The 54,275-nt window shown below is 59.7% G+C and carries 53 protein-coding genes, 3 pseudogenes and 1 riboswitch; of the genes and pseudogenes, 40 read left to right on the plus strand and 16 right to left on the minus strand.

The window, feature by feature from the left end; genetic code table 11:
* Positions 1-699, plus strand: a 699-nt coding sequence (locus tag AB5Y94_RS04020; RefSeq protein ID WP_368204959.1) for an FIST signal transduction protein, incomplete at its 5' end; no start/stop codon positions are given.
* A gap of 18 nt (positions 700-717) precedes the next feature.
* On the plus strand, positions 718-2,814 hold the full coding sequence (locus AB5Y94_RS04025; protein ID WP_017783897.1) for an ATP-binding protein: 2,097 nt from the start codon (positions 718-720) through the stop codon (positions 2,812-2,814).
* A 230-nt stretch (positions 2,815-3,044) separates the two neighbouring features.
* Here AB5Y94_RS04025 and AB5Y94_RS04030 read toward each other — a convergent pair whose 3' ends face one another.
* The 3 genes from AB5Y94_RS04030 to AB5Y94_RS04040 all read right to left on the minus strand — a co-directional run bounded on the left by AB5Y94_RS04030 (position 3,045) and on the right by AB5Y94_RS04040 (position 5,161).
* Entirely contained in the window at positions 3,045-3,620 is a 576-nt protein-coding gene (locus AB5Y94_RS04030) for an LON peptidase substrate-binding domain-containing protein (protein WP_005299312.1), read from the minus strand.
* A gap of 188 nt (positions 3,621-3,808) precedes the next feature.
* Positions 3,809-4,795 carry a tyrosine-type recombinase/integrase gene (locus AB5Y94_RS04035; RefSeq protein ID WP_368204961.1) on the minus strand — a complete coding sequence of 329 codons (987 nt, stop codon included), beginning with the start codon at positions 4,793-4,795 and terminating at the stop codon, positions 3,809-3,811.
* 66 nt (positions 4,796-4,861) lie between these two features.
* Positions 4,862-5,161, minus strand: coding sequence for a helix-turn-helix transcriptional regulator (locus tag AB5Y94_RS04040; protein WP_279448877.1), 300 nt, complete (start codon positions 5,159-5,161; stop codon positions 4,862-4,864).
* A gap of 107 nt (positions 5,162-5,268) precedes the next feature.
* Here AB5Y94_RS04040 and AB5Y94_RS04045 point away from each other — a divergent pair, with 107 nt between their 5' ends.
* The 8 genes and pseudogenes from AB5Y94_RS04045 to AB5Y94_RS04080 all read left to right on the plus strand — a co-directional run bounded on the left by AB5Y94_RS04045 (position 5,269) and on the right by AB5Y94_RS04080 (position 11,540).
* Positions 5,269-5,598 carry a Cox family DNA-binding protein gene (locus tag AB5Y94_RS04045; protein ID WP_241325099.1) on the plus strand — a complete coding sequence of 110 codons (330 nt, stop codon included), beginning with the start codon at positions 5,269-5,271 and terminating at the stop codon, positions 5,596-5,598.
* Positions 5,595-5,834 (plus strand): hypothetical protein, encoded by a 240-nt coding sequence (locus AB5Y94_RS04050; protein ID WP_368204963.1) that lies wholly within the window; start codon positions 5,595-5,597, stop codon positions 5,832-5,834. Before AB5Y94_RS04045 ends, AB5Y94_RS04050 begins: the two co-directional genes overlap by 4 nt.
* A 190-nt stretch (positions 5,835-6,024) precedes the next feature.
* A pseudogene (locus AB5Y94_RS04055) lies at positions 6,025-6,189 on the plus strand (ogr/Delta-like zinc finger family protein); the annotation flags it as partial.
* A 75-nt stretch (positions 6,190-6,264) separates the two neighbouring features.
* Positions 6,265-6,477: pseudogene (locus AB5Y94_RS04060) on the plus strand (ogr/Delta-like zinc finger family protein); the annotation flags it as partial.
* Between the two features lie 104 nt (positions 6,478-6,581).
* Positions 6,582-7,211, plus strand: coding sequence for a GPO family capsid scaffolding protein (locus tag AB5Y94_RS04065; RefSeq protein ID WP_368204965.1), 630 nt, complete (start codon positions 6,582-6,584; stop codon positions 7,209-7,211).
* A gap of 13 nt (positions 7,212-7,224) precedes the next feature.
* Complete coding sequence (locus tag AB5Y94_RS04070; protein WP_368204966.1) at positions 7,225-8,190, plus strand: P2 family phage major capsid protein; 966 nt, start codon at positions 7,225-7,227, stop codon at positions 8,188-8,190.
* Between the two features lie 4 nt (positions 8,191-8,194).
* On the plus strand, positions 8,195-8,920 hold the full coding sequence (locus tag AB5Y94_RS04075) for a hypothetical protein (RefSeq protein WP_368204968.1): 726 nt from the start codon (positions 8,195-8,197) through the stop codon (positions 8,918-8,920).
* Between the two features lie 493 nt (positions 8,921-9,413).
* Positions 9,414-11,540 carry a replication endonuclease gene (locus AB5Y94_RS04080; protein ID WP_368204969.1) on the plus strand — a complete coding sequence of 709 codons (2,127 nt, stop codon included), beginning with the start codon at positions 9,414-9,416 and terminating at the stop codon, positions 11,538-11,540.
* Between the two features lie 634 nt (positions 11,541-12,174).
* On the opposite strand, the gene AB5Y94_RS04085 is transcribed toward AB5Y94_RS04080, so the two are convergent.
* From AB5Y94_RS04085 to AB5Y94_RS04095, 3 genes are all read right to left on the minus strand, one after another.
* The gene (locus tag AB5Y94_RS04085; protein ID WP_368204971.1) at positions 12,175-13,113 is read right to left on the minus strand and encodes a hypothetical protein; all 939 of its coding nucleotides are present in this window, start codon (positions 13,111-13,113) and stop codon (positions 12,175-12,177) included.
* An 82-nt stretch (positions 13,114-13,195) separates the two neighbouring features.
* Positions 13,196-13,831 carry a hypothetical protein gene (locus AB5Y94_RS04090; RefSeq protein WP_368204972.1) on the minus strand — a complete coding sequence of 212 codons (636 nt, stop codon included), beginning with the start codon at positions 13,829-13,831 and terminating at the stop codon, positions 13,196-13,198.
* Positions 13,832-15,245: 1,414 nt separating this feature from the next.
* Positions 15,246-15,656 (minus strand): H-NS family nucleoid-associated regulatory protein, encoded by a 411-nt coding sequence (locus tag AB5Y94_RS04095; RefSeq protein WP_241326329.1) that lies wholly within the window; start codon positions 15,654-15,656, stop codon positions 15,246-15,248.
* A gap of 307 nt (positions 15,657-15,963) precedes the next feature.
* Between AB5Y94_RS04095 and AB5Y94_RS04100 the strand changes: the two genes are divergently transcribed.
* A complete protein-coding gene (locus AB5Y94_RS04100) occupies positions 15,964-16,155 on the plus strand; it encodes a YegP family protein (RefSeq protein WP_241326328.1) in 192 nt (63 codons plus the stop codon).
* Positions 16,156-16,311: 156 nt separating this feature from the next.
* On the opposite strand, the gene narL is transcribed toward AB5Y94_RS04100, so the two are convergent.
* Entirely contained in the window at positions 16,312-16,950 is a 639-nt protein-coding gene (gene narL / locus AB5Y94_RS04105) for a two-component system response regulator NarL (RefSeq protein WP_005299317.1), read from the minus strand.
* The gene (narQ, locus tag AB5Y94_RS04110; protein WP_005299320.1) at positions 16,950-18,662 is read right to left on the minus strand and encodes a nitrate/nitrite two-component system sensor histidine kinase NarQ; all 1,713 of its coding nucleotides are present in this window, start codon (positions 18,660-18,662) and stop codon (positions 16,950-16,952) included. Before narQ ends, narL begins: the two co-directional genes overlap by 1 nt.
* A gap of 79 nt (positions 18,663-18,741) precedes the next feature.
* A riboswitch (molybdenum cofactor riboswitch) is annotated at positions 18,742-18,881 on the plus strand.
* Between narQ and moaA the strand changes: the two genes are divergently transcribed.
* From moaA to AB5Y94_RS04210, 20 genes are all read left to right on the plus strand, one after another.
* Positions 18,869-19,864, plus strand: coding sequence for a GTP 3',8-cyclase MoaA (gene moaA, locus AB5Y94_RS04115; RefSeq protein WP_041203111.1), 996 nt, complete (start codon positions 18,869-18,871; stop codon positions 19,862-19,864). It overlaps the preceding riboswitch by 13 nt.
* 248 nt (positions 19,865-20,112) lie before the next feature.
* Positions 20,113-20,622, plus strand: a complete 510-nt coding sequence (gene napF, locus AB5Y94_RS04120; RefSeq protein WP_005299325.1) for a ferredoxin-type protein NapF — start codon at positions 20,113-20,115, stop codon at positions 20,620-20,622.
* Between the two features lie 29 nt (positions 20,623-20,651).
* Positions 20,652-20,915: a chaperone NapD gene (locus tag AB5Y94_RS04125; protein ID WP_368204975.1), complete on the plus strand. Its 264-nt coding sequence runs from the start codon at positions 20,652-20,654 to the stop codon at positions 20,913-20,915.
* 147 nt (positions 20,916-21,062) lie between these two features.
* Positions 21,063-23,552: a nitrate reductase catalytic subunit NapA gene (napA, locus tag AB5Y94_RS04130; RefSeq protein ID WP_368204976.1), complete on the plus strand. Its 2,490-nt coding sequence runs from the start codon at positions 21,063-21,065 to the stop codon at positions 23,550-23,552.
* Between the two features lie 15 nt (positions 23,553-23,567).
* Positions 23,568-24,302, plus strand: coding sequence for a ferredoxin-type protein NapG (gene napG / locus AB5Y94_RS04135; RefSeq protein WP_017783901.1), 735 nt, complete (start codon positions 23,568-23,570; stop codon positions 24,300-24,302).
* The gene (gene napH / locus AB5Y94_RS04140; protein WP_368204979.1) at positions 24,299-25,174 is read left to right on the plus strand and encodes a quinol dehydrogenase ferredoxin subunit NapH; all 876 of its coding nucleotides are present in this window, start codon (positions 24,299-24,301) and stop codon (positions 25,172-25,174) included. Before napG ends, napH begins: the two co-directional genes overlap by 4 nt.
* Positions 25,174-25,629, plus strand: a complete 456-nt coding sequence (locus tag AB5Y94_RS04145) for a nitrate reductase cytochrome c-type subunit (RefSeq protein ID WP_005299342.1) — start codon at positions 25,174-25,176, stop codon at positions 25,627-25,629. The genes napH and AB5Y94_RS04145 overlap by 1 nt, the downstream gene beginning before the upstream one ends.
* Positions 25,630-25,640: 11 nt before the next feature.
* Positions 25,641-26,231: a cytochrome c3 family protein gene (locus AB5Y94_RS04150; RefSeq protein ID WP_005299345.1), complete on the plus strand. Its 591-nt coding sequence runs from the start codon at positions 25,641-25,643 to the stop codon at positions 26,229-26,231.
* Between the two features lie 268 nt (positions 26,232-26,499).
* Positions 26,500-27,006 carry a molybdenum cofactor biosynthesis protein B gene (moaB, locus tag AB5Y94_RS04155; protein ID WP_010634441.1) on the plus strand — a complete coding sequence of 169 codons (507 nt, stop codon included), beginning with the start codon at positions 26,500-26,502 and terminating at the stop codon, positions 27,004-27,006.
* A 9-nt stretch (positions 27,007-27,015) separates the two neighbouring features.
* The gene (gene moaC, locus AB5Y94_RS04160) at positions 27,016-27,540 is read left to right on the plus strand and encodes a cyclic pyranopterin monophosphate synthase MoaC (protein WP_005299350.1); all 525 of its coding nucleotides are present in this window, start codon (positions 27,016-27,018) and stop codon (positions 27,538-27,540) included.
* A complete protein-coding gene (gene moaD / locus AB5Y94_RS04165) occupies positions 27,537-27,782 on the plus strand; it encodes a molybdopterin synthase sulfur carrier subunit (protein WP_017781790.1) in 246 nt (81 codons plus the stop codon). Before moaC ends, moaD begins: the two co-directional genes overlap by 4 nt.
* Before the next feature lie 2 nt (positions 27,783-27,784).
* Positions 27,785-28,258, plus strand: a complete 474-nt coding sequence (gene moaE, locus AB5Y94_RS04170; protein ID WP_017781789.1) for a molybdopterin synthase catalytic subunit MoaE — start codon at positions 27,785-27,787, stop codon at positions 28,256-28,258.
* Positions 28,259-28,361: 103 nt separating this feature from the next.
* Positions 28,362-29,090, plus strand: coding sequence for a molybdate ABC transporter substrate-binding protein (gene modA, locus AB5Y94_RS04175; RefSeq protein WP_017781788.1), 729 nt, complete (start codon positions 28,362-28,364; stop codon positions 29,088-29,090).
* 153 nt (positions 29,091-29,243) lie between these two features.
* Positions 29,244-29,924, plus strand: coding sequence for a molybdate ABC transporter permease subunit (gene modB, locus AB5Y94_RS04180; protein ID WP_011705491.1), 681 nt, complete (start codon positions 29,244-29,246; stop codon positions 29,922-29,924).
* Positions 29,921-30,997 (plus strand): molybdenum ABC transporter ATP-binding protein, encoded by a 1,077-nt coding sequence (gene modC, locus AB5Y94_RS04185; RefSeq protein WP_368204981.1) that lies wholly within the window; start codon positions 29,921-29,923, stop codon positions 30,995-30,997. Before modB ends, modC begins: the two co-directional genes overlap by 4 nt.
* A 64-nt stretch (positions 30,998-31,061) precedes the next feature.
* Positions 31,062-31,838 (plus strand): alpha/beta fold hydrolase, encoded by a 777-nt coding sequence (locus tag AB5Y94_RS04190; protein WP_162516625.1) that lies wholly within the window; start codon positions 31,062-31,064, stop codon positions 31,836-31,838.
* A gap of 103 nt (positions 31,839-31,941) precedes the next feature.
* Positions 31,942-32,985, plus strand: coding sequence for a plasmid segregation protein ParM domain-containing protein (parM, locus tag AB5Y94_RS04195; RefSeq protein ID WP_368204983.1), 1,044 nt, complete (start codon positions 31,942-31,944; stop codon positions 32,983-32,985).
* On the plus strand, positions 32,975-33,796 hold the full coding sequence (locus AB5Y94_RS04200) for a hypothetical protein (RefSeq protein ID WP_368204985.1): 822 nt from the start codon (positions 32,975-32,977) through the stop codon (positions 33,794-33,796). The genes parM and AB5Y94_RS04200 overlap by 11 nt, the downstream gene beginning before the upstream one ends.
* Positions 33,797-33,847: 51 nt before the next feature.
* Positions 33,848-34,123: a Bor family protein gene (locus tag AB5Y94_RS04205; RefSeq protein WP_368205013.1), complete on the plus strand. Its 276-nt coding sequence runs from the start codon at positions 33,848-33,850 to the stop codon at positions 34,121-34,123.
* A 173-nt stretch (positions 34,124-34,296) separates the two neighbouring features.
* Entirely contained in the window at positions 34,297-34,587 is a 291-nt protein-coding gene (locus AB5Y94_RS04210; RefSeq protein ID WP_331414942.1) for a Bor family protein, read from the plus strand.
* A 77-nt stretch (positions 34,588-34,664) separates the two neighbouring features.
* Here AB5Y94_RS04210 and moeB read toward each other — a convergent pair whose 3' ends face one another.
* A complete protein-coding gene (moeB, locus tag AB5Y94_RS04215; RefSeq protein WP_017779240.1) occupies positions 34,665-35,420 on the minus strand; it encodes a molybdopterin-synthase adenylyltransferase MoeB in 756 nt (251 codons plus the stop codon).
* Positions 35,417-36,643: a molybdopterin molybdotransferase MoeA gene (moeA, locus tag AB5Y94_RS04220; RefSeq protein WP_368204987.1), complete on the minus strand. Its 1,227-nt coding sequence runs from the start codon at positions 36,641-36,643 to the stop codon at positions 35,417-35,419. The genes moeB and moeA overlap by 4 nt, the downstream gene beginning before the upstream one ends.
* A 304-nt stretch (positions 36,644-36,947) precedes the next feature.
* Here moeA and folE point away from each other — a divergent pair, with 304 nt between their 5' ends.
* Both folE and AB5Y94_RS04230 read left to right on the plus strand, forming a co-directional pair.
* Complete coding sequence (gene folE, locus AB5Y94_RS04225) at positions 36,948-37,604, plus strand: GTP cyclohydrolase I FolE (RefSeq protein WP_368204989.1); 657 nt, start codon at positions 36,948-36,950, stop codon at positions 37,602-37,604.
* 394 nt (positions 37,605-37,998) lie between these two features.
* Positions 37,999-39,654 (plus strand): methyl-accepting chemotaxis protein, encoded by a 1,656-nt coding sequence (locus AB5Y94_RS04230; RefSeq protein ID WP_024942804.1) that lies wholly within the window; start codon positions 37,999-38,001, stop codon positions 39,652-39,654.
* A gap of 229 nt (positions 39,655-39,883) precedes the next feature.
* On the opposite strand, the gene AB5Y94_RS04235 is transcribed toward AB5Y94_RS04230, so the two are convergent.
* The gene (locus AB5Y94_RS04235; RefSeq protein WP_368204990.1) at positions 39,884-41,614 is read right to left on the minus strand and encodes a formate--tetrahydrofolate ligase; all 1,731 of its coding nucleotides are present in this window, start codon (positions 41,612-41,614) and stop codon (positions 39,884-39,886) included.
* Positions 41,615-41,680: 66 nt separating this feature from the next.
* Between AB5Y94_RS04235 and AB5Y94_RS04240 the strand changes: the two genes are divergently transcribed.
* The gene (locus AB5Y94_RS04240; RefSeq protein ID WP_216972632.1) at positions 41,681-42,097 is read left to right on the plus strand and encodes a hypothetical protein; all 417 of its coding nucleotides are present in this window, start codon (positions 41,681-41,683) and stop codon (positions 42,095-42,097) included.
* A gap of 30 nt (positions 42,098-42,127) precedes the next feature.
* Here AB5Y94_RS04240 and AB5Y94_RS04245 read toward each other — a convergent pair whose 3' ends face one another.
* Positions 42,128-43,030 (minus strand): LysR family transcriptional regulator, encoded by a 903-nt coding sequence (locus tag AB5Y94_RS04245; RefSeq protein ID WP_010634428.1) that lies wholly within the window; start codon positions 43,028-43,030, stop codon positions 42,128-42,130.
* A 111-nt stretch (positions 43,031-43,141) separates the two neighbouring features.
* On the opposite strand from AB5Y94_RS04245, the gene AB5Y94_RS04250 reads away from it, so the two are divergent.
* The 4 genes from AB5Y94_RS04250 (at position 43,142) to AB5Y94_RS04265 (ending at position 46,096) form a co-directional block, all read left to right on the plus strand.
* Positions 43,142-43,702: a YceI family protein gene (locus AB5Y94_RS04250; RefSeq protein ID WP_010634427.1), complete on the plus strand. Its 561-nt coding sequence runs from the start codon at positions 43,142-43,144 to the stop codon at positions 43,700-43,702.
* Positions 43,702-44,439: a hypothetical protein gene (locus AB5Y94_RS04255; protein WP_368204992.1), complete on the plus strand. Its 738-nt coding sequence runs from the start codon at positions 43,702-43,704 to the stop codon at positions 44,437-44,439. Before AB5Y94_RS04250 ends, AB5Y94_RS04255 begins: the two co-directional genes overlap by 1 nt.
* A gap of 186 nt (positions 44,440-44,625) precedes the next feature.
* The gene (locus AB5Y94_RS04260; protein ID WP_368204994.1) at positions 44,626-45,747 is read left to right on the plus strand and encodes an adenosylhomocysteinase; all 1,122 of its coding nucleotides are present in this window, start codon (positions 44,626-44,628) and stop codon (positions 45,745-45,747) included.
* A 37-nt stretch (positions 45,748-45,784) separates the two neighbouring features.
* The gene (locus tag AB5Y94_RS04265) at positions 45,785-46,096 is read left to right on the plus strand and encodes a SelT/SelW/SelH family protein (RefSeq protein WP_124250254.1); all 312 of its coding nucleotides are present in this window, start codon (positions 45,785-45,787) and stop codon (positions 46,094-46,096) included.
* A 62-nt stretch (positions 46,097-46,158) separates the two neighbouring features.
* Here AB5Y94_RS04265 and AB5Y94_RS04270 read toward each other — a convergent pair whose 3' ends face one another.
* Both AB5Y94_RS04270 and pepT read right to left on the minus strand, forming a co-directional pair.
* Entirely contained in the window at positions 46,159-47,883 is a 1,725-nt protein-coding gene (locus AB5Y94_RS04270) for a lysophospholipid acyltransferase family protein (RefSeq protein ID WP_368204996.1), read from the minus strand.
* A 144-nt stretch (positions 47,884-48,027) separates the two neighbouring features.
* Positions 48,028-49,251: a peptidase T gene (gene pepT / locus AB5Y94_RS04275; RefSeq protein WP_268009237.1), complete on the minus strand. Its 1,224-nt coding sequence runs from the start codon at positions 49,249-49,251 to the stop codon at positions 48,028-48,030.
* On the opposite strand from pepT, the gene AB5Y94_RS04280 reads away from it, so the two are divergent.
* Positions 49,207-49,584: a hypothetical protein gene (locus AB5Y94_RS04280; RefSeq protein ID WP_368204998.1), complete on the plus strand. Its 378-nt coding sequence runs from the start codon at positions 49,207-49,209 to the stop codon at positions 49,582-49,584. The two genes, pepT and AB5Y94_RS04280, sit on opposite strands and share 45 nt — an antisense overlap.
* A 735-nt stretch (positions 49,585-50,319) precedes the next feature.
* On the plus strand, positions 50,320-52,221 hold the full coding sequence (speA, locus tag AB5Y94_RS04285) for a biosynthetic arginine decarboxylase (RefSeq protein WP_025201901.1): 1,902 nt from the start codon (positions 50,320-50,322) through the stop codon (positions 52,219-52,221).
* 149 nt (positions 52,222-52,370) lie between these two features.
* Here speA and AB5Y94_RS04290 read toward each other — a convergent pair whose 3' ends face one another.
* Together AB5Y94_RS04290 and AB5Y94_RS04295 are read right to left on the minus strand one after the other, a co-directional pair.
* Positions 52,371-53,480: an LPS O-antigen chain length determinant protein WzzB gene (locus tag AB5Y94_RS04290; RefSeq protein WP_368205000.1), complete on the minus strand. Its 1,110-nt coding sequence runs from the start codon at positions 53,478-53,480 to the stop codon at positions 52,371-52,373.
* Positions 53,481-53,770: 290 nt separating this feature from the next.
* Positions 53,771-54,275 (minus strand): annotated as a pseudogene (locus AB5Y94_RS04295) (IS481-like element ISAs19 family transposase); the annotation flags it as partial.

Here is a 54,275-nt window from a genome sequence, read left to right on the forward strand (position 1 = left end):
GCCGACAACAGCGTGAGCGGGGAGTGGCAGTTGTGCTGGGACGAGGGCAGTACTCGCGAGGGGGTGGTGCTGGCGGTGCTCTATCCCGATTGCCAGCTGGCGTTCCAGTTCCACTCTGGCTATGTCCCCACCGAACAGCGCGGCATCATCACGGCGTTGGCAGGACGTGAGATCCTCACCATTGACGATGAACCGGCCGCCGCCGTCTATGCCCGCTGGACCGGGCGCACGACGCCCTGGCCGGTGGGGCCCATCCTGCGAGAAACCACCTTGTCTCCGCTGGCCAGGCAGGTTGGCACCCTGGATGACATGCCCTATTACAAGCTCTCCCACCCCGAAGCCGTGACAGAAGGTGGCGGATTGCGCCTCTTTACCGATACTGAGGTCGGGGAGCGGTTGCTGCTGATGTACAGCAGCCAGGAGGGCCTGTTGCAGCGCTGTCTGAATGCGACCCGCATCGAGCCAGAGTACGGCATGGCCACCGAGATGCAGCCGTTTGGTGCCCTCGTGATCTTTTGTGCTGGTTGCCGCTTGGCTCTTGGTGATAGCTTATGCCAATTTGTCGATCAATTTCATACCCGGCTGGGGGACATCCCCTTCATCACCCCGTTCACCTTCGGCGAGCAGGGACGTCTGCCACACGGTGAGCTGGCACACGGCAACCTGATGATATCGAGCGTGATCTTTCTCGACAGCTGACACTGCGCTGGAAACAAGATGATTGGTAATACGGAACTGGAAGCCCTTGGCGACAAGCTGCAGACCACCCTGGTGGAGCTGGTACGCTGTCGGGAGCGCGAGGCCAAATACCGGCAGGAGTCGCAAACCCTGCTGTGCGGGGTGGCCACCCTAGCCGATGCCCAGACGCTGGAGCAGGTGCTGGACAGCCTCATCCAGGTGCTGAAACCCTTCATCGGCTTCGAACACGCGGATGTGGTGGCCTGGGAGGGCGAGGGGGGGCTGACCCACCTCAGCACCCAGGAGGGGGAGGTGGGCCGCCCCTGGCTACTGACACCTATCTTCTCCCGGGCTATCGAGGGGGAGACCCTGGTCATCTATGACCCGACCCAGTTGCCCGAGCTGGCGCCGCTGGCTGATGTGACGGGTTGGGCCAGCGTCATGATGACGGGGCTGCGGGCCCCCGGTTTCTCCGGCGTGCTCATCTGCCGCCACTCCCTGATGGGTACCTTCGATCTCAAGAGCAAGGCGGCCATGCAGCGCTGCCGGCCACTCATTTCCCAGGCATTGGTCAACATCGCCTATCGGGCCCGCTTGCAGGAGCAGGTTGAACTCAAGACCCTGGCGTTGCAGGCGGGTGAGCAGCGTTTTCGCAGTTTTGCCGGCATGGCCTCCGACTGGTTTTGGGAGACGGATACCGAGCATAGGCTGAGCTACGTCTCTGCCCCTGGCCAGCAGGAAGAGATGCTGGTGCATCAGACTGGCCAGAGTCTCTACGACTACGCCTATGACAGGCGGGATCCCGAATGGGGCAAGTACCGCCGGCTCATCGGCCTGCACCTGCCGGTACGGGCGGTGCGGGTGCAGGTCAGCCTGGCGCGGGGGCCGCGCTGGATGGAGATCAACGCCGAACCCTGTTTCGACGGGGCCGGTGTTTTCATCGGCTATCGCGGCACGGCGCGGGATGTGGGCAACCAGATCCGCCGTGAGCAGGAGCTGGCCAGGGCGCGGGACGAAGCGGAGGCCGCCAACCGCGCCAAGTCGCAGTTTCTGGCCATGATGACCCATGAGATCCGCTCCCCCATGAACGCGGTGCTGGGCATGCTTGATCTGCTGCAACACGCCCAGCTCGAACCCCAGCAGCAGACGCTGCTTGGCCATGCCACCCATGCGGCGCGCCTGCTGCAGACCATCATCGACGACGTACTCGATTTTTCGAAGATTGAGTCTCACACCCTGGAGTTTCACTGCGAGACGCTGCAGCCGGCCCAGCTCTGCCAGTCCCTCATCGAGCCACTGCTGGCGCGGGCTGTCGCCAAGGGCATCGATCTGCGCTGGCAGGTCGATGAGGCCGTGCCGGCCCAGTTGCAAGGGGATCCGGTGCGCCTCTCCCAGGTGATCAGCAACCTGCTTGGCAACGCGGTTAAATTCACCAGCACGGGTCGGGTGTTGTTGCAGCTGGAGTGGCATGATCAGCAGTTGCGGGTGACGGTGACCGACACCGGGATCGGCATCTCGGCCGAGGATCAGGCCCTGCTGTTTGAGCCCTTCTCCCAGGTGGACAGCTCGGCGACCCGCCGTTTCTCCGGCACCGGACTGGGGCTGGCCATCAGCAAGCGGCTGGTGGAATTGATGGGGGGCAGCATCCATCTGCGCAGTGCCCCCGGCGAGGGCAGCTGTTTCTGGTTCGATTTGCCGGGCATGGCGCTGCCATGCGAGTGCAGCAGCCGACCCGAGCCGGATCAGCAGCCCATTCAGGCTCTGGATGTGCTGGTGGTGGAGGACAGCCCGGTCAATCAGCTGGTGGTCTCGCTCATGCTGCAGAAGCTGGTGAGCCGGGTCAGAGTGGCCGCCAACGGACTGGAGGCGCTGGCGCAGGTCGCGCAGCAACAGCCGGATCTCATTCTGATGGACATGCGGATGCCGCAGATGGATGGATTGGAGGCGACCCGCCGCTTGCGGGAGCTGGGTTACCGCATGCCCATAGTGGCGCTGACGGCCAATGCCATGGCGGAAGACAGGGCCCGTTGCCTGGCGCAGGGCATGGATGACTTTTTGGCCAAGCCCATCAGTCTGATACGGCTGCGGGAGTGTCTGCAACGCCATTTTCATCCCGCATCAGCGAATCGCAGCTAAAAAAAATGGTCAACCTGGGTGGTTGACCAATTCTTCAGCAAATACTGAAGAGAGCACGGGATAAATCGGGTTGTACGATTCTATATGAAAAAGTCGTGCCAACTTTTCAGAACCGGTTTTACAGGGCTTGCAGCGCGATTATCGGTTTTTATTGCGTCCTGCAATTTGCAAAATGCGAAATTGACATTTTCATTATCGGAATATTTGCATTTTGCAAAGCCCGGTTTGACTCACTGTGCGATCAGTCGGCGCAAAAATTGACGAGCCGCTTCGCTATTTTGTTTGGCAATCAACATCTGTTTCTCATAGATCGGCATCGGCAGGATCTCGAGCCAGCGTTGGCAGAGCCAGGCTGCATCGTCAAACCGCTTGTCCGGATAGAGCTCGTCGAGCTCCGGATATTGCTCGAACACTTCCTGCAATCGGGTGACCAGCGGCTTGTCGCTGAAATTGGAGTGGGTGCTCGGCCAGTTGGGCAGGGCCTCGACCTTGGCCCGGCGCAGACCCAGCTCGTCAGTCTCCATCTCGTGGATGCAGAATCGTTCCATGCCGAGCACGGTGACACCGAGCAGGCCGTCATTCAGGGTGTAAAAGTCGGTGACTTTGACCCGGGTGCCGACCGGCAGGATCCGACCCGACTTGCCCGAGGTGGTTGCCTCTTCCATCACGATGCCAAACCCCTGGTCATTGATGAATGACTCTTTGAGCATCTGCAGGTGGCGCGGCTCAAACAAACGCAGAGGAAGCTTGCCACCAGGCAGGATGTGGGAAGGCAAGGGGAACAGTGCCAAAGGTTGAAGTTTCATGTTCCATCCTCCATTCAGTTGTTACTGAACAGGACAATGCAGCGACTGTGCCAGAGGATAAAAAAAGCCACCGGACGGTGATTTCTTTATCCCCGTGCAACCGTAGATGCACAGGGAATCAATCACTTAGGTGTTACTGATGTCGGCTGTGATTATTCAAAACCAGCCTGAGCGTGGACACTCTGTGGTCACTCAATTCCAGTTCCTCCGCATAATGGATTGAAGGTAATCGCATCTTGCAAATAGTCCGGTGCAAAATGCGCATAGGCCATTGTTTGCTGGATGGTGCCGTGTCCCAAGATACGCTGTAGTGTGATGATGTTCCCCCCATTGGCCATAAAGTGCGTAGCGAAGGTGTGGCGCAACACATGGGACGCTTGTCCGTGTGGCAAGTCTGGTTTCACTTCTCGCAGTACCTGCCGCACAGCCAGGTAATCTACGTTCGGAAATAGCCGCCCTGACTTGCCATCAACCAGTTGCGCCGAGACATCAGTGGAAACTGGTACTACTCGCGTTTTGCCATTCTTGGTGGCCACAAACATGACCCGCTGATTGATGACATGTTCAGCCCTGAGTTCTGCGGCTTCGCTCCACCTTGCGCCAGTGCTCAAACACAATATGGCTAAACCCCGATTATCGCCGTCTAACCTCTTCAGAAGTTCTCTGATCTCTATCTGGGACAGATAACTCATGGCCGTTGGTTTTGCTTTGAGTTTCCTGGCGCCTTTTAGTGGGTGTGGCGCGTGATATATCCCAGCCTCAATCAAAAAACTGAACATGCCACTGAGTGACATAAGGCGCCTGTTTACTGTTGATGCCTTGGCCCCCTGGCTAAGTGATTGCGACCGATACACGGCAAGCATGTGGTTATCAATCTGAAAAGCGCATGGGTGTCCCATATTGCGATCTACTAGCTCTAGCGCTTTGCGTGTAGGTGCACCCCATTTCAAGTTCTGCCCGTGATAAATCCACCAGAGCTGAATGAGTTCGGACAATGGCCGAGCATCCTTCGGTTTCTCTATCCAAGCTTTGTCATGCTGGTTTGCCAGCACATACCGCTCAAAAGCGGTTGCTTCATGCTTCTTGGCAAACTTCCGCCGGATGCGCTTTCCGTTGCGCCCCTGCGGCCTCATGTCCACTTCATAACGACCATCATCGAGCTTCTTAATCGACATAGCGAAGCCCTCCGATGTAACCCAAACATGATGTTTCTATTTCGCTGAGAAATGCCTCATGCAGGGTTAGCCAGTTTTCTGGTCGGAGCGGGATGAATCCCCGCTTTCCTGCCCAAAGTGTGCGAGAACCGGTGCTATCTGACCGGCTTCTGGCGCGATTTTGTCAGTTAAAAACCACATCATGTATTTGCTGAACTGTGGTATCGAAAAGAGCTTTTTAACCGCCTTCATACTGATTTCTTTGGTTCCTCCCTCGTAACTCGATAATGAACTGTATGGAATCTCTGTTAATTCAGATAGTTGCCTCCTATTTAGTCGCTCTGACTCCCTCATTAGCTTCAATTTTTCAGCTGTTTCTATTGACATAATCTCCCCTTAGATAAAGAATTTATCCAATCGGAGTAATTGTTACTCCAATTTAAGCCATTATGCGCCATTACGGCCCATTGGTAGCTAACAAGGGAGAATATCAGATGACAGCAGCAAGCCAAACCCAACCGCCGACCGAGACAGACCCGCGCGTATCGCTGGTGCTCGAACCCATGATAAATGCCTCCGATGCCGTGCCCGTTGAGGTGTTCGCCAAGATGATTGGCAAAACCAAGGGCGCAGTACGGGGGATGATTGAGAAGGGCAAGGTGCCGGTGGTGCCGATGCGCAACCCGCTTAACCCGAGCGCCCCCGCCGAATACTGGATTTACCTTCCGGCGTGGAACGAGGGGATGAAACTGGCCTTCGAGAGCCGCCCCCGTGAAATCCGCGACGGCTGGTTGTCCTGGCTGGGGCTGGGGTGTCCGGTATGAGCCAGACATGGGATGAACAAGCGGCCCTGAACATGGCGGGGGCGCAGTTGCTGCGCGAAACCGTGGAGCAGGTCAACAGCCGCCAGCAACGGGCCAACCATGAAAAGGGGGCGCAGTGCCTGTCGCGCAAGCTGGCAGTGCTGCAAACCCTGAATGGCGGGCAAAGAAAAACCCCGCTTAACGGTGCGCTAACACCAAACGGGGTTTCCAAATCAGCTTTAGAGGGCATGATTTGATGAGCATCTTATCTATCCCCTGCGCCTTGCGCAACCTGCGGCTCCAACGCCGCAAGCTGGCGGGGTCTGCCTGCCAGCGCTTTATACACCTGCCTGACTACCTTGTGGCCATTGAGCAGCCTGACGCGTTGGCGTGGGCGGCCCTGTGGCAGCGCCTGCCCCAACCCGTCAACCCACTGCGGGGGAACCTATGCGCGTGATGTGCACCGAGTGCGGCGAACTGGGCCGCATTACCAAGACCTATCGACACACCCGAGGCGTGGCCACGCTCTATTGCCAATGCATTGACCCCGAGTGCGGTCATTCGTGGGTGTCGTCCCTGTCATACAGCCACACCCTGCACCCGTCAGCCAGGAAAATCCCCGAGACGTCACCCGTTACCAAGCCGTAACCCGATGATGCCTCACGCCATTTGTGCCGGAGGGAAACTATGCGTGTGCTTTGCACCGAGTGCGGCAAGCCAGGCCGCATTACCAAGACCAACCGCATGACAGCGGGGGTCGCCAACCTCTATTGCCGTTGTTCGGATATTGCGTGCCGTCACTCCTGGGTGTCCACCGTGTCCTACAGCCACACCCTGAGCCCGTCCGCCAAGCGGGCCAATGAACTTACCCTGGCGCTGGTGCGGGTCATGTCACCCGAGGCCCACGCCACCTTGTGTAAAAGCGTGAACGAGCACCAGCAGCAGCTGGATATACAAGCCGCGCAAGAGCGCGAGAAACCCACGGTAACACTGCGGAGGGCAGGATGAGCAGTCAAGTAAAAACAGGCTGGATTTGTATCGCCAGCACGGGGCCAACACTGGATGGCCGCACCATCGCGCCCGAGTGTCTGCGCCAGCTGGCCGAGACATACGACCCGAATTTTTACGTGGCCAACCTCTGGCCAGATGGGGTACGGGGTCGCCCGCTGGGGAGCGTCCACGCCGTGAAGCTGCAAGAGCAAGGCGATCAGTTCAAGCTGCTGGCCGAGCTGTGCCCCACCCTGGAACTGATAGACCTCAACACCAGTGGCGCCCATGCCTTTTGCGCCATTGAGGCCAGCGAGAATTTCGCGGGTACTGGCAAGTGGTATCTGTCCGGTGTGACCGTCACTGACCAGCCCACCCTGACGGGGCTCACCCAGTTGCAATTTAGCGCCAAGCCACCCAGCAGGCGCCCCCTGCTGGTCCCTGTTTCTGCGCCCGTTGTGCCTGCAAAAGCGGCTTTCCGGACATCAAAACCTGAGCAGATGTTTAGCCAGATAGAGGCCCTGTCGGCGGGGGGGGCGGCCCTTTGCCAAAAGCTGGACAGCTTCACCCCGTATCGACCCAACCAGCCGAGCGCTGCTGACCGTAGTGACGACCCCACCCACGCCAACCATCACCGCATTTACTAAGGAACCCCACCCGATGAGCTTAACTGACCTGCTGCGCGATGTGCGCCTGAGCTTTGCCCCTGCGCCTCAACCCAGCTTTGGCAACCTCGACAACGCTGCCAGCATGGCCCTGGCTGCGGCCATTGTGCAGGCCACCCCGTTTTTGTGGATGGTCTCTATCCAGGGCGTGGATGACCCCCACGCACAGCGCTTTGACCCGCTCAAGCCAGCCCTGCGCAGTGGCCGCAAGGCACAAGGGCTCTTTCTGGTACGGGCCGAGCCGAGCAAGCGTGAACACGAATACGAAGAGCTGGACAGCAGCGCCATCTGGACGTGGCAACAGCTGGCCCAGATGCTGGCGGGGCTCGACCAGCGCCAAGCCAGCAACCTGCTCGAAGAGCTGGCGCTGGCCGCCTTTGCGGATGACCTGATACGGGTCGGCTTTCATGGCCAGACTGCTGCCGTCAACACCGACCCCGAGACCAACCCGAATGGGGAAGACGTCATGACAGGCTGGCCTGCGCTGGCCAAGGCCGCCGACCCCGAGGGGCTGCGGGTGCTGCGCAATGCCGTGACGTTCGACCCCAGCGGCAAAGGCGATTTCACCGACCTGGACGCGATGGTCTATGCCCTGATTGAGAAGCTGCCGCCAGCCTATCGCCAAGACCCGCGCTTGGTGGTGATGGTCGGCGGCGACCTGCTGCGCGCCCACCAGAAAGCCCACCTCAAGCCAGGGCAGGTACGGGACAAAACCCAGCGCTTGAAGATTGCCGACTTGGGTTTTGTCTCGCACCAGTACATGCCGAGCACCTATCTGGCCATTACCCTGGTCGAGAACCTGCAAGTGCTCACCGTCAACCACACCCACCGCCTCAACGCGGGGGACATTGACGACCTCGCCAGCTGGGGCATTCGCTACAACCGCGCCCAGTCCTACGCCCTGGGCGAGCCCACCGCTTACGCCGCCTTTGATGCCATCACCCTTGCCACTCAGGAGTAACCCCATGCAACAACCGACTTTGCAGGCCGTGCCGACCATTCAACTTCCTAACGCCCCTGCGGGCACCCGCGCCAGCCGACTGGATGAACACGTGGCCCTCTTCCAAAGCGAGCACCAAAAGCTGATGGAGCTGGACAGCGAAATTCAGGTACTGCGCGAACAACGCAAAGCCTTACTGGCCCAAATCCCGCCTGCCAAGGAGCGCCGCGAAGAGCTGCGCCAGGGGCGCATTAACCAACTGATGGGCGGGGTAGTGTCACTGGAAGCCGCGCGGGAATACCGCGAGCTGGGGGAACTGCTGGAGGATGCCAAGGCGGCGACCACTTTGTCGGAGTGTCAGGAAAAGCGCTTGGCCATGCCGCTCTATCAGACCCAGCTGGCGGTCAACAGCGCCCAGAGCATGGTGGCCGGAGGCTATGAAAGCTACCTCGACCACAAGGTGATGCCATCCATCCTCAACGGGCTCAAGGGGCGACTGGCCGAGCTGGCCGCCCTGACCCACGCCAAGGCCACCATCATGGGGCAGGAAGGGGCGCGCAAGTGGGCACAGAACGAGCTGGCCCACGCCCTCAAAGAGGCAATGAGCGGCGAGCAGGTGGCACTGGATGGCGACAAGCCCGCCGCCCGTGAAGTGTTGGCCACCTCGACCCGCCCGCAAGCGGCTGACTTGCTGGAGCTGTGCAACAGCCCTGGCAAGCGCCAGTGCTTGCAGCGGGAGCTGGAAGAGTAAGCCGACCATGTGAAGAGGGGAGCCGATAACGGATCCCCCCAGTGCTCACACGCTTATCACAACAGAGCGAGCGGGCGCAGATTAACAAAGCCGACCGCGCCGGACAAATGGCCGGACGAGAGAGGCAAACAAGGGAGATTAGAGCGAGAGAGGCAGAACGCCAGAAAAGACAAAGGGAGCCGTTGGAGGGCTCCCCTTAGCTAACCCATATCAAGCACGACAAGAGATAGCCAATGAACATTATCAAATTCAATGCCGCCCAGCAAGCGGAGGGACTCGTTTTGTCCGCATTCTGGGGTGAGTCCCTACGCCAAGACCATCACCGCCTCTACATCCTGCAATCACGCCTTGCCGTGTTGCGTATCCGGCGACGGGTCAGAGGGATACGTGACAGGGCCCAAACGCGGGTGCTGTTGCAGATGTGCCGATTAACCCGCGCTACCTTGTGCCAAGCCCACGCCAAGGCGCTGCGGGCAAGCGTAGGGGAGCTGGTATGAACAACCCCCTGAGCACCTTCACCGACAAAGGCCACCCCCGCCGCAACCAGTCCACCGCCGTCTTGCGGGCACGGGTCAAGAAGATGACCCACATCCTGCAGTTGCAACTGCGGCCACTGTGCCCGCTCGAAGATGCCCGCAAACCCGCCAGCCAGCGCGACCGCAACGCCCCCGCCAGTGAGGAGGTCATTCGCTCCTACTTCATCGGCATCCCAGGCGCCTATGACCTTGATTGGGCGCTCGACCTGCTGATGTTCTCGGTTAAGCGGGGCCAAGGCGGGTCGGTGCAACTGGCCGATGAGCTGGTCGGTGAATTGTTCGTTGGCTACTGCGTGCGGCGAGTGCCGGCCATCCTCAAGGGCGTGACCTGCAAGGAGGCCAATCTCTGGCTATGCGACAGGGTCAAGGTGCTGCGACAAGTGCAGGCAGACCTGCCAGAGCCGCTGGAACAATTGCAGCACAAAGACCGCCGCGAAAAGCTGGCGGCGGATTATGTAGAGCGCGTCCAGCGCTTGCTGGATGCGGCCACCAATGGCCAAGCCGACACCATGCCCGCCATCTACCTCTGGCGGGTCTGTGGCCAGCCGCTCAAACCTTGGGGCTTCCTGCCAACCCTGCCGCGCTTCAAGAGCACCGAGGCCCGCGATACCTTCATTGCGGCCCACCTTATCCGCTGGCTTGACCCACAATGGTGGGCGCGCAAACTGCGCAAGCTCTGGGAACAATATCGGGAGCACTGCGCCATCCTGCTTGGCAAGGTGCGGCGCGGTGTCTCACCCTATGTCTCTAGCTACGCTCTGCGGGCCTTCAATGAGCGCCAGCTGGCCGCCGAGCAGTGGCTAAAGAGCATGGAGGCGCACAACGAAGAACACGACATTACTATTTCCCTGGCCGATGCCGTGGCCAGCTCGATGGCCAACCCGTCAAATCGCCGTGATGAACTGGTGGTGAGGGCGCGGGGCTTCTCCGATGCAGCGGACGAAATGGGTTATGTGGGCCTGTTCTTCACCTGGACAGCGCCGAGTCAATATCACCCGTGGAAGACAACCCCCCAGGGACATGGCCAACCCGCCCGCACCACGGAAAACCCCAAGTATCAGGGCCTCACTCCCCGCGACACCAACACCTATTTAGGCACCCTCTGGAAGCGCTGCCGCGCGGCTCTTGCCCGCCGTGGTATCGAGTATTTCGGCTTTCGGGTCGTCGAGCCCCACCACGATGGCACCCCCCATTGGCACTTGCTGCTGTTCGTCAATCCGGCCCAGCAGCATGAACTGATAAGCACGATGCAACGCTATGCCCTCAGCCATGACCAGGGCGACCTTGAGCGCAAGCGCCATCCGGTGAGCAAGCGCCCCTATAGCGACATCACCCCCCGCTTTGACTGGAAGGTTATGGATCCGGCCAAAGGCGGGGCCGTGGGCTACATCGTCAAATACATCGCCAAGAACATAGACGGCCACCAGATAGGGGACGAAGGCGACTTAGAGGCTGAAACCACCGCCAGTGAAGGAGCAAGACGGGTCAGGGCGTGGGCGTCCCTGTGGGGCCTGCGCCAGTTTCAACAGCTGGGCGGGCCATCTGTGAGCGTATGGCGGGAGCTGCGGCGACTACCTGGGCGAGTGCAAGAGAAAGAAGGTCGCACGGTGGCCCCGCTTGAGAGCGAAATCATGGAAGAGTGCCGCCGCAATGCGGACGCGGCGAACTGGAAGGAGTTTACCTATTCGATGGGTGGCCCCGTGTGCCCACGGGATGCCCGACCGGTGCGGCTGCATCACCTGATAGACCCCGCCAAGAACAAGTACGGGGAAGACGTGATCCGGCTCGTGGGTGTGGCCGCTGGCAGCGCCGTTAAGGCAACCCGCCTTGATGGCTGGGTGCTGCGCCGCAAGGTGAGCGACAAGCCAGCAGAGAGCGCCGAGGAAGTGCTGAGCGAGCAAAGCGAAGCAGCAGGGTTTGGCGAGCGTAGCGAGGTGCCCTTAAGCGGCGATAGCTGCGCTCCTTGGAGCACTGGCAATAACTGTACGCAGCCGGATACGGAGGCGCTTGCGGATCAGGTAATGGCAGAGTATTGGGGTTTTATCACCCTCTCTATTAGCCGTTTGTGGGTAGGCTCAGTGTAAGAACTGATGGCTTTACCTTCTGGGTTGAGAGCCGTCAGCAGTAGTCGCACCGAGCGATATCCAATGAACCTGAGTTGCAGCCAGGTGACGAGCAATCTGCAGCTCAAAGCCAATTCGATGAGTACGCGATCCAGGGTAGTGATTAGGACTGGCCGATGCTGGTCCAATACTGCAGTAATGTATACTAGGTGAAGGAACATGCTGGAACATACAGCTGGATAGATTTGTTGCCTGCGCCGTACCAGTCACCGATGTGGTGGGAACTGGAGAAGCTAGATATGCCGGAGTGGCAGCAAGAGCAGCACCATGGTCTGGATAACCGAGTATACGGTATCCTCCAGCAGCGCTAACCAGCCAGAGATTTGAGTGATGCTGCAGGACAAGCAACAAACCCTGCAGGCCATTGCCTCAACTTCCTCGTGGCCATCGGCCAGAGAGATAACTAGATCTGTACATACAAACCCAGTCGTCGCTAAACAACTTAACTCCGTGTATAAATTAGTACTTCACCATGTGGTAGTTGAGTATAGATAAACATGCACATACGGTATCAGTACAAAAATGCTTCCTAAAAAACACAGCGCATATAATAAAAGATGCATCGAAGCGAAAGCACATACGATAACATTCGTTATTATGTCTTTATTTTACCCTTGATTTCCGATATGCATTTTTCTGTTTTTTCAATCGCTTGCACAGCTTTATCTAAGGTGGTTTCATCACCGCCTGCCGGCTCTTTTCTCGTAAATGCATTTGTGCCGGATATATTCCAATGCTCGAATGCTTCTTTTACTTCCGCCCAATCTGCTGCAGCACCATAAGACTGTAGGTAGAATTTCCCAAAGTTAATCGCATGCCTTCTATCAGCATTTTTAAGTGATTCATGCATATACGAACTGCTGAATACATATGCATATTTAGATATACCCACTAAAAGTCCTACTGTGACACCACCTTTAAATAGGGTAAACAACAAAAATTGCCAAGTTATATCATTTGAATTCATCGAGCCATACTTGAATGTCACCACGATAAAAAATATAACACCTATAACCAAGCATAAAGCGCCAATGCTACTCCATATTTTTGACATAGTGTGGAATTGAGATTCCTTACTGCTAAGTAATTCAAGAGCATCTTCTACATAATTTTTGGATGTTTGCTCAATTTTTTCCCTGCTCTCTTTTGTTAGGCGATCTTTTTCTAATGCCAATTCGTCAAATGCTCTTTTAAGATCAGCCTCCCTGATTGATATTTCTTTTTGTAGATGATCTCTTAAGGATTCAGTTTCCATCTCTCTCTTATGAAAATGCATCTCAAACTCTTTCTGTCTCTCAATTAGCTTTTTCTCACGTTCTATGAAGTAGCGCTCTCTTTCTTCTAGCTCTTTCCTCATCTCTTTTTCCCGAAGGTACTGCTCTTCCTTTAAGCGAACCCTATAAGTGTTTAATTCACGCTCCTGTTTCTCTATGATTCCTTTATAGCGAGATAGCTCTTTCTCCCGTTCATCAAAATATCTAACTTCATCTTCAGATAGCTTAAAATTGCGTGTGTTATCCATTTTTTCTAGCATGACACAATGTCCTTTTAGCTTGTATTTTTAATTAATGCCAACGGATAATGGCGAATTATTACCAGTAAAGTAACCTATCAGATTAAAAAGTCCAGAGTCCATACGAAGGATTCTCTGGCAAAACAACCTTATTAGATTCAGCTATCTCATGCATCTTGCTATAAAGTAGTTTATAGTCATTCTCGTTTTTCATAGATGCAAATTCACTTTCTATAATAATCCGTTCTTTGAAGTCTATATAAGGACCGAGTATTCTCATGTGCTGGTCAAATGAAGTGACTATGTTATATTGAAAAAGCATAGCCCAAAATTGGAAGAAAAGCACAAAAGGAAAAACTACCAAAGAAATAATTGAGATTAACTTGCGTAATTTCGTTCTAGAGAGTTCCTCTGTATTGCCACTTGGACTTGGACTTGGACTTGGACTTGGACTTGGACTTGGACTTGGACTTGCTTTTTTTCTAATTAAAACAGAAAGCATTGCTACTGGAAAGCCAACTACAACACCGAGCAATAAACTATATGTTAATAATGCTGGGTCTTTTGCAACCCCTAACGCACTTTTTTTATATAGTGAATCTACAAGACCTGTCACCAAGTATTCAGAAATATAAACAACACCTTGTCCAAATATCCTGATAATCGGGTCTAGAAAATATACAAACACCATTGATGCAATTATTCCGGTAATAATCCCGACTCTAGTTGACTTATCCATACAACCCTCTTTAAGTTATAAAGCTAACAATAAGGAAACGTAAAACATTATTTATATTTCAATTTTTATATCAGCTGTTTTGCCAATCCTATGGATATAGGAAATAATTTTTTATTCCCCCATGAACAATCTTACTAGAATCCAATTTTTATCTACCCTCTCAACATACAACGATAACTAACGCACGGCAGTCTCGACACTCCGCATACTGTTCTTAACCAAACTGAAGAGAAAATCCCTATCAAGTTCATCTTGGTTTCAGTTGAAGTAGCATGGGGTGGATGAGTAGGGTATCAAATGCTAACCATTTTAGTGAGTGAAAGTTATGAGTCACGCGGATTTTTTTGATGAGGGTCAGTGTCATGGGAATAGTTAATGAGAGGAGATGCAGCGACTACCAAAACTGGGTTGTGCGCAGAGATCACCTAGGAAATACAACTGGGAACCCTATTGCATCCCCAGTTCTGTCAATACCAGTAGTCTTCCCTGTTGCATTAGCAAGCCTGTTCAACTCAACATCAACTGGTTCAAGGTCTTTGCCGACGGCTAAGAGTGTGAGCGAACGACAAGGTGTCTACCTGTCAACGCCTTGGCATGACCAGGAAAGGGTGTCGCATACACGAAGTACTGCATCGTAAGTGAAGCTCTGTTGCCTGAGTGTTCATCAACAAACAACATGTATCCTGATGTATCCTGATGTATCCTGATGTATCCTGATGTATCCTGATGTATCCGATGGTCCTCTAAAGTACCCACGGAAACTGCATTCATCAGTTCCCACTACACGTTATATGTGTCATCCATTTTGCAAAATACAGATACCAAGAAATTAAGAAATTTAAACATGAAAAATAGTGGGGTTACTATCATCAAGACTTCACTATGGAGCCATCCACTAGATGGTTTAGTACATTTTAATCTCTATAGTTGAGAGCGAGCCATTAGGCTCGGATACGGGACAACGGACAAAGTTGCACCACGGAATCCGCGCTCTTCCGCTCCCGCCTGCGCGCCCTGTATAGAAAACTTTTTGCAAAAATGGATTACTGCAAAACCATATGCCCAGCGCCCGCCAGCGCTGGGCTTTGCGGCTAGACCCCGAACTGAAAACAGTGAACATTTTTTCACTGTTTTACAGTTTTTGATGTGGCCTCATGGGGTAGAGTGAAAGCATAAGTGCATGATTTATAGGTGAAAAGCCTACTTTCTGTGAGCATTTCAGCAGGGCGCCACTTTTCTCATCGGCCAAGGAAGAGTAGGTTTTCTCCTTTAAAATCAGATGATTAATCAGTTTTTTGTCAATGTGCTGTTTTGCAATTTTGCAAAAATTTTAGGCAGGAAAGATAGGGGGTTGCAGGGAGTGAGAAGGCAATGAAAATGCCGCCCGTAGGCGGCATCTGGTAAAGCGCTGATATTAAATCAGGAAGTCATCAAGGCTCTTGCCTTGCTCAACTTGTTCAGCGATTGCCTTTGGCATACGGCCCTGACCAGTCCAAGTTTTCTCTTGGCCATCTTCTTGGTATTTATATTTGGCTGGACGTGGTGCTCGTTTCGCCTTATTGCTAGCTTTGGTTGAAGCTGCAGGGGTCGAGCTACTGATTAAGTCACGGGGGTCTACACCAGCTTGTTTCAGCATCTCAGAGAACTCAGCCAGCTTACGCTGATGCTCTGCTTGCTCGGCCCGTTCTTTTTCGGTGGATTCAAAATACTCAGTATAAACCTGCTCGAATTTTTCTTTAACTTCTTGCAGTTGTTCAAATGACAGCTCGCGCAGGGCTGCCCGAAGACTACGGATATTCAGCAGTGTTTTAAGAAAGTCGTTCATGGAGTCCCCATTAAGTGGCGGATAAAGGCGGTAGTCAATTTCATGAGGAACATATCATAGAAAATTGGAAAGGATATATAGATATCATTCGGATAATTCTGGATGTCAGTGGCCATAAGTTACAAGACCCAGCAAGACAAGTAAGGCAATGCCTCTCTGCCTTGCTTGTCTTACTGGGAGGCAAGCGCAGCGCGGCAGCTCTGGGGGAGTGTGATTTATGGATCTATTCGAGTATTGAAAAAACCTATTGAGCAGGTATGTTATTTAGCAGCTATGCGCTGTTGCATGGCGTTCAAAGGAGTTGAGCATGGGTTATTACGTAATTCACAAATCTAAGAAAACAACCGACCAGCCATTTTACTTTGTGCTGCACGCTTCGAATGGCGAGCCTATCGCTACAAGTGAAATGTATGCATCCAAGGATGGTGCTAAAAATGGCATCAAGTCCGTGCAAAGCAATGGTCCAACCACGGATGTTCGCGATAAAACGGATGAGTAAAGCCGCGAGATGTGAAGTGAAAGCCCCAGCAAGCTGGGGCTTTTTGTCGATGTGGTCAACGTGTGGACATTGACTGAAACAAATCCTTTTGTTTCATGTGGTTAGCTGCCTTTCAAAAAACACCGGACGGTGGCTTTGGCTGGGTAAAAAGGGGGCTTAGTTGCGCTGCTCCAGGTACATGACAGCCGCTTCCACGCGGCTTTGCGCCTCGAGTTTCTTGAGCAGGCTCTTGACGTGTACCTTGACCGTGCCTTCGGAAATATGGAGCACGGAGGCGACCTGTTTGTTGGAGAGGCCCTTTGCAATTTCACGCAGGATTTGCATTTCGCGACGCGTTAAGCTCTCCAGCTTCTGCTGCAGGTGATCCAGCTCGTAGATGTTCTCGAGGTAGGGGCGCAGCGGTTCGCTCAGGATCTGCTTGCCGGTCATCACGTCTGCCAGCTGGGCCAGCAGCATATCGGGCTCGGTGTCCTTGAGCAGGTAGCCATCGGCACCGGCCTTGAGCAGGGCCACCACATCCTGACGGGCATCGGAGACGGTCAGGATCACCACCCGGGAGGTCACCTCCTCGGCGCGCAGCGCCTTGAGGGTGTCCAGGCCCGAGAGACCTTTCATGTTGAGGTCGAGCAGGATCAGGTCCGGTTCGGACTCCTTGGCCATGGCGACGGCGTCGGTACCATTGGAAGCTTCACCGACGACCTCGATGTTCTCTTCCAGTGCCAGCAGTTGCACAATCCCTTTGCGCATGAGGGGATGGTCATCCACGACCAGAACACTATATTTCATCTCGTCCATCAGGCGTCTCTTGTTAGGCTGGTGGGAAAGGTCAGATGTACGCAGGTGCCTCTGGGCGGCCTTTCGCTGATGGTCAGCAGGCCATGCAGCTTGTTGGCACGCTCGTTCATGATGCTCAGGCCGTAGTGGTTGACCGCCGAGCTTGCGATCCCTATTCCGACACCATCATCTGAAATCTGAACCTGGATGTTACCATCGGCGAGGGTCTCACAGCTAACATCAATCACTTGTGCGCTGGCATGTTTGATGGCATTGAGGACTGCCTCACGGATCAGCTGCAAAATGTGAATGTGCTGACCCGCCTCGAGGTCGGTATCGGCCAGACCGTAATGGAGCCTGATCTCGGCCTGGGTCTGCGGCTTGAGCTGCTCCAGCATCACCTTGATGGCTTCGCCGAGATTGGCGTCACCAATGCTGAGGCGGAAGGTGCCGAGCAGCTCGCGCAGTTGGGTGTAGGCGCTGCCAAGTCCCTCGTCGATCTGCTGCATGGCGGCTTCGGCCTTGGCGGTATCCCCCTTGGCGAACGAGCGCTTGAGCAGGGTGGCCTGGATCTTGAGATAGGAGAGGGCCTGGGCTAGAGAGTCGTGCAGCTCGCGGGCGATGACGGCCCGCTCTTCCATCAGCAGCAGGCGCTGGTGTTGCAGCAGGGTCTGATCCTTGTGCAGCACCTGAGCCAGCAGCATGGAGAAGTTCTTCATCAGCCGCTCGTCGATGGGGTGGCTGCTGATGACGTCGAGCCGGCCATACTCCTGCTCGTCCATCTGCAGATAGAAGCTGACCACCGCCTCCAGATCGCCGGGCCAACCCTTGCGGCCGGTGATGTAGTCCGGCATGGCGTTGTGCTCGAAACGGGTCAGCCGGATGTAGTCGATGTGCTGGTGGGCCGCCGCCCGCTCCAGCAGTTTGAGCAGGGTGCGCCGGCTCAGCGGCGCTGCGTGCAGCTTCTGGGCTGTGCTGTAGAGAAAGGAGAGGGTGTCGTTGGCCTGTTGCAGCTTGGCAGTCTTCTCTTCCACCTTGCTCTCCAGCTCCCGGTAGAGCTTGCCGAGCTCATCGGCCATGGTGACGAAGGCCCCTGACAGCTCCCCCAGTTCGTTTTCGCAGCGGGGGGGCAGGGTCAGATCGAACTCCTGGCGCTGGATCTGGCGGGCGCAATAGACCAGCTGGTTGAGCGGGGCCACCACCTGCTGGCGGGTAAAGCGCACCGTGAACCAGGCGATGGTGATGATGGAAAGCAGCCCGAGCCCCTCGGCCAGCGCCAGCATGCGCACCTTGAACTCCACGTGATACTGCATCTGGTTGACGAAGTCATCGATGGCGGCGACAAACTGCTCTGTGTTATCCGTATAGCGCCGCGGGGTGGCATTCTCGATGTGCTCGCGCATCACCTGCCACTGCTGCAGCACCTCGCCGTAGGTGCGACGCAGGGAGGCTGGCGTGATCCAGCGCTGGGTCTCCTGCAGCTCGGCGGCGTGCAGGGTCTGCTCGAACTGATCGAGCCGGCTCAGCACCTGCTGGCCCTGCTCAATCTCGTAGGCCATCCGGTAGGCCTGCATCCGCAGGGAGCCGGAGAGGTTGATCGCCTTGGCATCGGGCACCGAATAGAACAGGGTCACCATGGCCACCACGGCGATCAGGCTCGCCATGAACAGGATGAGCACCATGGAGCGTCCGATGGCGCTGCTGACCGAATGTACTTTGAACCACTTTCCCATGCCGGCTCTCTTCCTTCACTGCAGACAATAACCCCACAAAGTAGCATGGGAGTGTACTCCAACTTGTGCTAGCATCGAAAAACTAGATGAACTCCGAGCGGTTTTGCCTAAGTCCTCATGATAGGGGGAAACCGCCGTCAGCCGATGTTCGAGCTGTAAGGGTCAGGAAAGAAATGCCCTGGCCTCCCGTATTTGGAAAGGTGTTTATGTCGCCACTGCAAGATGGTTTTTCCCGTCGTTTTTACTATTTGCGCCTGTCGGTCACCGACGTGTGCAATTTTCGCTGTACCTACTGTTTGCCGGATGGCTATCGGCCACCGGCCGGTGGCAAGGCGGGGCGCCAGCCCTTTCTCTCTCTCGAAGAGATCCGCCGCGTCGTCGGTGGCTTTGCCGCCATGGGCACCCGCAAGGTGCGTCTGACCGGCGGGGAACCCTCCCTGCGCCGGGACTTCACCGCCATCATAGAGACGGTGGCCAATACCCCCGGCATCGAGAAGGTGGCCATGACCACCAATGGGTATCGTTTGAAAGAGCGGGCCAAAGAGTGGTTCGATGCGGGCCTGACCGCCCTCAACGTCAGCGTCGACAGCCTGGATCCGCGTCAGTTTCACCAGATCACCGGCGAGAACAAGCTGGCGGAGGTGATGGAGGGGATCGAAGCGGCGCTGGCCGCCGGTTTCAAGTCGGTCAAGATCAACGCCGTGTTGCTCAAGGGTCTCAATGACCACCAGCTGGATGCCTTCCTGGCCTGGATCCGGCACCAACCCATCGAGCTGCGTTTCATCGAGCTGATGCAGACCGGCGAGATGGATACCCTGTTTCGCGATCACCACGCCAGCGGGGCGCTCATCAAACAGCGTCTGCTCGATGCCGGTTGGTTGCAGCAGCTGCGTGGCGACGACGATGGCCCCGCCCAGGTATTCATGCATCCGGAGTCGATGGGTGGGGTCGGGCTCATCATGCCCTACAGCAAGGATTTCTGTGCCGGTTGCAACCGGCTGCGAGTCTCTTCCCTCGGCAAGCTGCACCTCTGCCTGTTCGGCGATCACGGGGTGGAGCTTCGCGATCTGTTGACGGATGACGGCCAGCAGGATGAATTGCAGCAGCGGATCCGCAGCGCCCTTGCCGGCAAGGCGGCGACCCACAGGCTGCACGAAGGCAATGCCGGCATGACCCCGCATCTGGCCTCCATCGGTGGCTGAGCGGCCTCGCTCGAAAAAATAGCCATCGATTAATAAGCAATCCTCAAATGGGGGTATTTTGTCTTGCCCCCGTTGTTCTTTCCTGCGCCAAGGGTTTGATCCAGCGCAAGAATCCCCCCTGTTTATCTCCCTGGTGGTATATCCCTGAACTTGTCAGGGCCGCAATATACACCCACTCTTATAATAGGTATTGAAAATACCTGTCATGGGACTCACTCGTGCGCCATCACCTGCAACAAGGAGCCGTTATGCCGGATGGGGTCAACCTGTCGCGTCGCAGTCTGTTTCGGGGTCGTCTGACATCGAATGAACCTCGGGTACAACTGCCCTGGTCCGTCGCCTGGTCCGACTTTGCCGCCGACTGCACCCGCTGCGGTGACTGTCTCACGGCCTGCCCGGAGCAGATCCTGGTAAAGGGCGATGGCGGTTTCCCGACCGTGGATTTTCTGCGCGGCGAGTGCACCTTCTGCGGGGAATGTGTCGCCGCTTGCAAAGTGCCGATATTTCGTCCGACCACGGAGGCGCCCTGGCAATACATCGCCCATATTGAAGCCAGCTGTCTGGCTCAGGGTCAGGTGTTCTGCCAGCGCTGCCAGGACAGCTGCGAGCCCCGGGCGATCCATTTCTCCCCCGTGCTGGGCCGGGTGCCGACCCCCAGTATCGAGGCTGCAGCCTGCACCGGTTGCGGTGCCTGTGTGAAGGATTGTCCGGTCGGCAGCATCCGGGTGGGTGCCCCCGCCAGCGAGGAGTCCAGATGAAGCAGGATGTGTGTGAAGCAGGAGCCACAATGAAACAAGAGTTCCATGTATCGAGCCTGGTGGTGTTGACCCAGCCCTCCTTGCGTCACCGGCTCGCAGAGCAGATCGCCACCCTCGAGGGGGCCGAGATCCATGCCGTCAGTGATGAGGGCAAGCTGGTGGTGACCCTGGAAGGCCCGAGCCAGCGGCCCATCATGACGGCCATCGATGCCATCAATGCGCTGCCGGGCGTGCTGTCCGCCGCCCTGATTTACCACCAGTTCGATGAGCTCGATGCCCAGTGCAAGGAGTAGCGCCATAAGGTCGAGCCTGCGTGACTCATCATGATGGCCGCCATGGATACACAGAAAAACGAAGCCAGGGTTCTAGTTCGCCGCCCTGAGCCAAAACCAGTTCGATACACTCGACAACTTACGCGATAAGCAATGTGAGGATATGCCATGAAGCTGAGTCGACGCGACTTTATGAAGGCCAACGCGGTGGCGGCAGCCGCTGCCGTGGCTGGTGTCAGTGCCCCCACGCTGGCGGCCAATCTGATCACCAGTACCGACAAGACTGCCATCAAGTGGGACAAGGCGCCGTGCCGTTTCTGCGGTACCGGCTGTTCTGTGCTGGTGGGTTCCCAGGATGGGCGCGTCGTGGCGACCCAGGGCGATCCCGATGCACCGGTCAACCGCGGTCTTAACTGCATCAAGGGTTACTTCCTGTCCAAGATCATGTATGGCCAGGACAGGCTGACCCAGCCCATGCTGCGCATGACCAACGGCAAGTTCGACAAGAACGGCAACTTCGCCCCCATCAGCTGGGATCAGGCCTTTGACATCATGGCCGAGAAGTTCAAGGCCACCCTGAAAGAGAAGGGCCCGACCGCCGTCGGCATGTTCGGCTCCGGCCAGTGGACCGTGTGGGAAGGCTATGCCGCCGCCAAGCTGATGAAGGCCGGTCTGCGTACCAACAACCTGGATCCCAATGCCCGTCACTGCATGGCGTCCGCGGTAGTGGGCTTCATGCGTACCTTCGGCATGGATGAACCCATGGGCTGCTACGACGACATCGAGCAGGCCGACGCCTTCGTGCTGTGGGGTTCCAACATGGCCGAGATGCACCCCATCCTCTGGTCGCGCATCTCCGATCGCCGCCTGTCCCACCAGGACGTGCAGGTGCATGTGCTCTCCACCTTCGAGCATCGCAGCTTCGAGCTGGCGGACAACGGTATGGTGTTCACCCCGCAGACCGATTTGGCGATCCTCAACTACATCGCCAACTACATCATCCAGAATGACAAGGTGAACTGGGAGTTCGTCAACAAGCATACCCAGTTCCGCAAGGGCACCACGGACATCGGCTACGGCCTGCGTCCCACCAACCCGCTGCAGCAGAAGGCCAAGAACCCGGACAACGGCGACTCCACCCCGATGAGCTTCGACGACTTCGCCAAGTTCGTGGCGGATTACGATCTGGAGTCCGTCTCCAAGCTCTCCGGCGTCTCCAAGGACAAGCTCGAGAAGCTGGCCCAGCTCTATGCCGATCCGAGCAAGAAGGTGGTCTCTTACTGGACCATGGGGTTCAACCAGCACACCCGCGGTGTCTGGGCCAACAACCTCTGCTACAACATTCACCTGCTGACCGGCAAGATCTCCCAGCCGGGCTCCGGTCCCTTCTCCTTGACCGGTCAGCCCTCCGCCTGCGGTACCGCCCGTGAAGTGGGTACCTTCGCCCACCGTCTGCCGGCCGATATGGTGGTGACCGAGCCCAAGCACCGTGCCATCGCCGAGAAGATCTGGAAGCTGCCGGAAGGCACCATTCCGGAGCAGGTGGGCTACCACGCCGTGCTGCAAAACCGCATGCTCAAGGACGGCAAGCTCAATGCCTACTGGGTGATGTGCAACAACAACATGCAGGCCGGCCCGAACATGAACGAAGAGGGGCTGCCCGGTTATCGCAACCCGGCCAACTTCATCGTGGTCTCCGACCCTTACCCGACTGTAACTGCCCAGGCGGCCGACCTTATCCTGCCGACCGCCATGTGGGTGGAGAAAGAGGGGGCCTACGGCAACGCCGAGCGTCGCACCCAGTTCTGGCACCAGCAGGTGAAGGCACCGGAAGGGGCCAAGTCCGATCTGTGGCAGCTGATGGAGTTCTCCAAGCGCTTCAAGGTGGAAGAGGTGTGGCCGGCGGAGCTCATCGCCAAGATGCCGGAAGTGAAGGACAAGACCCTGTTCGACGTGCTCTATGCCAACGGTCAGGTCAACCAGTTCCCGAAAGAGCAGAGCAAGGGGGCCCTGAACGACGAGGCAGAGCACTTTGGTTTCTACGTCCAGAAGGGGCTGTTCGAAGAGTACGCTACCTTCGGGCGCGGCCATGGCCACGATCTGGCGCCGTTCGATCAGTATCACGAAGCCCGTGGCCTGCGCTGGCCTGTGGTGGATGGCAAAGAGACCCTGTGGCGCTATCGCGAAGGGTTCGACCCCTATGTGAAAGCGGGCGAGGGGGTGCGTTTCTACGGCAAGCCCGATGGCAAGGCGGTGATCTTCGCGCTGCCCTATGAACCGGCCGCCGAGGCACCGGACAAAGAGTACGACATGTGGCTCTCTACCGGCCGCGTGCTGGAACACTGGCACACCGGCACCATGACCCGCCGGGTCCCCGAGCTCTATCGAGCTTTCCCGGATGCGGTGCTGTTCATGCACCCGGAAGATGCCAAGGCTCGCGGCGTGCGCCGTGGCGAAGAGGTGATCGTCTCATCCCGCCGTGGCGAGGTGAAGACCCGGGTCGAGACCCGCGGTCGCAACCGTCCGCCCAAGGGACTGGTGTTTATGCCCTTCTTCGATGCGAGCCAGCTGGTCAACAAGCTGACCCTGGACGCCACCGATCCGCTCTCCAAAGAGACGGATTACAAGAAGTGCGCCGTCAAGGTCGTCAAGGCATAAGGCGGGGAGCGCGAGATGAGTCGTAGTCGGCGCCAGTTTCTGGCCGACATGGCCAAGGGGGCCTGCGGTGTGGGCCTGCTTGGCGTGGGGCTTGGCGGCATGGCGCGCCAGCAGGTGCAGGCCATGCCTGCCCAGGCGCTGCGCCCGCCGGCTGCCCTCGACGAGGCCGAGTTCCTCGGCGCCTGCGTGCGCTGCGGACTCTGCGTCGAGGCCTGCCCCTACGACACCCTCAAGCTCGCCCGGCTGTTTGAACCCGTGACCACCGGCACTCCCTACTTCAAGGCGCGCGCCGTGCCGTGCGAGATGTGTGATGACATCCCCTGTGTGGCGGCCTGCCCGAGCGGGGCGCTGGATCAGGCCATGACCGACATCGATCAGGCGCGGATGGGGGTGGCGGTGCTCATCGATCACGAGACCTGCCTCAACTACCTGGGGCTGCGTTGCGATGTCTGCTATCGGGTCTGCCCGCTCATCGACAAGGCGATCACCCTGGAGCTGCAGCACAACCAGCGCACCGGCAAGCACGCCATGTTCCTGCCCACGGTGCACAGCGATGTCTGCACCGGCTGCGGCAAGTGCGAGCACGCCTGCGTGCTGGAAGAGGCTGCCATCAAGGTGGTGCCTCGTCAGCTCGCCAAGGGGGAGCTGGGCCACCACTACCGGCTCGGCTGGGAAGAGAAGGCGAAGGCGGGCAAGTCGCTCATCGGTGACAGGCTCACCCTGCCAACCCGCAAACCGGAGGGGCTATGAGTCGTTATCCGGGAGCCGAAGCCACGGCCAGGCTGGGCTGGTGGCGGTCACACCGCTTCCTGCTGCTGCGCCGGCTCTGCCAGTTCGGCGTGCTGGGGCTGTTCCTGCTGGGGCCGCTGGCGGGCAGCTGGATCCTCAAGGGCAACCTCTCCAGCTCGCTGCTGCTGGAGACCGTACCCCTCACGGATCCGCTGACCCTGCTGCAGTCGTTGGCGGCGGGCCATTGGCCCATCACCACCCTCTGGCTGGGAGCGGCCATCGTGCTCGCCGGTTACTGGCTGGTCGGGGGGCGGGTGTTCTGCTCCTGGGTCTGTCCGGTCAACCTCATCACGGATGCCGCCGCCTGGCTGCGAGCCCGGCTCGGTCTCAAGGGCAACGGTCAGTTCAGCCGCAATACCCGTTACTGGCTGCTGGCCATGGTGCTGGTGGCGCCGGCCATCGCCGGTGTACTGGTGTGGGAGCTGGTCAACCCGGTATCCCTTGCCCTGCGTGGCCTGCTGTTTGGCATGGGGGCGGGGTGGATGCTGCTGGCGGTGTTGTTTCTGTTCGATCTGTTCGTGGTGGAGCGCGGCTGGTGTGGTCATCTTTGCCCGGTCGGGGCCTTCTACGCCCTGGTTAACCGGGTCGGTTTTATCAAGATTGCAGCCTCGGGGCGCGAGCGTTGCAGCAACTGCATGGATTGTTATGCGGTCTGTCCCGAGCGTCCCATCCTGCGCGGGCCGGTTCATGGCGCCAAGCGCGGTCACGGGCCCTTGATTGCGGCTCAGGAGTGTACCAACTGCGGCCGTTGCATCGATGTCTGCGCGGAGCAAGTTTTTGAAATCACTGTAGGTTTTGCCGTCAAGGCAGAGAAAACGTCGGAGAACAAATAATGAAGAAGCTGATTGGAGCAATGCTGGCCTGTCTGATGGCAGGTTCCTTGATGGCGGCAGTCCCCGAGATCACCAACAGCACGGGGGGCATCAAGTCGGAACGGGGGAGCACGGATCTGGTGACGGATGCCGATGCGGCCCCCATGAAGAACTTTCGCAAGGATGGTGATCTCTACGATCGCCAGTACATGCATCAGCCCCCGCTGATCCCCCACGACACCCGCAACTATGAAGTGGACAACAAGGTCAACAAGTGCCTGGCCTGTCACAGCTTCAAGAACGCCAGCGCCATGAAGGCCCCCAAGATCAGCCCGACTCACTTCGAGACCCGTGACGGCATGACATTGGGAGAAGTGTCCCCCCGCCGCTACTTCTGCCTGCAGTGCCACGTGCCGCAAGCGGATGCCAAGCCGCTGGTGGAAAATACGTTTAAACCAGTTGAAGCCTTGAACTGAGGAACCCATAGATGAAATTACCCGGCTTTATCCAGCGTCTGTGGACCACCTTCAAGTCCCCCTCGAAGGCAGCCCTCTGGGTACTGCTGCTGATGGGCTTCTTCGGCGGGGTCATCTTCTGGGGCGGTTTCAATACCGCCATGGAAGCCTCCAACACCGAAAAGTTCTGCACCAGCTGCCACGAAATGAAGGACAACGTGTTCGTGGAGTACCGCGACACCATCCACTATGCCAACCGTTCCGGCGTGCGGGCCAGCTGCCCGGATTGCCACGTGCCGCACGAGTGGACCTACAAGATCATCCGCAAGGTGCAGGCCTCCAAGGAGCTGTGGGGCATGATCACCGGCAAGGTGGACACCCGCGAGAAGTTCGAGTCGCACCGGCGCGAGATGGCCGAGCGGGAGTGGAAGCGGATGAAGGACACGGATTCGAGGGAGTGTCGCAACTGCCACAACTTCGAATACATGGACTTCTCGCTGCAAGGCAAGCGGGGTGCCCAGATGCACTCCACCAGCCTCGCCAGCGGCGAGAGCACCTGTATCGACTGCCACAAGGGCATTGCTCACCAGCTGCCCGACATGACAGGGGTGAAGGGCTTCTAAGCCTGCACCAGCAACGAGGCCGGGTTCACCCGGCCTCGTTCATATTTCGCCCGGCCAGGGCAAAAGCACCACTGTGCCTCCTTTAAATCCCCCCTCTGGTGCGAGTTTTGATAGAATCGGCCCGCCGTGAGTCGCAGCGCATGACAGCAAGGTCAAAAGTTCAGCCCGGGCGGGCATGGACCGTGGCACCAGCGAACGCTGTCAGCCGGGATCCTGGCCGCTTTTCTTCTTCTCTTTGCTCACGGTCCTTTGCTATCAGGAGCTGCCCATGGGACAGAAACACAACGCATTCATTCCCCTCAAGATCGCCGTGCTGACGGTCTCCGACAGCCGCACCGCTGCCGATGACAGCTCGGGCGACTATCTGGTTTCCGCCCTCGCTGAATCGGGCCATCAGCTGGCCGACCGGGCGCTCTGCCCCGACAATCTGTTTCGTATTCGCGCCCAGGTGAGCGACTGGATCGCCGATGAGGGAGTGCAGGTGGTGCTCATCAACGGCGGCACCGGCTTCAACGAACAGAACCGGGTGCCCGAGGCGGTCGGGGTATTGTTCGAGCGCACCGTGCAGGGTTTTGGCGAACTGTTTCGCCAGCTATCCTTCGCCGACATCAAGGGCGCCGCCATGCAGAGCCGCGCGCTGGCGGGTCTCGCCAATCGCACCCTGATCTGCTGCCTGCCGGGCTCTACCGGTGCCTGCCAGTTGGGGTGGGAGAAACTTGTCCGCGATCAGCTCGATGCCCGCACCAAGCCGTGCAACTTCGTCTCCCATCTTTGAGGGCCTCTGATGAACCCGACCGAATCCAAGCAGCCTCAGCCCGGCCTGACCCATCTCAACCAGAGCGGCGAAGCCCACATGGTGGATGTGACCGACAAGCTGGTGACCGAGCGTGAAGCCCGCGCCGAGGCGTTTGTCGCCATGGCTCCCGACACCCTGGCCCTGATCCTGAGCGGTCAGCACCACAAGGGGGACGTGTTCGCCACCGCCCGCATCGCCGGCATCATGGCGGCCAAGAAGACCTCGGATCTCATTCCCCTCTGCCATCCGCTGGCATTGACCCGGGTGGAGGTAGAGATAGAACCCCAGGCGGCGCAAAATAGGGTCCATATTCGCACCCTCTGCAAGCTCTCGGGCAAGACAGGGGTGGAAATGGAAGCGCTGACCGCCGCGTCGGTGGCGGCACTGACCATCTACGACATGTGCAAGGCGGTGCAAAAGGACATGGTGATCGAACAGGTTCGTCTGGTGGAGAAAAAGGGCGGCAAGTCCGGTCACTTCCAGTTGAATGCCGGTGCAGGAGAAAATGCATGATCAAGGTACTCTTTTTTGCGCAAGTAAGAGAGCTGGTGGCCTGCGACGAGCTGAGCCTGCCGTGCGACTACGCGAGTGCCGAACAGCTGCGGAGCACCTTGAGCGAGCGTGGCGACAAGTGGGCGCTGGCGCTGGAGGCTGGCAAGCTGCTGGTGGCGGTCAACCAGACCCTGGTGCCGCTCGATACGCCCCTTCATGATGGCGATGAGGTCGCCTTCTTCCCGCCGGTGACCGGAGGTTAAGGATGAGCGAGGCAACCATGACCGATCGCATTCTGGTGCAGCGGGATGACTTCTCGCTGGCCGACGAATATGCCCGCCTCGCTGCCCGGCAGGACACCGGCGCCGTGGTCAGCTTTGTCGGCAAGGTACGCGACTTCAATCAGGGGGAGCAGGTGAAGGGGCTGGCCCTCGAGCACTACCCCGGCATGACCGAGAAGGCGCTGACGGACATAGTGGCCGAGGCTCGCAGCCGCTGGCCCCTGCAGGAGTGCACCCTGATCCACCGCATCGGCGAGCTGCTGCTCGGCGATCAGATCGTGCTGGTGGTGGTGAGCAGTGCCCACCGTGAGGCGGCTTTCGAGGCCTGTCACTTCATCATGGATTTCTTGAAAACCCGGGCGCCGTTCTGGAAAAAAGAGCTGACCGCCGAAGGGGTACAACGCTGGGTCGAGGCCAAGGAGAGCGACAGCACTGCCGCCGCCCGCTGGCAAGCTTGACCTGTTCAAGGGGGCTGGCTCATCGGGAGCCGCGGCCCCTGTTTTCGGGGCCGCCCCCTTGGCTGGGGACCGATAAAAGCGGCCCCAGTCAGGAGGTAAAGGAATGAAACCGCTGTTATCCGTTGTCATCGCCGGGGTCTGCGCCAGTGCGCTGCAGTCAGGTGCCGTGCAGGCCGATGAGGTCAAGGTGGCCGTGGCCGCCAACTTCAAGGGCACCATAGAGCGCATCGGCAAGGAGTTCACCGCCAAGACCGGCCACACCCTGGCCATCTCCTCCGCCGCGACCGGGGTGCTCTACACCCAGATCAGCCACGGCGCCCCGTTCGACCTCTTCCTCTCCGCCGACGTGAAAACCCCGCAGAAGCTGGAGCAGGAGGGCAAGGGCAGCGAGCGTTTCACCTACGCCATCGGCCAGCTGGGTCTGTGGCAGAAGGGGGGGCCGGCTCCTGACGAGGCAACCCTGCGCAACTGGAAGGGCAACCTCGCCATCGCCAATCCGAAGACCGCTCCCTACGGCACCGCCGCCATGGCGACTCTCGATCATCTCAAGATCGATCCCAAGCAGTACCGCCTGCTGACCGGCACCAACATCGGCCAGACCTGGCAGTTCGTCGACACCGGCAACGCCGAGCTGGGCTTCGTCGCCTGGGCCAACCTGGTGGAGGCGGGCAAGACCGGTGAAGCCTGGGCCGTGCCGGCCGACTTCTATCCGCCCATCGAACAGCAAGGGCTGGTATTGAAGAAAGGGGCTGCGGTCGAGGCGCTGGTGGCCTGGCTCAAGGGGCCGGGTCAGGCAGAGATCAAGGCGGCGGGTTATGCGCTGCCCCACTGATGGCGCAACCATACACCTGACTGATGAGTGGCCGGCCCTCGGGTCGGCCCACTCTTGCGATAAGGATGCACACCATGCCGTTGCCTGAATTCATCTGGAAATGCGGCTCAATCGATGTATCTGGTGCTGGATCTGGCATTGGGAGTGAGTCCGATGAGTGAAGGGGATCTGCTGGCGGTCTGGCTCACCCTGAGGCTGGCAGCCAGCACCACCGCCATCCTGCTGCTGCTCTCGCCGCCGTTGGCCTGGTGGCTGTCGCGCAGCCAGCACAGGCTCAGACCCGTGGTGGAGGCCTTGGTGGCGCTGCCGCTGGTACTGCCGCCCACGGTGCTCGGCTTCTATCTGCTGCTGGCCTTCTCCCCCTCCTATGGCCTGGGCGCCTGGTGGCGCGACACCTTCGGGGCGCCGCTCGCCTTCAGCTTTACCGGTCTGCTGCTCGCCTCCATCCTCTACTCGCTTCCCTTCGTGGTGCAGCCGCTCACCTCCGCCTTTGTCAACATGGGCAACAAGGAGCTGGAGGCCGCCGCGACCCTGGGGCTCGGGCCGCTGGAGCGCTTCTTTCACATCATCTTGCCGATGACGCTGCCCAGCTTCGTGATGGCGGCGGCGCTCGGTTTTGCCCACACCCTGGGGGAGTTCGGGGTGGTGCTGATGATTGGCGGCAACATCCCGGGCGAAACCCAGGTGCTCTCCATCGCCCTGTTTGATCACGTGGAGACGATGGACTATCAAAACGCCCACCTGCTGGCGGGGGGCCTGATGGGCTTCTCGCTGGTGATGCTGGTGCTGGTGTACGGCGTGCTGCAGCGCCGGCAACGGAGGCTGTTCGGATGAGCGACACCCGCAAGGCGAAACTGTTGCAACTCAAGGCGAGGCGGGCGTTCGGCGCCTTTACCCTCGATTGTGAACTGGCGTTGGAGCTCGGGGGCATCCTCGGTCTGTTCGGCCCCTCCGGCTGCGGCAAGAGCAGCCTGCTGCGCATCATCGCCGGGCTGGACAGGGCACCGGGCGACACGTTGAACTGGCAGGGCAGGGGGCTGAGCGATCTGCTGCCCGAGGCGCGCCGCATCGGCCTGGTGTTTCAGGATTCGCGCCTCTTCCCCCATCTGAGCGTGCTCGGCAACCTGCAACTGGCGGCCCGCAAGGGGCGGGGGCGCTGGCAACCCGAGGCGCTGGCGACCCGGCTCGGTTTTGCCGAACTGCTGCCCCAGCCGGCCCACGGCCTCTCCGGCGGCCAGCGCCAGCGGGTGGCACTGGCCCGGGCCTTGTTGGCCGAGCCCGATCTGCTGCTGCTCGATGAACCTTTCTCTGCGCTGGACAGACGCAGCCGCATCCATCAGGCCCACGTGCTCAAGGGCTTGCAGCAGGAGAGCGGTATTCCGATGATTTTCGTCAGCCACGCCATGGAGGAGGTTAGCCTGCTGTGCGATCAGCTGGTGCTGCTGGCGGATGGCCGGGTGGAGGCGCAAGGCCGGCCGAGCGAGATCTTCGCCCGCACCGATCTGTCGCTCGCCAGTCGCGACGACGCCGGGGTGATGCTGGCGGCGAGCCTCTCTCACTACGATGAAGAGGAGCAGATGGCGACCCTGCAGCTCGGCGAGCAGCAGTTGCGGGTCACCATGACCCAGGTACCGGACGACGGCGGCCCACTGCAGATCAAGGTGGCCGGGCGGGACGTGGTGATTGCCACCGCCCCCATCGAACACTCCAGCCTCTCCAACTGCCTCACCACCCGATTGCTGGCCGAACGCGAGGTGCGCCCCGGCCAGACCCTGTTGCAGTTGGCGCTGGGTCAGCAGATACTGCTGGCCCGTATCACCAGCCGCTCCGCCAGACGGCTGGCGCTTGCCCCGAACCAGCAGATCTACGCCTACATCAAGGCGGTGAGCCTGGTCAGCGAGGGTTGAGCGGATTGCAGAAGAGGCAGAAAATCAGGATGGTTCAGCGGATGAGTCGAGAGGCAATGAACTGATGCGCCGCAATCAGGTGATGAAATCCAACGGTCTTGCCCTGCGCTGCGCGGGGGAGGGCCCCTTGCTGTTGCTGCTGCACGGGCTGGGCTCCTCCAGCCTCGACTGGCAGGCGCAGATCGAACGCTTTTCCGAACACTACCGGGTGGTGGCGCTGGATCTGCGCGGCCACGGCCAGAGCATGCAGGAGGGGCCGTTCGACGTGGCGACCCTGGCGGCTGACGTGGTGAACTGGCTCGACGAACAGCCTGAGCCCGCCTGGGTGGTGGGGCTCTCCTTGGGGGCCATGGTGGCGCTGGAGCTGGCGTTGCAGTTGCCGCACAAGGTGCAGGGGCTGGTGCTGGTCAACGGCTTCAGCGAATTTCTGTTGGAAACGCCAAAAGAGCAGGAGCGCTTTGCCCAGCGGCTCAAGTGGCTGCGCTGGTTCGGCCTGCGGCCGCTGGCCTGGTGGCTCGGCCGCGAGCTCTTTCCCGGCCCCGACCTTGCCCAGGTGCGCCACACCTTCCGGCTGCGTTTCGTGCGCAACAAGAAGAAAACCTACAAGGCGCTGCTGGAAGCGCTGCCAGGCTGGTCGGTGCGCGCCCGGCTTGGCAACATCTGGCAGCCGGTGGCCATCATCTCCACCAGCCACGACTATCTACCGCTCGCCAAACGGGTGGAGCAGTTCGCCTCTCTGCCCAACGCCACCATCCACACCCCCAACGGCCACCACGCCTGGCCAGCGGAAGATCCCTCCGGCTTCAATCATTTGCTTCACCGAATTTTAGAAACTCATTAAACTGGTCGCCCTTTTATCCCGTGTATGTATTGGTTCGATCGCCTTGCCACACCAAAAGGCAAGGCAATCGGACCCATTTTGCTCTATCAACAGGTATTTCCTCATGTCTGAAGTAATGAAAATGGCCATCGATGATGGTTCAACCAACGTCAAGGTGAGCTGGATTGAGAACAAGGTGCTCAAGACCATCATCTCTCCCAACTCCTTTCGCAAGGACTGGAAGAGCGCCGCTTTGCGCAAGGACAAGAAGATCTACAACTACGAGATAGGCAATACCAAGTACACCTATGACGCCACGTCGGACAAGTCGCTGGCAACCACCCACGTGGAGTACCAGTACGACGATCTCAACCTGCTCTCCGTGCATCATGCCCTGCTGCAGACCGGTGTGATCCCCTGTGACGTGGCCATTACCGTGACCCTGCCCATCACCGAGTTCTACAACCCGGACGATTGTCAGCGCAATGAAGAGAAGATCGAGAAGAAGCGCCGCAACCTGATGCGGGCCATCTCCCTCAACAAGGGAGAACTGTTCAACATCGTCAGCGTGGAAGTGATGCCGGAGAGCCTGCCTGCGGCGCTCTCCCGTCTGATCGGTTCGGGCTGCAACGAGTTCACCAAGACGCTGGTGATCGATTGTGGCGGCACCACCCTGGACATGGGGATCATCGTCGGCGAGTTTGACGATGTCTCCGATGTCTACGGCAACAACGAGATCGGTGTCTCCATGGTGACCGATGCGACCCGCAAGGCGCTGGCAGCGGCGGACAGTGACTCCAGCTACCTGGTGGCCAACGAGTTTATCAAGCGCCGTCACGACATGAGCTTCGTGCGCGACGTGGTGAATGATGAGAGCCAGATCCCCAAGATCCTCGAGAAGATGCAGAACAAGATTGACGAACTGGGCTCCCAGGTAGCGCATGAAGCCAAGAAGTTTGCCAAAAACCCGAACCGTGTTTACTTGGTTGGGGGCGGGGCGTCGCTTATCTACGAAGCAATCAAGAATGCCTACCCTACTCTGGGCGACAGGGTCGAACTGCTGGACGATGCCCAGTCCGCCCTGGCGCGCGAGATCTGCCTCTACACCACCGAAGAAGAGGAAGTGTACCGTGAAGCTGCAGTGATGGCCGAGGTCGATGATGAGTAGTCAACTCAAGCGCATGACCTTCTCCATCTATATGGATCCGGGCGCGCTGGAGTCTGATCGTTACGCGGTTGGGGTATTGCAGAACTGGTATCAACGGGCTCGCAAGATCCAGGATGGCAGTGAGGAGTTCGACTTCTCCAAGAGTCGTTTTCATAAGGATATCTATCTCTCCGGCATGTTCATGTATGTGCTGGCGCCCAACCTCTGCAAGGCCATTGCCAATGCGCTGGGACCCGAGCAGGTAAGCATGACCACCTTGCGTCATGCCTTTGCCAGTTGCGGCTTCAACCTGGGAGAGGGGAGTACGCCGGCGCAGCCTGCTGCCGATCTCATGGTCGAGCAGATAGTGGCCGGATTGGCTCCCAGACTTGGCCAGGGTGATACCGGTGGGCTGGTGGATGAAATCGTTCAACGTTTGGGTCAGCAAGCCGCCATGTCCTCTTCGGACAGTCTGGTGGAAGAGATTGTCAGCCGGCTTGGGGAGCAGCAACCAACCGAGCTGTGGGATGAGTTGCGGCAGGGGATGCCTGCTCCTCTTGATCATGAGCAGTTGGCCGAGGCGATCGCGGGCAAACTGCCATCAGCGACTGGTGAGCAGGACCTGGCGTCGCTGCAAAGCAGCATTCAACAGCTCTCTCGCCAACTGGAAGAACAGTCACGGCTTATTCGTGAGCAGCATCGGCTGATCCAGCGTCTGGCCAGTGTCCAAGGTCGCCAAATGAGGGCCGCAGGGGACACCGAGCCGCTGGTGGAAGATCTCTCCAATCAGGTTGCCAACATGAAAAAGGTCAAGGCCAAAGGGATCTTCTAGGGCTTTCTACCGACCATCGCCAGAGTAAGAGAGATGAAAAAAATAGTATGGATGGCGTGCGGCGCTTTACTGTTGTCAGGGTGTGCCCAGCAAACCTTCTTCGTACACGAGGGTAACCCGGGTCAGCCAACCCGAGAAGTGAGCCATGATTTCGTACTGGCGGGGGTTGGCCAGAGTGAGATGGTCGATGCTGCCCTGGCCTGCCATGGTGACCCGAAAAAAGTTGTGCGGTTGGAAATGCAGCAGAGCCCGCAGGATACCTTGATGACCGTCTTGACGTTGGGAATATATACCCCGAGGACGGCTCGGGTTTATTGCAGTCTGTGATTTTTGGGCTGACACAATAAAGTCTCAAATAAAGCCTTGTTGCCCTCTCTGGATTTTGATAGTGTGCGCGCACCTAGGAACACCTCTCTATTTATATTATTGATAATTAACGGGAATGTTTCTTTGTGTGGCGCCGGCATAGCCGGAAAAATAATATTGTCAGGGATAATAAAATGAAAAAAATGGTATTGACTGCAGCCGTTGCAATGATGATGGCGGGCTGTGCTCAGCAAGGTTTTACCGTGCATTCCGGTAATGCAGTGAAACCCACCAAAGAAGTGACCCACCACTTCTTCATTTCCGGCTTGGGCCAGAGCAAAACCATCGATGCCGCTGCCGTTTGCAACGGTGCTGATAAGGTAGTGCGTGTAGAAGCGCAGCATACCTTCCTCAATGGCCTGCTGGGCGTTGTGACCTTCGGTGTCTACACCCCGCGCGAGGCGCGTGTTTACTGCGCCGGTTAATCCCCGCCGTACGCATGCTGCAAAAAGCCGACCTAGGGGTCGGCTTTTTTGTTGGCGCAAAGGCTCGCTGGGATGGTTCACCCGTGCGAGCAGACCGGGCAGTCGGGGCGTTTGGGCAGCTTCATTTCGCGAAAGGTGCCGCCCAGGCCGTCGATCATCAGCAGGCGGCCGCTGTAACTGCGGCCCATCCCCGCCAAGAGTTTGATGGCTTCGAGCGCCTGCAGGCTGCCCACCAGTCCCACCACAGGGGCCAGCACCCCTGCCTCGACGCAGGTAAGGGCCTGCTCGCCAAACAGGGCGCTGAGGCAGGCGTAGCAGGGCTCATCCTGCTGCCAGGTGAAGCTGCAGATCTGGCCCTCCAGCCGGATGGCGGCGCCGCTGACCAGCGGCACGCCGTGCTGGCGGGCCTTTTGGTTGAGCAGGTTGCGAATGGCCAGGTTGTCGGTGCAATCCAATACCAGCTGGTGGCGTGGCAACAGGGCATCGAGCAGCGCCTCGTCAGCCACGGCGGCGTGGGTCTCCACCTCAAGCCAGGGATTGAGGGCGCGCAGGGCGTGGGCGGCGGAGTCCACCTTGTCGTGGCCGATGCGCTCATCGGTGTGCAGCACCTGGCGTTGCAGGTTGGAGAGCTCCACCTTGTCGAAATCGACCAGGGTGAGCCGACCGACCCCGGCCACCGCCAGATACTGGCTGGCAGCGCAGCCGAGGCCGCCAGCGCCGATCACCAGCACGTGAGCCTGCTTGAGTGCCTCCTGCCCCTCGAAATCGAAGGATTTGAGGATGATCTGGCGGTTGTAGCGCAAGAGCTCGGCATCGCTCAGGATCTCGCTCACAGCAGCAATCCCCCGAACGGTTCGACGGTGACGGTTTCCCCTGTGGCGACCCGGCCCCGCTCGCGCTCCAGGACTATGTAGCAGTTGGCCCGCGACAGGGAGTTGAACACGGCGGAGTCTTGCGAGCCGGTGCTGCGTACCTCCAGGCCGTTTGGCCCCTGAGTCAGGATGCCGCGCTGGAAGTCGAGCCGGCCCGGCGCCTTCTTGAGCGGCTCAGCGGCAATGGCTTGCAGCTGGAGCGGGCGCTCGAAGCGTTGGCCCGTCAGCTTGGCCAGCGCAGGTTGCACCAGCTGATCGAAGGTGACCATGGCCGAGACCGGGTTGCCCGGCAGGCCGAAGAACCAGGCGTGGGGCAGGCGACCGAAGGCAAACGGCTTGCCCGGCTTGATGGCCAGTTTCCAGAAGCCGATTTCGCCGAGCTCTTCGAGCAGTTGTTTGGTGAAGTCCGCTTCCCCCACCGAGACGCCGCCGGTGGTGATAAGGGCGTCGGCCTCGCGGTCGGCCTTTTGGAAGGCGGCGCGCAATTGAGCCGGATCGTCCGGGATGATGCCAAGGTCGAGGCAGTCGCAGCCCATGCGATCCAGCATGGCCCGCACGCCGTAGCGGTTGGAGTCGTAGATGTCGCCGTGGGCAAGCGGGGAGCCGACCGGTTTGAGTTCGTCACCGGTACTGAAGATGGCCACTGTCAGCGGTCGGCGCACCGACACGGTGGCAATGCCGAGGGAGGCCAGCAGCGGCATCTCCCGGGCGGTGAGGCGAGTTCCGGCAGCGAGCACGCTGGCGCCCTCGCGGATGTCTTCGCCGCGGCGGCGAATGTTCTGGCCGGGCACAGGGGGGGTCAGAAAGGTGATCCTGTCGCCGTCGGTCTGCGTTTCTTCCTGCATCACCACCGCATCCGTCCCGGCGGGCACCGGGGCGCCGGTCATGATGCGCACGCAGTGGCCGGCGGGCCATTCACCCTGGTAAGGCTGACCGGCGAAGGCCTTGCCCACCATGATGAGGGGGGCACCGTTGGAGAGATCCGCCAGCCGCACCGCATAACCGTCCATGGCGGAGTTGTCGAACGGGGGCACGCTGAGGGGGGAGGCGATATCCGCGGCGAGTACCCGGCCAAGGGCCTGCGGCAGGGGCAACTGTTCGCTGTCGCAACAGCCGTCAAGCTGTGCCAGCATGCCCTGCAGGGCGTCGCTCAGGGGGAGTAGTCCGCTGGTATCAAATCCCATGTCATGACCTCATTGTGTGATGGAGGGGGTGTGAAGGGCGGATTATCCCAAAAATCCATGCCGATGGGCAGGTTGCAGCAGGATAAAACCGTTTGGCTGTACAGATAGGCAGCGACCGGGCTGCGCGCCTCCCCCCGTATGGGTAGCGCCGGCGAAGTAAAAGCCGCCAGATTGGCATAAAGTCAGGGAACGGGCTTGAGTTAGCTTGAATTATGACAATAATCGCCGTCTACTATTGCGCCACAACCGAGTGCCGTCATAGCGAGGCGGCCATCACAGTCCCTGAGCGTGGGAGAGGAACAAGATGACGAGCTTAAGTCGGGAAGCCCTGTTGGTCAGGGCCGCCCTCGAGGCCGAGGGCCTCGAAACACCTCTGGTGGCCAATACCCTGGACGGCCAGCAGAAGCGGGAGAAGATCGAGGGCCACATGCGCGCCATCATGGAGACGCTGGGGCTGGATCTGGCCGATGACAGTCTGGCAGAGACACCGCACCGCATCGCCAAGATGTACGTGAACGAAATCTTCTCCGGCCTCGATTACGCCACCTTCCCCAAGGTGACGGTGATCGAGAACAAGATGAAGGTGGACGAGATGATCATGGTGCGGGACATCAGCCTCACCAGCACCTGCGAGCACCACTTCGTCACCATCGACGGGCTGGCCCACGTGGCCTATATCCCCCGCGGCAAGGTGATCGGGCTCTCCAAGATCAACCGCATCGTGCAGTTCTTTGCCCGCCGTCCCCAGGTGCAGGAGCGCCTGACCCAGCAGATCCTGCTGGCGCTGCAGACCCTGCTCGGCACCAAGGACGTGGCCATCAGCATCAAGGCGACCCACTTCTGCGTGAAGGCCCGCGGCGTGATGGACTCCACCTCCTACACCACCACCACCTCCCTGGGTGGCGTCTTCAAGACCCAGCCCGATACCCGTGCCGAGTTTCTGGCCGGTATGAAAGGCTGAGTTGCCAGGAGATGTGTCGCCACTGCGGCATGTCTCCTCGCTTTCCCCTCTTTTTTCACTGCCCCTGACGTCCCGCTTGCTGCCGGATGGTCGCACCGACAATTTTCCTCAAGGGATGGACATCCCCGGTCGATATATCCCGTTATGGCTTGTGCGTATCTTTCGGAGTGCGTTCAAGTCTTCAAGGTGCCAGGCTTTGGCTGCTCTCTTGGCCGGGTGGGTCTGTCGATAAGAGACCTGCGCTCAGCCGGGCATCTTGTAAAAAATGTCGCCTCGTTCATGCAAGGACATATATTCATCAAGGCTGGATGAGCCGCCATGGAGGCGGTGACAGCGGGCCGTATGCGTACGGTTCAGACGAGCGTTATCTGTTCACTCATATCCAGGACATGCCATGAATACCAGTACCATGACCATTGGCAAGAAACTCACCGCGGGTTTTGCCATGCTCGGCCTGATGATGGCCTTTATCGGCGGCTTCTCGCTGCTGCAGTTTGGCAACATGAACCGGGCCGCCATCGGCTTTACCGACAGCATTTTGCCCGCCGTGGTGCGCACCAGTACCCTGGGCGAGACCATCAATACCCTGCGCCGCTATGAACTGGATGTGTTTCTGGTGGCGGCCGATCCGCAGCAGAAAGCCCACTATCGCGACCTTGGCGAGCAGACCCTGCAAGAGGTCGCCCGGCAGGTCAAGGCGCACGATGCCACCATCTGGGCGGAGGACGTGGAAGAGCGGCGCACCTTCGACATCGTCAAGCAGGACTGGGACAAGTACGTGGCCCTGCACCAGCGCATCCGGCAGATGCAGGATGGCGGCCAGCTGGCCGAGGCCCAGCAGCTGTTCATGAGCGAGGGGATCACCCTCTACACCAACCTGGCCAAGTCGGTGGGGGATCTGATCCGCATCAACCACGGCTACTCAGTGGGCTCCCGTGCCCAGGTGGTGGCTGCGTTTGACAGCGCCAAGCTAAGCATCATAGTGGCGCTGGTACTGGGTCTGCTGCTGGCGGGGGCGCTCTCCACCGTGCTTACTCGCCAGATCCGCGATCCGCTGGTGATGCTGGCCCGCCAGGCCCAGCGCATCGCGAGCGGTGATCTGGGCAAGAGCGAGTTGCAGGAGTGGATCCGCGGCAATCGCTTCAAGCGTGACGAGCTGGGTCAGCTCGGCGCCGCCATCGACCGCATGCAGGGTTCGCTTGCGGATCTGGTGAGTGAGATCGCCGGCTCGGTGAGCCAGCTCAGCAGCGCGGTGGAGGAGGTGAGTGCCATCTCCGAGCAGTCCGCTACCGGCATGGCCCGTCAGCAGAGCGAGGTCTCCCAGGTTGCCACCGCCATGAACGAGATGCAGTCCACCGTCAACGAGGTAGCCCGCAACACCACGGACGCCATGAGCGCGGCCAAGGATGCCTCGCGCACCTCGACCCAGGGCAACCAGGTGGTGCGCAGCGCCATCAGCAGCATCGAGGAGGTGTCGGTCAAGATTGAGCAGGCGGGCGCCGTGGTGCAGCAACTGGAGCAGGACAGCACCAACATCAGCATGGTGCTTGACGTCATTCGCGGCATTGCCGAGCAGACCAACCTGCTGGCCCTCAACGCGGCCATCGAGGCGGCGCGCGCCGGCGAGCAGGGGCGCGGCTTTGCGGTCGTGGCCGATGAAGTGCGCTCCCTGGCCCAGCGTACCCAGAACTCCACCGCCGAGATCAGCAAGATGATCGAGGTGCTGCAGGAGCGCACCGCCGAGGCGGGCAGCGCCATGCAGCTGAGCCGCCAGCAGATGCAGGAGAGCGTGGGGCTGGCGCGGGAAGCGGGCAACAGCATCGACACCATCAACGGTGCCGTCACCCAGATCACCGACATGAACACCCTGATCGCCACCGCTACCGAGGAGCAGAATGCGGTGACCGAGGAGCTCAACCGCAGCATCGTCAACATCCACAATGCGGCGGACGAGAATGCCCTGGGGGCCCAACAGACCGCCCAAGCCTGTGTCGAGCTGAGCAAGCTGGCCAATACACTGCACCATATGACCCAGCGCTTTACCCTCTAAGAGCGTTTGGCAGATAGCAAAAGGCCCCGTCCAGTGACGGGGCCTTGTTGTTTCTGGCAGGCTTTTTGATCGCAGGGTCGATTAGCGCAGCGTCATCGGCCGGCGCCAGACCCTTTATCCGACCATTTAGCTCAGGCCGACGATATCGCCGTTCTCGTCGATATCGATATGACGGTAACCGGTGGCAGGCTGTCGAGGCGGTGGCTTGGCCTGCAGCTGCCACTCACCATCAGCTCAGGCCGACGATATCGCCGTGCTCGTCGATATCGATATGACGGTAGGCCGGCAGGCTGCCAAGGCCCGGCATGGTCATGATGGGGCCCGCCAGGGCATAGACGAAGCCGGCGCCGGCGCAGAGCCTCACCTCCTCGATGGGCACCTCGAAGTCGGTCGGTACCCCCTTGAGGGCCGGATCATGGCTGATGGAGAGCGGCGTCTTGGCCACGCAGACCGGCAGGTGGCCCCATCCCTCGGCAGAGAGTTGCGCCAGCTGGTGGCGCGCCTTGTCCGAGAGTCGTACGCCACGCCCGCCATAGCCGCACTCCACCAGGGTTGCCAGCTTGGCGTCCAGGCTCGCATCGTCGGGGTAGAGCAGCTTGACCTGGCCCGGCTGCTCACAGGCGGCCACCACCGCCCGGGCCAGCTCGTCGGCCCCGGCCCCGCCCTGGGTAAAGGCGTGGGAGATGGCGCAGCCAGAGGCGCCGGCTTGCACCGCCTCGCGGGCCAGCAAGGCCAGCTCAGCTTCGCTGTCGGTGGGGAAGCGGTTGATGGCGACCACCACGGGTACGCCGTAACGGCGGGCATTGGCGATGTGCCAGCCGAAGTTGGCGCAGCCCTGCGCCAGGGTCGGCAGATCCTCGCCCAGCAGGCTTTGGGGCAGCGGCTGGCCCGGGCGGATGTCGAGCAGGCCGCTGTTGGCCTTGAGGCCTCGCACCGTCGCCACCAGCACCACGCAGGCCGGGGTCAGGCCGGATTGGCGGCTCTTGATGTTGAAGAACTTCTCCAGCCCCATATCGGAGCCAAAGCCTGCCTCGGTCACCACGTAATCGGTGAGGCCGAGGGCCATGCGATCGGCGATCACCGAGGAGTTGCCGTGGGCGATGTTGGCAAAGGGGCCGGCGTGCACCAGCACCGGGGTCTGCTCCGTGGTCTGCATCAGGGTCGGCTGCAGGGCCTCCTTGAGCAGCACCGTCATGGCGCCCGCCACTTCCAGCTGCTCGGCGGTGATGGGTTTGCCGTGCAGGTCGCGGGCCAGCTGGATGCGGCCGATGCGCGCACGCAGATCGTTCAGATCGCTCGCCAGCGCCAGAATGGCCATCAGCTCGGAGGCGGCGGTGATGACGAAGCGATCGCTGCGCTCGACGCCGTCGGCGGCGCCCCCCTGGCCGATGGTGAGGTGGCGCAGGGCGCGGTCGTTCATGTCGAGGGTGCGCGGCCAGAGGATGTTGTCTGCATCGATATCGAGCCGAGGCAGGCCGGTTCTGGCGCTGAACTGGTCACCGAGTTTGCGCTCATGGAACAGGCGGGCATCGAGGGCCGCCGCCGCCAGATTGTGGGCGGCGGTGAGGGCGTGAAAGTCACCGGTGAGGTGCAGGTTCATCTCCTCCATCGGTACCACCTGGGCGTGGCCACCGCCAGCGGCGCCCCCCTTGACCCCGAACACGGGCCCGAGGCTCGGCTGGCGGATGGTGGCGATGCTGGGCTGGCCGATATGGTTGAGCCCCATGGAGAGGCCGAGGGTGGTTACCGTCTTGCCCTCGCCAAGCGGGGTGGGGGTGATGGCGCTCACCAGCACCAGCTTGCCCGCCGGTTTGGGGAGCGACTTGAGTAGGTCGAGGCTGAGTTTGCCCTTGTAGTGGCCGTATGGGCTCAGCTGGTGCGAAGGGATGGTGAGGCGCTCGGCCAGCGCATGAATGGAGAGACGGGGGGACTGGCGGGAGATCTCGATATCGCTTAGCATCAGCACCTCGTTGGCATGTCAGGTCAAATATGCGGCGAAGTCTAGTGGAATCAAGAGGGTTATCCAATGAGTAATAATATTTTGTCCGGCAATCGTGAGCTGCATCTAACGCCCATCGAGCTGGATCTCAACGCCCTCTATCACCCGCCCAAGCAGCCACTCACCGCCCTTGGCATCGTCAGCGCCTTCATTCCGCTGTTTGGCTACGGCTGGCAGGCGATGACCCAGGATCCGGAGACCCACTTTCGCCACGAGCTGGCCAAACGCATCAACAAGCACAAGACCGACGAGGCCAACCTCATCCTGATCCTGCAACTGGCCGGCATGCTCGATTGCCACTGCCTGCACATCACTCTGCCCTATGCCCTCGGCGATGAGCAGCTGGCGCCCCTGCGCCAGCGCCTGCCGCGCTGGCAGTTGAACCTGCGCGACGTGCTGCTGGTGGCCGAGCTGCCACTGCCTGCCGATACCACCGCCTCATAGCCATCCCGTCACCGCGGCCGTGGCAAAGACTTAAGCCTTGCGATCCCAGTAGTGGGGGGCGAGATAGCGCTCCTGCACGAACTCGATGAAACAGCGCACCTTGGCCGAGACGAAACGGCGATGCGGATAGAGGGCATAGAGCCCCACCTGCCCCTTCTCCCACTCCGGCAGCAGTGACACCAGGGCGCCGGAGCGCAGCGCATCGCCGACGATGAAGGTGGGCTGCAAGATGATGCCCTGATCGTCGCAGGCCGCCCGGGTCAGGGCCACCCCGTTGTTGGCCCGCAGCGGCCCCTGCGGGCGCACGCTCAGCTGCTCGCCATCCCGTTTGAACACCCAGTCAGGCTGGGTCAGGGTATAGAGCAGGCAGTCGTGCTGCTTGAGATCCTCCGGGCTGTTCGGCGTGCCCCGACGGGCCAGGTAGCCCGGGCTGGCGCACACCTCCAGCCGCATCATGGCCAGCGGCTTGGCCACCAGGGAGGAGTCCGGCAGGTTGCCGATGCGCAGCGCCAGATCGAACCCCTCTTCCACCAGCGCCACCCGCCGGTCGCTGTACTCTATCTCCAGCTTCAGATCCGGGTAGCGTTCGCGAAACAGCGGCAGGGCGGGGGAGAGGTGCAGGTAGCCAAAATCCATCGGCACCGACAGCTTGAGGGTGCCCTGGGGCTGCTGATTGTTGCGGGTCAGCTGGCTGTGGGTCTCTTCGAGTTCCGCCAGCAGCGCCTGGGAGCGCTGGTAGTAGAACTGGCCCGCCTCGGTGGGATTGACCTGGCGGGTGGTGCGCGACAGCAGCCGGGTGGAGAGGGACTCCTCCAGCTGCTGCATCAGCTTGGAGGTCATGGCGACCGAGATGCCGAGCTGGTTGGCGGCCTTGGTAAAACTCTGACACTCCACCACCTTGATGAAGGTGCGCATGGCGGCTATCTGGTCCATCTTTCACTCTCAGTTGATAATTATTTTAATAAATCGCTGATTATCTATGTCCGGTATGGAGGTTAGCATCTTGGCTGTTGTTGTGAACCCCCAATATGAAGGAACGAACGGATGAAGATGACCAAGGCCCTGCTGGCCTCCTGCCTGTTTATGGCGGCGCCCCTGATGGCAGCCGATTACGATGTGGATGCGGCGCATACCACGGTGCAATTCAAGGTGGGACACCTCGGCTTCTCCGAGCTGGTGGGTCGTTTCAACACCTTCAGCGGCACCTTCAGCATGGACGATGCCAACCCGGCTGCGGCCAAGGCGAGCTTCGAGATCGATGCCGCCAGCGTTGACTCCAACCACGAGCCACGCGACAAACACCTGCGCAGCCCCGATTTCCTGGACGTGAAGCAGTATCCCAAGATGACTTTCGTCAGCTCCGGCTACGAGGGCACCAAGGATAAGGGCGTGCTGAAAGGCACCCTGACCCTGCACGGCGTGTCCAAGGAAGTGGCCTTCGATCTGGTTCACATCGGTGAAGGCAAGGATCCCTGGGGTGGCTACCGCAGCGGCTTCAACGCCACCACCACCATCAAGCGCAGCGACTTTGGCGTGAACTACATGGTGCCGAACATCCCGGACGAGATGACCATCGCACTGTTTGTCGAAGGTGTGCGCAAGTAATGGGCGCGGCACTCCTGCTTCAAACCCTGGCGGCTCCTTTGGGGGCCGCTTTGCTGTCGTGGCGCTGGCCGCGGCTGGGGTACCTGTGGGGCGCCCTGGCGCTCTGGCTGGTGGGCTGCCTGCTGGGCGGAGCCTACGGGCTGCCGGTCAAGGCGTGGCAATGGCTGCCGCTGACCCTGCTGGTGCCTGCCCTGGCGGCGCAGCTGGCCGACCAGCGGGCCGCGCTTGCGCTGTTTGCCGCGCTCGGGGCACTGGTGTGGTGGCAGGGGCTGGCCTCTGTGCTGGCAAGCGAGCCCGCCATCTGGCTGGCGTTGCTGCCTGCCATTGGCTGGCTGGGATGGACCGGACTGCGCGGTGACAGCCGCGAGGGGCTCGGCTTTGCCCTCAGCTTCATCTGGCTGGCACTGGTGATCGGCATCGACGGCAGCCTGCTGATTGCCCAGCTGGCCGGTGCGCTGGCGGCCTTCGCCGGTTTCCGTGCTCTGCTCGGGGCCTTTGCCGGCAGCCAGGTGGCGCCTGCGGCGCTCGGGTTGGCGCTGGCCTTTATGCAGATGCTCGCCTGGCAATACGTGGAAGTGCCGCTGCTGGTGTTGCTGCCGGTCTGGCTGCTGCCGCTGCTGGAGTGGGCACTGCGCAACAAACCCTGGTTCCAGCGCTGGGCCCTGTTGATCCTGCTGGCGGGCGTCGGGGCGGGTCTGAGTCTGTGGAAGGTGTGGCCAGAGGCCTCTCTTTACTGATTTTTAGCATAAAAAACAGGCAATTACCCCAAAAGTTGCCGACTTCGTCATAGTCTGTACAGATAAAGATTGAGCCCCATAGTGGTTTCAGATAAAAAGGTTTTTCAATTATCTGGATACACACAGAACCCGGTCTGACCGGGTTCTGTTTGCCTGCTTGTTTGCGGCGCGCTAAGGAGGCCACAGTTGCGCAGTCAAGGATCTGAGCATCTGTTTTTTCGCCATTTCACCGAGCAGGGACGTCTCGACGGTCTCTGCATCCTGCTGGTTACCCATCTGCTTCCCGATCGCCCCCAGTTTATCCAGGCCCTCGATCAGATCGGGCGGATCGGCGCCATCCTGCCCAAACCCAAGTCAGTTCACGGACCGACCCTGATCTGGGCCCAGCAGCACTATCCGGTGCTGCCCCTCAACCGCCAGTGGACCAATACCCCGCAGGGGGTGATCGAGCACATAGCCCCGCTGGTGGCGCCCCATGAGCGGCTGATCATTCTCGATATCGGGGGCTATTTCGCCAGAACCCAGGCCACCCTCAGCGAGTATTTCGGCCCCCGTTTCCTCGGGGTGGTGGAGATGACCGAGAACGGCCATCAACGCTACGAGCAGGAGGTGCTGTCCACCCCGGTCATCTCGGTGGCGCGCAGCCCTCTCAAGCAGGCCGAGGATATCCAGATCGGCCTGAGCGTGGTCTACTCCGCCGAATCCCTGGCCCGCACCCTCAACCGCACCTTCAATGTCTGCCAGGCCGCCCTGTTCGGCTACGGCAAGGTGGGGCGCAGCATCGCTCGCGAGCTCAGGTGCCGCAACCTGCATCTGGAGCTGGTGGAGACCGACGTGCTGCGCCAGGTGGAGGCGCTCTCCCACGGCTTCAAGCTGGTGGGCAAGGCCGAGGCCCTCAGCCGGGCCGAGCTGGTGATCTGCTCCACCGGCAACGGCGCGCTGGACCTGGTGGATCTGCAGCGGTTGCGCCCCGGCACCATGGTTGCCTCGGTCACCTCGGCGGACGACGAGTTTGCGTTTTGTCTCGCCCAGCTGCCCTGGCCGAGCGAGGAGGTGTGCCCCCACGTGCTGGCGCTGACCCGCCCCGACGGCAGCACCATCTTCCTGCTCAACCGGGGCGAGGCGGTCAACTTCGTCCACGGTGCCGTCATCGGTGAATATGTCTACCTGGTGCTGGCGGAGATCATCGAAGGGGTGCGCCAGCTGGCGTTGCAGCCGCTGGCCCCCGGCCTGTTCGATCTGCCGCAGTCGACCATGCGCACCATTGCCCGCCACTGGCTAGCCGACTTCCACGGGGTCACCCAGTGAGCCTCTTTTTTCTTGCCGCCATTGATGGAGTGACCACATGAGCGAGACGACCTTGTCCGCCCCTAAACCCCGCATCGAGATCCGCTACTGCACCCTCTGCCGCTGGATGCTGCGCGCCGCCTGGCTGGCCCAGGAGCTGCTCTCCACCTTCGACAGCGAGCTGGGGGAGGTGGCGTTGGTGCCGGCCAGCAAGGGGGAGTTTCGCATCCTGGTGGACGGGGTGCTGGTGTGGGATCGGGTGGCGGACGAGGGCTTCCCCGAGGCCAAGGAGATCAAGCAACGGGTGCGCGATGTCATTGCCCCCGAGCGCGACCTGGGCCATGCCGATCGCAAACCGACTGCAGAGTAAACCGCAGCATTAATGACAAAGAGAGGGAGGCACAGGCCTCCCTCTCTCGTTGTGGCGTCTGCTCAACGGTCGGCAGCTGTGCCCGGCTGATCTTCGGCGGGGAGGCCGATATAGCGGGCCCGCTTGTGAGGCTTGAGGCGGCTCACATCCACCCACACCAGGCCGTCGATGCAGTGGTTGAAGTCGGGGTCGATGCCAAAATCCATGAACTGCACGCCGCCCGGCTCGCACAGCTCGGAGTACTGCTTGTAGAGGGTGGGAATGGCGCAGCCCAGGTTGTCGAGGCGGGCCTTGAGCTCCTTGAGATCGGCGCCGTAATCCAGCCCGGCAAACAACGGCGGTGTGGCGGGGTAGGGGCGGCGGGAGGGGGCGAGCGCCAGTTCTGGGGCAAAGTGCTGGCGATAGAAGCTCACCAGCAGATCCTTGGCCGCCACCGGCAGGCTGCCGGAGAGCGATACCGGGCCAAACAGGTAGCGATAGCGGGGATAGCGGGCCAGATAGGCGCCGATGCCAAACCAGAGGTAATCGAGCCCCCGCTTGCCCCAGTAGGCGGGCTGGATGAAGCTGCGGCCAAGCTCGATGGCAAGCTCCAGCCTGGGCAGTAGTTTCTCTTCAAAGCCAAACAGGGTGTGGCTGTAGAGGCCGTCGAGCCCCTTGCTGGCCAGCAGTTCGGCCACCGGGGCGAAACGGTAGGCGCCGATGATCTCGAGCCGGGCCGGATCCCAGAGAATGAGGTGGTGATAGTCATCGTCGAAGGTGTCGAGATCCCGCCGTCTGCCGGAACCTTCCCCCACCACCCGAAAGGCGATCTCCCGCAGGCGCCCCAGCTCGCGCAGGATCACCGAGTGACTCAGCTCGTGGCGTCGGTAGAGATAGATCCCCTGACCGTCCGGGGTGTGGCCGAGGGCCTCGCAGGATTCGATGGCCTGCTTGAGCTGGCGGCGCTCCTCCGGCAGGGCGATGGGGGCTTCGGTGGCCAGCAAGCCCCGCTTGCCACGCCCGATGCGATAGAGGTGGCTGCGCACCAGTCGGGCCGCGCTCTTGGCGGGCAGCTCCTGCACCCCGCTCACCGGGATGCGGGCACCTATGGTGATGGCGATGCGCTTGCCCTGCTGGCGAAACAGCTGCTTGACCAGCAACAGTCCGGCCCAGTCGTTGTTGAGCCAGGCGGCGAGATAGAAGGAGAGACCGTTGCGCCCGTCCAGATGGATCGGCACCAGCGGGGTGCGGGTGCGCTGGGCCAGCTTGATGAAGCCTGATTGCCAGGGGCCGTCCTTGACCCCCTTGGGGCCGAGGCGCGACACCTCGCCGGCGGGAAAGATCATCAGCGCCCCTTCTCCCGCCAGGTGTTCCCCCATCGCCAGGATGGCGCGCCTGTCTGTCTTGCCCCCCAGGTTGTCCACCGGCAACAGCAGGGGACGCAGCGGCGTCAGCTGGGCCAGCAACTGGTTGGCCACTATCTTGACGTCCGGCCGGATGCGGCCGAGCAGACGCAGCAGGGCCAGCCCGTCGAGGGAGCCGATGGGGTGGTTGGCGACTATGATGACCCGGCCACTGGCCGGAATGTGCTCGAGCTGGGCCTCGCTCACCCGGTAGTCGAAGTCGAGCTCGGTCAGCGCCTGCTCGACGAAGTCGAGTCCACGCAGGTGGGGGTGGCATGCGGCGAAGCGTTGAAACGCCTGCTCGTGCAGCAGCCAGCGCAGCCCTTGTCGGAGCAGGGGGCGCAGCAGGTCGTTGGCCGACAGGCGGGGCAGGTGTTGTTGTAGCAGGGCATCGACACTGAACATGGGCTGGGCTCCGATGAGTCGTTGCCCTAGCGTGACGCCCTTTTGTTCCCGCCCCATGGCAGTGGGATGACAGTTTGATGGCAAAGAGGGGGAGCCGGTGAACCGGCTCCCCCTTTTGTGGTCATGGCGGTGACGATGGCCGGTTTAGTCGCGCCAGGCCGAAGTCAGGCGCACCAGCTCCACCAGGGTGGCGACCGCTTTTTCCATGGATTGCAGCGGGATGAACTCGTGCTTGCCGTGGAAGTTGTGGCCACCGGTAAACAGGTTGGGGCAGGGCAGCCCCATAAAGGAGAGCCGGGCACCGTCGGTGCCGCCGCGAATGGGTTTTATCTTTGGCTCCACGTCGGCGGCCAGCATGGCGGCCTTGGCCAGCTGGACTATGTGCATGTGCGGCTCGATCTGGCTGCGCATGTTGCGATAGCTGTCGGTCAGGGTGAGCTCGATGCGCGCTTTGGGGGCCTCCAGCTGCAACGAGGCGACCCGCTCCTTGAGCTGGGCCTTGCGGGCGGCAAAACCCTCGTCGTCGAAGTCACGAATGATGTAGTGCAGGGTGCACTCCTCCACTGTGCCGTTCATCTGGGCCAGGTGGAAGAAGCCCTGATAGCCGTCGGTGCACTCCGGGGTCTGCTCGGTTGGCATGGCGGCGTGGAAGCGGGCGGCCAGGGTCTGGCTGTTGATCATGCTGCCCTTGGCGGTGCCGGGGTGCACGTTGTTGCCGATAAAGCGCACGGTGGCACTGGCGGCGTTGAAGTTCTCGTACTCGAGCTCACCGAGCTCGCCGCCGTCCACCGTGTAGGCCCAGCGGGCCGGGAAGCGGTCCAGCGGGAAGCGGTCGGCACCGCGGCCTATCTCCTCGTCCGGGGTAAAGCCGACCCAGACATCACCGCGGGGGATCTCGGGGTGGGCCAGCAGGTGGTCGATGGCGGTGAGGATCTCGGCGATGCCCGCCTTGTCATCGGCCCCCAGCAGGGTGGTGCCGTCGGTGGTGATGAGATCCTGGCCCAGGTAGTTTTTCAGGAAACGGTAGTCGCGAATGGCCAGCACCTCGTCACCCTTGCCCAGGCAGATGTCCCCCCCCTGATAGTTTTCGATGATCTGGGGCACCACCTGCTCGGCCTCGTAGTCAGCGGTATCCATGTGGGCGATGAGGCCGATGGCCGGCGCGTCCGGCTGGTTGCCCGGCAGGCAGGCGGTGAGGTAGCCGTGCTCGTCCAGGGTGACCTGGCTCAGCCCCATCTGCGTCATTTCGTCACAGAGGGCGCGGGCGAAGACCAGCTGTCCCTCGCTGCTGGGACAGACGGGATTGGTCGCATCGGAGCGGGTATGAAAAGTCACGTAACGCAGAAAACGCTCAAGCAAGGTATCCATTGGCAAGCCTCAAACCTGTGGTGGAGGGTCATTGTGGCCAATCTGGCGGCGGGGCTTTTTGCGTCAGCGCAGTTTTTGCCACATTTTTTGGCGAAGATCGGGTTGGAAAGGTGTAAGGTGGTTCAGGCTGTGGTTGTTGATATCAATAACAGCATAAAATGGTCCATCAACCGCATTTTTAAGCGGCTTGTGATGGGACTCATTTTTCCGTCAATGCCCTTGGTGGCGGGGGAGGGGCGAGGGCGGGCCAGACGGGGTTATTTTCAGGGTGAAAAAGGGCGCGTGGCGGGACTTCTCCCCCCGCTTGCCAGGCCCGCTGGCGGCAAGATTTGATCGCCTTATGAAAAGCTGTTTTTGAACACTATTTTTTATTGTCACCGCTGGCGGTAAGTGTGTACACTCCGCGCCGATCCAAGGGCAACCCTGAGCAGGCAGAGGCCGCCAGACTCCCGCAGGATCATACGCCTATAGGGCGAGGCACGCAGAAACGACAGACACTGCTAGGGTATGGTTTCTTTAATACCGGTTAGGCTCCGGTATCAGGGAGAACAACGGACTCTCATTTTCCGGCTGACCGAGTGAGCCATCGGCTCATCATCTTCCCTTGTCATGGGCGGTCACTGGCGGTGAGCTGGCTGTGGTTGTTGTCGTCTATCAACACGCTTGCGTGCTGACGCCTTCGCATCTCTTCCTTGAAACCCTCCCCTGCTGTCGTGACGGCTGCCGAATGATGAACGAACGACGTGGCTGATGTCGTTTGTCATCAAAGTACCGCGGCGCTGATTGCAGCACCGCATACCGTTGAGCTTGATGTAAAGCCACCAGCCCCACATCAAGACTCGTTACTTCCCCAAGATCCACCAGGCAGCCTAGGCTTGCCGCGATGAACCAGGGAGGTGGCGACAGGTGAACGTTCAGGTCAACCCGCGGCGTCAGCGCCCGGTGCCGGACTTCTTGCCTTGCTCGCCCGCAGGCCGCTTCGGCGCGCCACACCTGCTCATCGATGGTCTGGATGTGATTGAGGGTAACGAAGGCGGCCACCGGCCGCTCATTTGCGAGGCATAGCCCATGACTAACTGGTCCAGCAAGGACTCCTTGAAGGTCTACAACGTTCCCTACTGGGGTGCGGGTTTTTTCAACATCAATGACGCCGGTCATGTGACCGTCGCTCCCGACAAGTCACGCCCTGACGCACAGATCGTGCTCTCCGATGCCATCGAACAACTGCGTCAATCCGGGCTGACCACTCCGGTACTGCTGCGTTTCCCCGACATCCTCAAGAGCCGGGTCGATGCGCTGTTCAACGCCTTCGGTCAGGCCATCGAGAAGTCAGGCTATGAAGGGGACTACCTGTGCGTTTACCCGATCAAGGTAAACCAGCAGCGTCGCGTCATCGAGACCATCAGCCAGTCCTACAGCGACAAGCCCCGGCTTGGCCTGGAAGCTGGTTCCAAACCGGAACTGCTGGCCGTGCTGTCCCATCACCATGAGCAAGGCTCGGTGATCGTCTGCAACGGTTACAAAGACCGCGAATATATCCGCCACGCCCTTTTGGGCAACCTGATGGGCCACAAGGTCTACATCGTGGTGGAGAAGCCCTCCGAGCTGGAAATGGTGCTGGACGAGTCAGCTCGCCTCAACATCAAGCCCAACATCGGGGTGCGTGCCAAGCTCGCCTCCACCGGCTCCGGCATGTGGGAATCGAGCGGCGGCTCCATGTCCAAATTCGGTCTGTCCGCCTCCCAGATCCTGGCGCTGATCGAGCGTCTGCGCGGCCTGGGCAAGCTGGACTGCCTGCAGCTGCTGCACTTCCATCTGGGTTCCCAGATCGCCAACATCCGCGACATCCAGGGCGGTATCCGCGAGTGCGGCCGTTTCTACGCCGAACTGCGTCGCCTCGGTGCCAACATCGAAGTGGTTGACGTGGGTGGCGGCCTGGGCGTGGACTACGAGGGAACCCGTTCCCAGAGCCACTGCTCCGCCAACTACAGCCTCTCCGAGTACGCCAACAACGTGGTGTGGGGCATTGGCGACGTGTGCCGCGAGTTCGACCTGCCGCACCCGACCATCATCAGCGAGTCCGGCCGTGCCCTGACCGCTCACCACGCCGTGCTGGTCACCAACATCATTGGTGCCGAAGGGGTGGAGATGAACGACATCAGCGCACCGGACGACGATGCGCCCACCATTCTGCAGAACATGTGGAAAGGGTGGCTGGACCTGCGCGGCGAAGATCCCTCCCTGCTGGAGATCTTCCACGACTCGGTGGCAGACCTGGGCGACGTCAATACCCAGTACACCATGGGTCTGCTCAACCTCGAGCAACGCGCCTGGGCCGAGATGCTGCACCAGAACACCTGTCTGGCGCTCAAAGAGATGCTCAACCCGGTCAACCGCAACCACCGCGCGCTGGCTGACGAGCTCTCCGAGAAACTGGCTGACAAGTGCTTTGCCAACTTCTCCCTGTTCCAGTCCCTGCCGGATGCCTGGGGTATCGGTCAGGTGTTCCCGGTGATGCCGCTTTCCGGCCTCGAGCGCCCGCTCACCCGCCGCGGTATCCTGATGGACATCACCTGTGACTCCGACGGTCAGGTCGAGCACTACGTCGACGGTCTGGGTGTGGAAAGCACCCTGCCGATGCCGGTGTATGGCGAGAACGAAGAGTGCCACGTCGGCTTCTTCCTGGTGGGTGCCTATCAGGAGATCCTCGGCGATCTGCACAACCTGTTCGGTGACACCCACTGCGCGGAAGTGTGGCTGGACGAGGAAGGCAAGATGGACATTCGCAACGTGGTGCGCGGCGACACCGTCGACCAGCTGCTGCGTTACGTCAACATCGACCCGTCCGTCATTCGCGAGAACTATCAGCGGATCGTCTCCCACCCGGCGCTGGACGACGCGGCCCGCAAGGCCCTGCTCGAAGAGCTGGAGCTGGGTCTGCAAGGCTACGCCTACCTGGAAGACGAATAATAAGTCCAGGCCTGCTCCCGCGAAGCGCAGACAAGCAACGGGGAGACGTCCAAGCGGACACAAAAACGGCGCCTCAGGGCGCCGTTTTGCTTTCATGTGAAGAAGGGGCGAAATGAAGGAGAAGAGGCCCGGTTGAGGGGAAGACAACTTCAGCTGGCGTTGGCGAGCCGTGCTCGGGGGAAATCATGATCCGATAGCGCTTTATTCCTACCTTGCTGAATCGCGTGTTGAATCAGTACCAATGCAACCCCCACCATGCCTCCCAGCAAGGTCGCCAGGATGACGATCAGTGGGCGCTTGGGTTTATCGCGGCTCAACGGTTCGCTCGGGGTATCCAGATAGGTGAACGGGCTGAGTGTCAGGTTACCAAGATCGATGCCCTTCAGCCGGGTGAGTTGTACATTCAGTTCCATGATTTCGGGTGCATACTCTTCGATCTTCAAGGACTTGAGGATGCTTAGCTTTCTTGCCAATGCATCCTGGCCAAGGGTGATCGGGAAGCGGTCGCCGTAATTGAAATTCTCCAATGGCTTGCTCACACCGGCAGCCTTCGCAATGCTCATGCTGAATTCGATGCCTTCTATCTCTCTGGCTAGCTTGCGCTGCGCGTCCTCTGTCTTGAGTTTTACCTTCAAATTGAGCGCGTTGATCTGGCTTTGTCGATTGTTCTCCAGGATGTCGCGCAGTTCCTGACTCTGCAGCCGAACGATATAGTGTATATAACCTGTCAGCATGGAGAGGGCCTCTTCCTTGTTAAAGAAGGAGAAAGAGAGCTGGATGCCAGGTTGTTCCCCTTTCTTGCCTTCAGGTGCAATCACCATCCATTCTGACCAGGTTCGCAGCAGAAGCTGTTGCTGCCGCTCGTTCAAGTCATTCTTGGCCACATGCTCCTTGAACTGGGAGGTGGTTTGCAAATAATGGCTGATATTGTTGTAAGACTTGAACTCCAAAAGAAATTCGTTATAGACGGCGTTGTTGTTCTTGGTGCCTCTCAGGCCCTGCAAATTCAGCTCGGTTCTCAGCCTGTCCAGTCCCAATGTATCTCGTTGTTTTGGCTGATAAATAGTGGCGTGAGCGGTCCACTGTTCCGGAGTGAACATGGCATACAACACACCAATGCTGCCAAAGATAAGAGTAGCGAGCAGGATGAGAAATTTTTTCTTCCACAGGAGTAAGAACAGTTCCGTGAGATTTATCTCGTCATCGTTGTGTCGACTTACCATTCTGTAATCGACATTTTTGTTAATTATGTCATCCATATCTTTATCGGTCATAAATTGTCGTAGGCGCCTTTTATAGCGCATTTGAGATCAGTGTTCATCTATTTGTTTATAAAATAGATAGAGGAAAATATATTTCCGGATCCGGTATGATAGTTGACATTTATATGGCTATATCCATTTGCTTTATTATTGTTGCAAATATGTTTGTTTTTTTGTGGGTGGTTCATTGAGGCATGCTGGTTGGGGGGATGTAAACAGGAGTGATGCAGTTTTTAATTGTACAGACCTAGTTATCACCTGACACCGGCCTCAAACCGGTGTCTTGTTTACGCTACTTTAGTGCGCACTTCCTTCGGTATCAATTTCAGACCCTTCTTGAACATGCTGTAGGGCGTTTGTCCTTCCATCATCCTGCCCTGATGTGGTCGCTGGTTGTTGTAGTGCTCCAGATAGCTATCCAGGTCTGTCTGCATCTGCTCCACCGACTCATACCAGGTTGTCCTCCCTTTGATACGGAAGTGTTCATCCAACAAGGTTCGATGCAACCGTTCGATAAAGCCGTTGCTCTGTGGCCTGCGTACCTTGGTGGTCCGGTGCTCAATCCCCTCCAGTTGCAGGAACAGCTCGTAGGGATGATGGTCAGGGCGCCCGCAGAACTCGCGCCCGTTGTCCGACAAGATGGTATAGACCCGTGCCTCATGGGCTTCGAAGAACGGCAGCACCGTTTCGTTGAGTACATGGACCGACGTCACCGGCAGCTTACTGGTGTAGAGCCGTCCCCAGGCGTGGCGGCTGTAGCAATCGAGCACGGTTTGCAGATACACCTTGCCC

The sequence above is a fragment of the Aeromonas sp. s5 genome (genome assembly GCF_040907865.1).
GTDB classification, from domain to species: Bacteria; Pseudomonadota; Gammaproteobacteria; order Enterobacterales; family Aeromonadaceae; genus Aeromonas; species Aeromonas dhakensis.

Bases quoted from the DNA above. Each gene is read 5' to 3' on its own strand.
- pepT (WP_268009237.1), bottom strand. From the start codon at position 49,251: ATGGATACCTTGCTTGAGCGTTTTCTGCGTTACGTGACTTTTCATACC.
- folE (WP_368204989.1), top strand. From the start codon at position 36,948: ATGACGAGCTTAAGTCGGGAAGCCCTGTTGGTCAGGGCCGCCCTCGAG.
- napF (WP_005299325.1), top strand. From the start codon at position 20,113: ATGCCGGATGGGGTCAACCTGTCGCGTCGCAGTCTGTTTCGGGGTCGT.
- AB5Y94_RS04090 (WP_368204972.1), bottom strand. From the start codon at position 13,831: ATGGATAAGTCAACTAGAGTCGGGATTATTACCGGAATAATTGCATCA.
- napH (WP_368204979.1), top strand. From the start codon at position 24,299: ATGAGTCGTTATCCGGGAGCCGAAGCCACGGCCAGGCTGGGCTGGTGG.
- AB5Y94_RS04200 (WP_368204985.1), top strand. From the start codon at position 32,975: ATGATGAGTAGTCAACTCAAGCGCATGACCTTCTCCATCTATATGGAT.
- AB5Y94_RS04255 (WP_368204992.1), top strand. From the start codon at position 43,702: ATGGGCGCGGCACTCCTGCTTCAAACCCTGGCGGCTCCTTTGGGGGCC.
- AB5Y94_RS04065 (WP_368204965.1), top strand. From the start codon at position 6,582: ATGAGCAGTCAAGTAAAAACAGGCTGGATTTGTATCGCCAGCACGGGG.
- modC (WP_368204981.1), top strand. From the start codon at position 29,921: ATGAGCGACACCCGCAAGGCGAAACTGTTGCAACTCAAGGCGAGGCGG.
- AB5Y94_RS04040 (WP_279448877.1), bottom strand. From the start codon at position 5,161: ATGTCAATAGAAACAGCTGAAAAATTGAAGCTAATGAGGGAGTCAGAG.
- AB5Y94_RS04205 (WP_368205013.1), top strand. From the start codon at position 33,848: ATGGCGTGCGGCGCTTTACTGTTGTCAGGGTGTGCCCAGCAAACCTTC.
- narQ (WP_005299320.1), bottom strand. From the start codon at position 18,662: ATGGGAAAGTGGTTCAAAGTACATTCGGTCAGCAGCGCCATCGGACGC.
- AB5Y94_RS04240 (WP_216972632.1), top strand. From the start codon at position 41,681: ATGAGTAATAATATTTTGTCCGGCAATCGTGAGCTGCATCTAACGCCC.
- moeA (WP_368204987.1), bottom strand. From the start codon at position 36,643: ATGGGATTTGATACCAGCGGACTACTCCCCCTGAGCGACGCCCTGCAG.
- AB5Y94_RS04030 (WP_005299312.1), bottom strand. From the start codon at position 3,620: ATGAAACTTCAACCTTTGGCACTGTTCCCCTTGCCTTCCCACATCCTG.
- AB5Y94_RS04145 (WP_005299342.1), top strand. From the start codon at position 25,174: ATGAAGAAGCTGATTGGAGCAATGCTGGCCTGTCTGATGGCAGGTTCC.
- AB5Y94_RS04235 (WP_368204990.1), bottom strand. From the start codon at position 41,614: ATGCTAAGCGATATCGAGATCTCCCGCCAGTCCCCCCGTCTCTCCATT.
- AB5Y94_RS04190 (WP_162516625.1), top strand. From the start codon at position 31,062: ATGCGCCGCAATCAGGTGATGAAATCCAACGGTCTTGCCCTGCGCTGC.
- AB5Y94_RS04075 (WP_368204968.1), top strand. From the start codon at position 8,195: ATGCAACAACCGACTTTGCAGGCCGTGCCGACCATTCAACTTCCTAAC.
- AB5Y94_RS04210 (WP_331414942.1), top strand. From the start codon at position 34,297: ATGAAAAAAATGGTATTGACTGCAGCCGTTGCAATGATGATGGCGGGC.
- AB5Y94_RS04230 (WP_024942804.1), top strand. From the start codon at position 37,999: ATGAATACCAGTACCATGACCATTGGCAAGAAACTCACCGCGGGTTTT.
- moaE (WP_017781789.1), top strand. From the start codon at position 27,785: ATGAGCGAGGCAACCATGACCGATCGCATTCTGGTGCAGCGGGATGAC.
- napA (WP_368204976.1), top strand. From the start codon at position 21,063: ATGAAGCTGAGTCGACGCGACTTTATGAAGGCCAACGCGGTGGCGGCA.
- AB5Y94_RS04080 (WP_368204969.1), top strand. From the start codon at position 9,414: ATGAACAACCCCCTGAGCACCTTCACCGACAAAGGCCACCCCCGCCGC.
- AB5Y94_RS04280 (WP_368204998.1), top strand. From the start codon at position 49,207: ATGAAAAGTCACGTAACGCAGAAAACGCTCAAGCAAGGTATCCATTGG.
- AB5Y94_RS04265 (WP_124250254.1), top strand. From the start codon at position 45,785: ATGAGCGAGACGACCTTGTCCGCCCCTAAACCCCGCATCGAGATCCGC.
- moaA (WP_041203111.1), top strand. From the start codon at position 18,869: ATGTCGCCACTGCAAGATGGTTTTTCCCGTCGTTTTTACTATTTGCGC.
- parM (WP_368204983.1), top strand. From the start codon at position 31,942: ATGTCTGAAGTAATGAAAATGGCCATCGATGATGGTTCAACCAACGTC.
- moaD (WP_017781790.1), top strand. From the start codon at position 27,537: ATGATCAAGGTACTCTTTTTTGCGCAAGTAAGAGAGCTGGTGGCCTGC.
- speA (WP_025201901.1), top strand. From the start codon at position 50,320: ATGACTAACTGGTCCAGCAAGGACTCCTTGAAGGTCTACAACGTTCCC.
- AB5Y94_RS04085 (WP_368204971.1), bottom strand. From the start codon at position 13,113: ATGCTAGAAAAAATGGATAACACACGCAATTTTAAGCTATCTGAAGAT.
- AB5Y94_RS04025 (WP_017783897.1), top strand. From the start codon at position 718: ATGATTGGTAATACGGAACTGGAAGCCCTTGGCGACAAGCTGCAGACC.
- AB5Y94_RS04245 (WP_010634428.1), bottom strand. From the start codon at position 43,030: ATGGACCAGATAGCCGCCATGCGCACCTTCATCAAGGTGGTGGAGTGT.
- narL (WP_005299317.1), bottom strand. From the start codon at position 16,950: ATGGACGAGATGAAATATAGTGTTCTGGTCGTGGATGACCATCCCCTC.
- AB5Y94_RS04100 (WP_241326328.1), top strand. From the start codon at position 15,964: ATGGGTTATTACGTAATTCACAAATCTAAGAAAACAACCGACCAGCCA.
- AB5Y94_RS04050 (WP_368204963.1), top strand. From the start codon at position 5,595: ATGAGCCAGACATGGGATGAACAAGCGGCCCTGAACATGGCGGGGGCG.
- AB5Y94_RS04045 (WP_241325099.1), top strand. From the start codon at position 5,269: ATGACAGCAGCAAGCCAAACCCAACCGCCGACCGAGACAGACCCGCGC.
- AB5Y94_RS04290 (WP_368205000.1), bottom strand. From the start codon at position 53,480: ATGGATGACATAATTAACAAAAATGTCGATTACAGAATGGTAAGTCGA.
- AB5Y94_RS04150 (WP_005299345.1), top strand. From the start codon at position 25,641: ATGAAATTACCCGGCTTTATCCAGCGTCTGTGGACCACCTTCAAGTCC.
- AB5Y94_RS04250 (WP_010634427.1), top strand. From the start codon at position 43,142: ATGAAGATGACCAAGGCCCTGCTGGCCTCCTGCCTGTTTATGGCGGCG.
- moaB (WP_010634441.1), top strand. From the start codon at position 26,500: ATGGGACAGAAACACAACGCATTCATTCCCCTCAAGATCGCCGTGCTG.
- AB5Y94_RS04125 (WP_368204975.1), top strand. From the start codon at position 20,652: ATGAAACAAGAGTTCCATGTATCGAGCCTGGTGGTGTTGACCCAGCCC.
- AB5Y94_RS04070 (WP_368204966.1), top strand. From the start codon at position 7,225: ATGAGCTTAACTGACCTGCTGCGCGATGTGCGCCTGAGCTTTGCCCCT.
- moaC (WP_005299350.1), top strand. From the start codon at position 27,016: ATGAACCCGACCGAATCCAAGCAGCCTCAGCCCGGCCTGACCCATCTC.
- AB5Y94_RS04035 (WP_368204961.1), bottom strand. From the start codon at position 4,795: ATGTCGATTAAGAAGCTCGATGATGGTCGTTATGAAGTGGACATGAGG.
- AB5Y94_RS04095 (WP_241326329.1), bottom strand. From the start codon at position 15,656: ATGAACGACTTTCTTAAAACACTGCTGAATATCCGTAGTCTTCGGGCA.
- AB5Y94_RS04270 (WP_368204996.1), bottom strand. From the start codon at position 47,883: ATGTTCAGTGTCGATGCCCTGCTACAACAACACCTGCCCCGCCTGTCG.
- napG (WP_017783901.1), top strand. From the start codon at position 23,568: ATGAGTCGTAGTCGGCGCCAGTTTCTGGCCGACATGGCCAAGGGGGCC.
- modB (WP_011705491.1), top strand. From the start codon at position 29,244: ATGAGTGAAGGGGATCTGCTGGCGGTCTGGCTCACCCTGAGGCTGGCA.
- modA (WP_017781788.1), top strand. From the start codon at position 28,362: ATGAAACCGCTGTTATCCGTTGTCATCGCCGGGGTCTGCGCCAGTGCG.